48 protein-coding genes, 1 tRNA gene and 1 pseudogene (1 of these 50 running past the window's edge) are annotated in these 57,671 nt (G+C 41.7%); 26 read left to right on the forward strand and 24 right to left on the reverse strand.

Going from position 1 to position 57,671, the window contains the following annotated elements; genetic code table 11:
* Positions 1-124: 124 nt before the first annotated feature.
* A pseudogene (katE1, locus tag GQA99_RS14295) lies at positions 125-1,129 on the reverse strand (catalase KatE1); the annotation flags it as partial.
* A gap of 295 nt (positions 1,130-1,424) precedes the next feature.
* On the opposite strand from katE1, the gene GQA99_RS14300 reads away from it, so the two are divergent.
* Entirely contained in the window at positions 1,425-2,051 is a 627-nt protein-coding gene (locus tag GQA99_RS14300; protein ID WP_229785907.1) for an HD domain-containing protein, read from the forward strand.
* Positions 2,052-2,073: 22 nt separating this feature from the next.
* Here the strand turns inward: GQA99_RS14300 and pabB are convergent, their stop codons facing one another.
* Positions 2,074-3,510: an aminodeoxychorismate synthase component I gene (gene pabB, locus GQA99_RS14305; RefSeq protein WP_160054730.1), complete on the reverse strand. Its 1,437-nt coding sequence runs from the start codon at positions 3,508-3,510 to the stop codon at positions 2,074-2,076.
* Between the two features lie 198 nt (positions 3,511-3,708).
* On the opposite strand from pabB, the gene GQA99_RS14310 reads away from it, so the two are divergent.
* The 5 genes from GQA99_RS14310 (at position 3,709) to GQA99_RS14330 (ending at position 10,406) form a co-directional block, all read left to right on the forward strand.
* Complete coding sequence (locus GQA99_RS14310; protein WP_160054732.1) at positions 3,709-5,265, forward strand: fumarate hydratase; 1,557 nt, start codon at positions 3,709-3,711, stop codon at positions 5,263-5,265.
* 203 nt (positions 5,266-5,468) lie between these two features.
* On the forward strand, positions 5,469-7,520 hold the full coding sequence (locus GQA99_RS14315; RefSeq protein WP_160054734.1) for a dipeptidyl-peptidase 5: 2,052 nt from the start codon (positions 5,469-5,471) through the stop codon (positions 7,518-7,520).
* Between the two features lie 484 nt (positions 7,521-8,004).
* Positions 8,005-8,628 (forward strand): YchE family NAAT transporter, encoded by a 624-nt coding sequence (locus GQA99_RS14320; RefSeq protein WP_373291442.1) that lies wholly within the window; start codon positions 8,005-8,007, stop codon positions 8,626-8,628.
* 238 nt (positions 8,629-8,866) lie between these two features.
* Positions 8,867-8,956: transfer RNA gene (locus tag GQA99_RS14325), tRNA-Ser, on the forward strand.
* 133 nt (positions 8,957-9,089) lie between these two features.
* Positions 9,090-10,406, forward strand: coding sequence for a DEAD/DEAH box helicase (locus GQA99_RS14330; protein WP_160054738.1), 1,317 nt, complete (start codon positions 9,090-9,092; stop codon positions 10,404-10,406).
* 95 nt (positions 10,407-10,501) lie between these two features.
* Here the strand turns inward: GQA99_RS14330 and yegS are convergent, their stop codons facing one another.
* Positions 10,502-11,446 (reverse strand): lipid kinase YegS, encoded by a 945-nt coding sequence (gene yegS, locus GQA99_RS14335; RefSeq protein ID WP_160054740.1) that lies wholly within the window; start codon positions 11,444-11,446, stop codon positions 10,502-10,504.
* A gap of 257 nt (positions 11,447-11,703) precedes the next feature.
* On the opposite strand from yegS, the gene GQA99_RS14340 reads away from it, so the two are divergent.
* From GQA99_RS14340 to GQA99_RS14360, 5 genes are all read left to right on the forward strand, one after another.
* Complete coding sequence (locus GQA99_RS14340) at positions 11,704-13,503, forward strand: DUF885 domain-containing protein (protein WP_160054742.1); 1,800 nt, start codon at positions 11,704-11,706, stop codon at positions 13,501-13,503.
* A 158-nt stretch (positions 13,504-13,661) separates the two neighbouring features.
* Complete coding sequence (locus GQA99_RS14345; RefSeq protein WP_160054755.1) at positions 13,662-14,321, forward strand: response regulator transcription factor; 660 nt, start codon at positions 13,662-13,664, stop codon at positions 14,319-14,321.
* Positions 14,322-14,619: 298 nt separating this feature from the next.
* Positions 14,620-15,744: a M14 family metallopeptidase gene (locus tag GQA99_RS14350; protein WP_160054757.1), complete on the forward strand. Its 1,125-nt coding sequence runs from the start codon at positions 14,620-14,622 to the stop codon at positions 15,742-15,744.
* A gap of 31 nt (positions 15,745-15,775) precedes the next feature.
* Positions 15,776-16,093 carry a zinc ribbon domain-containing protein gene (locus tag GQA99_RS14355; RefSeq protein WP_160054759.1) on the forward strand — a complete coding sequence of 106 codons (318 nt, stop codon included), beginning with the start codon at positions 15,776-15,778 and terminating at the stop codon, positions 16,091-16,093.
* Positions 16,090-16,371 (forward strand): YeaC family protein, encoded by a 282-nt coding sequence (locus tag GQA99_RS14360; protein WP_160054761.1) that lies wholly within the window; start codon positions 16,090-16,092, stop codon positions 16,369-16,371. The genes GQA99_RS14355 and GQA99_RS14360 overlap by 4 nt, the downstream gene beginning before the upstream one ends.
* 142 nt (positions 16,372-16,513) lie before the next feature.
* Here GQA99_RS14360 and ansA read toward each other — a convergent pair whose 3' ends face one another.
* The gene (gene ansA, locus GQA99_RS14365) at positions 16,514-17,527 is read right to left on the reverse strand and encodes an asparaginase (RefSeq protein ID WP_160054763.1); all 1,014 of its coding nucleotides are present in this window, start codon (positions 17,525-17,527) and stop codon (positions 16,514-16,516) included.
* A 155-nt stretch (positions 17,528-17,682) separates the two neighbouring features.
* Positions 17,683-19,527: a signal peptide peptidase SppA gene (sppA, locus tag GQA99_RS14370; protein ID WP_160054765.1), complete on the reverse strand. Its 1,845-nt coding sequence runs from the start codon at positions 19,525-19,527 to the stop codon at positions 17,683-17,685.
* 163 nt (positions 19,528-19,690) lie between these two features.
* Between sppA and GQA99_RS14375 the strand changes: the two genes are divergently transcribed.
* Positions 19,691-21,706: an oxidoreductase gene (locus tag GQA99_RS14375; protein WP_160054767.1), complete on the forward strand. Its 2,016-nt coding sequence runs from the start codon at positions 19,691-19,693 to the stop codon at positions 21,704-21,706.
* 90 nt (positions 21,707-21,796) lie between these two features.
* On the opposite strand, the gene yghU is transcribed toward GQA99_RS14375, so the two are convergent.
* Both yghU and GQA99_RS14385 read right to left on the reverse strand, forming a co-directional pair.
* Complete coding sequence (yghU, locus tag GQA99_RS14380; RefSeq protein WP_160054769.1) at positions 21,797-22,648, reverse strand: glutathione-dependent disulfide-bond oxidoreductase; 852 nt, start codon at positions 22,646-22,648, stop codon at positions 21,797-21,799.
* 241 nt (positions 22,649-22,889) lie between these two features.
* Positions 22,890-23,561 (reverse strand): haloacid dehalogenase type II, encoded by a 672-nt coding sequence (locus GQA99_RS14385; RefSeq protein ID WP_160054771.1) that lies wholly within the window; start codon positions 23,559-23,561, stop codon positions 22,890-22,892.
* 194 nt (positions 23,562-23,755) lie between these two features.
* Between GQA99_RS14385 and GQA99_RS14390 the strand changes: the two genes are divergently transcribed.
* Together GQA99_RS14390 and GQA99_RS14395 are read left to right on the forward strand one after the other, a co-directional pair.
* Positions 23,756-24,097, forward strand: a complete 342-nt coding sequence (locus tag GQA99_RS14390) for a zinc ribbon domain-containing protein (protein ID WP_160054773.1) — start codon at positions 23,756-23,758, stop codon at positions 24,095-24,097.
* Positions 24,094-24,762 (forward strand): SDR family oxidoreductase, encoded by a 669-nt coding sequence (locus tag GQA99_RS14395; protein WP_160054775.1) that lies wholly within the window; start codon positions 24,094-24,096, stop codon positions 24,760-24,762. The genes GQA99_RS14390 and GQA99_RS14395 overlap by 4 nt, the downstream gene beginning before the upstream one ends.
* A gap of 99 nt (positions 24,763-24,861) precedes the next feature.
* On the opposite strand, the gene GQA99_RS14400 is transcribed toward GQA99_RS14395, so the two are convergent.
* The 6 genes from GQA99_RS14400 to betI form a co-directional block, all read right to left on the reverse strand.
* The gene (locus GQA99_RS14400) at positions 24,862-25,344 is read right to left on the reverse strand and encodes a MarR family winged helix-turn-helix transcriptional regulator (protein ID WP_160054916.1); all 483 of its coding nucleotides are present in this window, start codon (positions 25,342-25,344) and stop codon (positions 24,862-24,864) included.
* Positions 25,345-25,475: 131 nt separating this feature from the next.
* Positions 25,476-26,183, reverse strand: coding sequence for a TorF family putative porin (locus GQA99_RS14405; RefSeq protein ID WP_160054777.1), 708 nt, complete (start codon positions 26,181-26,183; stop codon positions 25,476-25,478).
* A gap of 26 nt (positions 26,184-26,209) precedes the next feature.
* Positions 26,210-27,427, reverse strand: a complete 1,218-nt coding sequence (locus GQA99_RS14410; RefSeq protein ID WP_160054779.1) for a BCCT family transporter — start codon at positions 27,425-27,427, stop codon at positions 26,210-26,212.
* 213 nt (positions 27,428-27,640) lie between these two features.
* Complete coding sequence (gene betA, locus GQA99_RS14415) at positions 27,641-29,323, reverse strand: choline dehydrogenase (RefSeq protein WP_160054918.1); 1,683 nt, start codon at positions 29,321-29,323, stop codon at positions 27,641-27,643.
* A gap of 26 nt (positions 29,324-29,349) precedes the next feature.
* Positions 29,350-30,816, reverse strand: a complete 1,467-nt coding sequence (gene betB / locus GQA99_RS14420; protein ID WP_160054781.1) for a betaine-aldehyde dehydrogenase — start codon at positions 30,814-30,816, stop codon at positions 29,350-29,352.
* Positions 30,804-31,412 carry a transcriptional regulator BetI gene (betI, locus tag GQA99_RS14425; protein ID WP_160054783.1) on the reverse strand — a complete coding sequence of 203 codons (609 nt, stop codon included), beginning with the start codon at positions 31,410-31,412 and terminating at the stop codon, positions 30,804-30,806. The genes betB and betI overlap by 13 nt, the downstream gene beginning before the upstream one ends.
* Before the next feature lie 881 nt (positions 31,413-32,293).
* Here betI and GQA99_RS14430 point away from each other — a divergent pair.
* Positions 32,294-32,818: a NifB/NifX family molybdenum-iron cluster-binding protein gene (locus GQA99_RS14430; protein WP_160054785.1), complete on the forward strand. Its 525-nt coding sequence runs from the start codon at positions 32,294-32,296 to the stop codon at positions 32,816-32,818.
* A 212-nt stretch (positions 32,819-33,030) separates the two neighbouring features.
* On the opposite strand, the gene GQA99_RS14435 is transcribed toward GQA99_RS14430, so the two are convergent.
* The gene (locus GQA99_RS14435) at positions 33,031-34,368 is read right to left on the reverse strand and encodes a sigma-54 interaction domain-containing protein (RefSeq protein WP_229785909.1); all 1,338 of its coding nucleotides are present in this window, start codon (positions 34,366-34,368) and stop codon (positions 33,031-33,033) included.
* A gap of 208 nt (positions 34,369-34,576) precedes the next feature.
* Here GQA99_RS14435 and GQA99_RS14440 point away from each other — a divergent pair, with 208 nt between their 5' ends.
* Together GQA99_RS14440 and GQA99_RS14445 are read left to right on the forward strand one after the other, a co-directional pair.
* Complete coding sequence (locus tag GQA99_RS14440) at positions 34,577-35,224, forward strand: Tll0287-like domain-containing protein (protein ID WP_229785910.1); 648 nt, start codon at positions 34,577-34,579, stop codon at positions 35,222-35,224.
* A gap of 255 nt (positions 35,225-35,479) precedes the next feature.
* Positions 35,480-36,346, forward strand: coding sequence for an MBL fold metallo-hydrolase (locus GQA99_RS14445; protein WP_160054787.1), 867 nt, complete (start codon positions 35,480-35,482; stop codon positions 36,344-36,346).
* Positions 36,347-36,386: 40 nt separating this feature from the next.
* On the opposite strand, the gene GQA99_RS14450 is transcribed toward GQA99_RS14445, so the two are convergent.
* Genes GQA99_RS14450 through GQA99_RS14465 form a run of 4 tightly spaced genes read right to left on the reverse strand, consistent with a single transcriptional unit; the run spans position 36,387 to position 39,144 of the window.
* Entirely contained in the window at positions 36,387-36,791 is a 405-nt protein-coding gene (locus GQA99_RS14450; RefSeq protein WP_160054789.1) for a rhodanese-like domain-containing protein, read from the reverse strand.
* Positions 36,792-36,806: 15 nt separating this feature from the next.
* Positions 36,807-37,556 carry a sulfite exporter TauE/SafE family protein gene (locus GQA99_RS14455; protein ID WP_189386230.1) on the reverse strand — a complete coding sequence of 250 codons (750 nt, stop codon included), beginning with the start codon at positions 37,554-37,556 and terminating at the stop codon, positions 36,807-36,809.
* A gap of 16 nt (positions 37,557-37,572) precedes the next feature.
* Positions 37,573-38,442: an MBL fold metallo-hydrolase gene (locus GQA99_RS14460; RefSeq protein ID WP_160054791.1), complete on the reverse strand. Its 870-nt coding sequence runs from the start codon at positions 38,440-38,442 to the stop codon at positions 37,573-37,575.
* A gap of 60 nt (positions 38,443-38,502) precedes the next feature.
* Positions 38,503-39,144, reverse strand: coding sequence for a peroxiredoxin (locus GQA99_RS14465; protein ID WP_160054793.1), 642 nt, complete (start codon positions 39,142-39,144; stop codon positions 38,503-38,505).
* Between the two features lie 486 nt (positions 39,145-39,630).
* On the opposite strand from GQA99_RS14465, the gene GQA99_RS14470 reads away from it, so the two are divergent.
* The 4 genes from GQA99_RS14470 to GQA99_RS14485 all read left to right on the forward strand — a co-directional run bounded on the left by GQA99_RS14470 (position 39,631) and on the right by GQA99_RS14485 (position 43,273).
* Positions 39,631-39,834 carry a hypothetical protein gene (locus tag GQA99_RS14470; RefSeq protein ID WP_160054795.1) on the forward strand — a complete coding sequence of 68 codons (204 nt, stop codon included), beginning with the start codon at positions 39,631-39,633 and terminating at the stop codon, positions 39,832-39,834.
* Positions 39,835-40,022: 188 nt separating this feature from the next.
* The gene (locus tag GQA99_RS14475; protein ID WP_160054797.1) at positions 40,023-40,532 is read left to right on the forward strand and encodes a DUF4262 domain-containing protein; all 510 of its coding nucleotides are present in this window, start codon (positions 40,023-40,025) and stop codon (positions 40,530-40,532) included.
* Between the two features lie 18 nt (positions 40,533-40,550).
* Complete coding sequence (locus tag GQA99_RS14480) at positions 40,551-41,000, forward strand: hypothetical protein (RefSeq protein WP_160054799.1); 450 nt, start codon at positions 40,551-40,553, stop codon at positions 40,998-41,000.
* Between the two features lie 971 nt (positions 41,001-41,971).
* On the forward strand, positions 41,972-43,273 hold the full coding sequence (locus tag GQA99_RS14485; RefSeq protein WP_160054801.1) for a hypothetical protein: 1,302 nt from the start codon (positions 41,972-41,974) through the stop codon (positions 43,271-43,273).
* A 289-nt stretch (positions 43,274-43,562) separates the two neighbouring features.
* Here GQA99_RS14485 and GQA99_RS14490 read toward each other — a convergent pair whose 3' ends face one another.
* Positions 43,563-45,638, reverse strand: coding sequence for a M13 family metallopeptidase (locus GQA99_RS14490; protein ID WP_160054803.1), 2,076 nt, complete (start codon positions 45,636-45,638; stop codon positions 43,563-43,565).
* Positions 45,639-45,864: 226 nt separating this feature from the next.
* Entirely contained in the window at positions 45,865-46,476 is a 612-nt protein-coding gene (locus tag GQA99_RS14495) for a response regulator transcription factor (protein ID WP_160054805.1), read from the reverse strand.
* Positions 46,477-46,630: 154 nt separating this feature from the next.
* Between GQA99_RS14495 and GQA99_RS14500 the strand changes: the two genes are divergently transcribed.
* The 4 genes from GQA99_RS14500 (at position 46,631) to nrfD (ending at position 52,517) form a co-directional block, all read left to right on the forward strand.
* Complete coding sequence (locus GQA99_RS14500) at positions 46,631-48,499, forward strand: sensor histidine kinase (protein WP_160054807.1); 1,869 nt, start codon at positions 46,631-46,633, stop codon at positions 48,497-48,499.
* A gap of 197 nt (positions 48,500-48,696) precedes the next feature.
* Entirely contained in the window at positions 48,697-50,979 is a 2,283-nt protein-coding gene (gene phsA, locus GQA99_RS14505) for a thiosulfate reductase PhsA (protein WP_160054809.1), read from the forward strand.
* 27 nt (positions 50,980-51,006) lie between these two features.
* Positions 51,007-51,579, forward strand: a complete 573-nt coding sequence (locus GQA99_RS14510; protein ID WP_160054811.1) for a 4Fe-4S dicluster domain-containing protein — start codon at positions 51,007-51,009, stop codon at positions 51,577-51,579.
* Entirely contained in the window at positions 51,576-52,517 is a 942-nt protein-coding gene (gene nrfD, locus GQA99_RS14515; protein WP_160054813.1) for an NrfD/PsrC family molybdoenzyme membrane anchor subunit, read from the forward strand. The genes GQA99_RS14510 and nrfD overlap by 4 nt, the downstream gene beginning before the upstream one ends.
* Before the next feature lie 100 nt (positions 52,518-52,617).
* On the opposite strand, the gene GQA99_RS14520 is transcribed toward nrfD, so the two are convergent.
* The 4 genes from GQA99_RS14520 to GQA99_RS14535 form a co-directional block, all read right to left on the reverse strand.
* Positions 52,618-54,390 carry a sodium:solute symporter family transporter gene (locus GQA99_RS14520; protein WP_160054815.1) on the reverse strand — a complete coding sequence of 591 codons (1,773 nt, stop codon included), beginning with the start codon at positions 54,388-54,390 and terminating at the stop codon, positions 52,618-52,620.
* A gap of 88 nt (positions 54,391-54,478) precedes the next feature.
* Positions 54,479-55,111: a bifunctional 4-hydroxy-2-oxoglutarate aldolase/2-dehydro-3-deoxy-phosphogluconate aldolase gene (locus GQA99_RS14525; protein ID WP_160054817.1), complete on the reverse strand. Its 633-nt coding sequence runs from the start codon at positions 55,109-55,111 to the stop codon at positions 54,479-54,481.
* Positions 55,112-55,127: 16 nt separating this feature from the next.
* Positions 55,128-56,060 (reverse strand): 2-dehydro-3-deoxygluconokinase, encoded by a 933-nt coding sequence (gene kdgK / locus GQA99_RS14530; RefSeq protein WP_160054819.1) that lies wholly within the window; start codon positions 56,058-56,060, stop codon positions 55,128-55,130.
* A 26-nt stretch (positions 56,061-56,086) separates the two neighbouring features.
* The gene (locus GQA99_RS14535; protein ID WP_160054821.1) at positions 56,087-56,422 is read right to left on the reverse strand and encodes a cupin domain-containing protein; all 336 of its coding nucleotides are present in this window, start codon (positions 56,420-56,422) and stop codon (positions 56,087-56,089) included.
* A 303-nt stretch (positions 56,423-56,725) separates the two neighbouring features.
* Here GQA99_RS14535 and GQA99_RS14540 point away from each other — a divergent pair, with 303 nt between their 5' ends.
* Positions 56,726-57,671: the start of a heparinase II/III domain-containing protein gene (locus tag GQA99_RS14540; protein WP_160054823.1), read on the forward strand. It continues 1,208 nt past the right edge of the window; only the first 946 of its 2,154 coding nucleotides appear in the window; its start codon is at positions 56,726-56,728; its stop codon lies off the right edge, out of view.

A 57,671-nucleotide genomic window follows, 5' to 3' on the forward strand; every position in this document is an offset into this window, starting at 1 on the left:
GGTCTTCGATAAGTTTCAAGTGTTCAAATAAGGACATGGATTAGGTTCAGTAGATTAACATGCCTGATCAGATCATGCCGATACGAAAAAGTTCCCTACTGTTAACAAAGTATGATCCCGCCCTGGGTGCCATTGCGACTTGTTCCGTTTCTTGGAAAAAGTTTGTTGGCATGCGGTTTAAGGTCATTGTTCCGACTTTGGTTTCTTTAACCCCTAACCACATTTTGGTTGCATCAAGTGGGTTGTAATCAAAATCGTCTAGCTGTGAAGGGTCAAGAACCTTAATAAACAGATCCCATTTAGGGAAGTTACCCTGATTAATTTGGGCATATAAATCACGCGTTAGATGTTGAAAATCTTGGCTTTGAATTTCTGCGACTTCTTTTGAGTCGAGGTTGTCGACACCTTGCTGACTAACCCAATGAAATTTAACATATTTTACATCGCCAGCTTTATTAATCATTTTGTATGCATGTACGCCCCAACCATCCATTTTTCTTAAACTTGCAGGTGTACCATAGTCACTATAAACCCAAGTTAACATGTGAGTTGAACCTGGTTCGTAAGAGAAAAAATCAAAGAGTCGGTTAGGATCTTGGATGTTATCAACAGGAGAGGGCTTTAATGAGTGCACCATGTCTGGAAACTTTATAGCGTCACGAATAAAGAATACCGGTAAATTGTTGCCTACCAAATCCCAGTTACCCTGGTCTGTATAAAACTTGGTAGCAAAACCTCGTGGATCACGCAGTGTTTCAGGGCTGCCTTTTGAATGAATAACTGTTGAGAATCGAACAAACACTTCCGTTTCTTTACCTGCTTGTGCAAACGGTGCAGCTATGGTTAAGTCTTCTAATCCTTTCGATGCCACAAATACTCCATGAGCGCCAGTTCCGCGAGCATGAACAACACGCTCTGGAATACGTTCACGTGCAAAACGTTGTAGTTTTTGGATTAAATGCACATCCTCTAATAACACACTACCGTTTTCGCCTGCTGTCATTGAGTTTTGATTATCTCCAACCGCGGCGCCATTATCCTTGGTTAAGGTTGCTGCAGACGCAGGCAGTACCATGGTTAAGGCAAGTGCACTTACAGTTAATTTTAGGTTGTGGCTTGATAGATTCATTGTGACCTCATTTGTGTTGTTTTTTGCCATTTGTAGTGGCTGTTTATTTGCAGATGAGTTTATGGACTATATCAAAATAGGTAAAACCGATTAATTAGATGGCTCTAAACTTATAAATAGATTGTCGCAGGTTTGCTTGCACCATTTGTTAACATTCCTTGAGCCCATTCATGCTTATCCCTGAACAATAATTTACCCAAAAATTGAAACAAATATTGAAAACTTACACAAAGTATTTACGCTATGCTATGTGCTTCTATGAAGATGTTATGCTTTAAATATAAGGGGGCGCTGAGTGGTAAAATCTTTTGAAAAACAGTTTAATGCGTTTATTGGTACACAAATGCAACAAGATTTAGCCCATGATCTTAATCATGTGTATCGTGTGGTAAACACCGCTAAAGCATTATGTTTGAGTGAAGGTGGTATGGTCGAAGTAGTGCTGCCAGCAGCTTATTTACACGATTGTTTCTCGTTTGCTAAAAATCATCCAGACCGAGCTCAAAGCTCACGTTATGCGGCAGATAAAGCCATCGCATTTTTACAGAGTATTAATTATCCAACTCAATTTTTACCTGCCATTCACCATGCGATAGTTGCGCATAGCTTTAGCGCCAATGTTGCGCCACAAAGTGTCGAAGCGAAAATTGTTCAAGATTCTGACAGGTTAGATGCATTAGGGGCAATCGGTATTGCAAGGTGTCTTCAAGTCAGCACCAGCCTTGGTATGAGCTTATATGATGTTGATGATCCATTTTGTAAAAACAGACAAGCCAATGATCGTCTTTTTGCGATTGACCACTTTTACACAAAATTATTTAAGCTTGCTGACACCATGCACACCCCATCTGCAAAAATAGAAGCCAGCAAAAGAATTGAGTATATGAAAAGCTTTTTGGCTCAATTAAATACTGAGATTTAACGACCTAGTAAATATCAGCGTATTATTGTTTGTTAAGATTTTCTAACAAGGGCAAGATTTTACTGACTTTATCAAAGCTTTCTTGATATTCCGCTTTCGCATCAGAATCCGCCACAATACCGCCGCCGGCCCAACAATAAATGCGGTTTTGCTCGGTCACTAAGGTGCGAATGGTAATGCTGGTGTCCATATTACCGTCCTGGCTGATATAACCAATACTGCCGCAATAAAGATTACGTCTTGATGGTTCTAACTCTTCAATAATTTGCATGGCGCGTATTTTGGGCGCGCCAGTAATAGAACCGCCAGGAAAGGCGGCCTGGAGTAAATCAAAGGCATTATGATCGACTGCCAGTGTAGCGGTAACTGTGCTCACTAAATGGTGCACCGCAGGAAAGCTTTCAATCGCGAATAATGTCGGCACTTTAACACTGCCAGGCGCTGCAACTTTACCTATATCGTTACGCAGTAAATCCACAATCATGACATTTTCAGCGCGGTCTTTTTCAGATGTACTCAATGTATCGGCGGCAAGTTGGTCAAGAACGGGGTCAAGACTGCGTGGCAAGGTGCCTTTGATGGGCTTTGTTTCAATATGTTTTTGTTGTAACCGTATAAAGCGCTCTGGCGATATCGATAACACACAATGCTCGGGTAAACGCATAAATGCTGAAAAGGGCGACTGGTTAGCATGCGACAATGCACAATAAGCCTGCCATTCGTCACCTTGATAATGTGCTTCAAAACGCTGAGTTAAATTGATTTGATAGCAATCACCGCTGAGTAAATACTCATGTACCTGAGCAAATTTTTGCTGGTATTGCTGCTCAGTGAGTTGATTTTGCCATGTTGAGGTTAAGGTAAATTTTTGTCTGGCCGCATGAGACGGTTTCTTGATGTTAGACTGAGAACTTATTTTTGATTGAATTAAATTCACTTCAGTTTCAAGCGCAGCCTTTCCGCCGTAATGATAAGCATACCAGCATTTATCTTGATAGCTGTAAAGCAAGCAAAAATCGTAAAAACCAATATTCATCTCTTGTAGGTGAATATCTTTGTCGGCTGTTTGTGGCAGTTTTTCAATACTGCGGCCTAAATCATAACTCCATGCGCCGACTGCACCGACACTAAATGAGTGTTCACATGCTTGTTGAGTGGGATAAAGCAAAGTGTGAATGCGGGCTAAGTTTTCAAGAGGCGACAGCGCAGCTGAAGGCGTAATATTAAGTAACCCTATATCGTGATGGATAGGGGTAAATTGGCACAGGCCATCATCGCTGGTTAAGGTCGCAATAGGGTTAAAGGCAATAATGTCAAACTTCGCATCTGGGTGCGCGGCATTGGCGGAGTCGAGTAATATGGCCCAGGGGTTATCACTAAATAATGAAAACAGTTGTTTAGTGTCAATTTTCCAATCTAATTTTTGCCCATAGAGTGCGTTTTTTACCCGCGCAAACATCGATTACCCTTATCTAAAAATGTGATGTAGCCCAAAAAGGATGGAAAGAGTATCATATTGGTCTAAATAGTTAACCTCGTTTGGTAGCCGTTTAATGACGCGTGATTGAGTCAGTTAATAATAACGAGATGGTTACCCAAACGTTTCTGTTGATAAAGATAATAATGTTAGGCCGCAATGGCTGCTGGAGCGCCCCATATGTCGAGCAATACCCCTACAACGATTTCTAATACTCCTGTTGTAATTAAACAGGCCGACTTTATTGAAAGTATTGCTGATTCACTGCAATACATTTCTTACTATCACCCAAAAGATTTTGTTGATGCGATGTTCAATGCCTACAAGCGCGAACAAAGTGCTGCAGCTAAAGATGCGATTGCGCAAATCTTAATTAACTCGCGCATGTCAGCAGAAGGCAAACGTCCGCTGTGTCAAGACACCGGTATTGTGACCACATTTGTTAAAATTGGTATGTCTGTACAGTGGGATAAAACAGACATGACAGTACAAGAAATGGTCGATGAAGGTGTACGCCGCGCTTATACCAATCCAGATAACCCACTGCGCGCATCGATTGTCGCCGATCCTGCTGGCTCGCGTAAAAATACTAAAGACAACACCCCGTCGGTGGTACACATTGACATGGTTGCCGGCAATCAAGTTGAAGTAATGATTGCAGCAAAAGGCGGCGGCTCAGAAAACAAATCTAAAATGGCGATGTTGAACCCGTCTGATGATATCGCTGCCTGGGTTGAAAAAACCTTACCGACAATGGGCGCGGGTTGGTGTCCACCAGGCATGCTCGGTATAGGTATTGGCGGCACGGCTGAAAAAGCCGCGGTAATGGCAAAAGAGTCATTAATGGATCCGGTTGATATTCACGAGTTAATGGCGCGCGGCGCAGAAACAACTGAAGAGAAGTTACGTTTAGATATTTTTGAGCGCGCTAACAACCTAGGTATAGGTGCACAAGGGTTAGGTGGTTTAACCACCGTGTTAGACATTAAAATCAAGTCAGCGCCAACTCATGCAGCCTCTAAACCTGTTGTGATGATCCCAAATTGTGCGGCAACCCGCCATGTGCATTTTCATTTAGACGGTACAGGTCCAGTTGATTTAGCACCACCATCCTTATCTGATTGGCCTGAAATCACTCGTGAAGCGGGTGAGAACACTCACCGTGTTAACCTTGATAACATCACACAAGCTGAAATCGAAACCTGGAAGAGCGGTGATACCTTATTACTTAACGGTAAAATGTTAACCGGTCGCGATGCTGCGCATAAACGCATTCAATCGCTATTAGATTCTGGCGAAGGTTTGCCTGAGGGTGTCGATTTTACCGGTAAGTTTATTTACTACGTCGGCCCAGTTGATCCTGTGCGTGAAGAAGTAGTTGGCCCAGCAGGCCCAACAACAGCAACCCGTATGGATAAATTCACCGACATGATGTTAGACAAAACAGGTCTAATGGGCATGATTGGTAAGTCTGAGCGTGGTCCTGAAACCGTAGCGTCAATTAAAAAGCACAAAGCTGTATATTTGATGGCAGTGGGCGGCGCGGCTTATTTAGTGTCTAAAGCGATTAAAAAAGCTCGTGTTGTGGCATTTGAAGACTTGGGAATGGAAGCCATTTACGAGTTTGAAGTTCAAGATATGCCAGTGACCGTTGCTGTAGATTCTAATGGCGTTAACGCTCATGAGACTGGCCCTGCAATATGGAAAGTGAATATTGCCAATAGCAAAGCCAAGTAAGCAATAGCAAGTTGCTTTAAAGCAGCGACAGTCTTGTTAAACAATAAGATGTCAATGTGATAAGACGCTCAGGTTTACAGCTTTTTACAAAAGGCCTGTTGCCTGAGCGTTTTGCTTTCGCTAGTCTGCAATACATATTGATATATTGAACCTAAATTAGGTTCAACATGACTTCTACCTAAAACAACTGAGACTCCATAACAATGAAAAAGTCCTCTGTATTATTTGCACTGGTTGCCGCCGGAATGGCAACGTCAGCACTGGCAGCTGAGCCGACACCGTTTAATGTGCAACAATTAGTTAATTTGAATAAAGTGCATTCTGCCGCCGTATCAAATGACGGTAAAAACCTGGTTTATGGCGTTAAAGTCGTTGATGAAAAAGGCGAGGCCAGTTCAGATCTGTACTTGCTCGATTTGAGCAACAAAAACGCCAAACCTAAACAGCTAACAGCTGCAGCGGGTACTGAGCATGATGTGAGTTTTTCTGCCGACGGCCAGTCAATTTATTTCCTTGCCAGCCGCACGGGTAGCAGTCAGTTATATCAGTTAGCCCTCAATGGTGGCGAAGCCATCGCGGTCACGGATTTACCGTTAGATGTGAATGGTTATAAATTGTCGCAAGACGGTAAGCAAGTGGTCATGACCATGCGTGTGTTCCCTGAATGCAAAGATTTAGCTTGCTCTAAAGACAAGTTTACTGCCATTGATGAAAGCAAAACCTCTGGCCGTGAATATAAGCAATTAATGGTTCGTCACTGGGATACCTGGGAAGATCATGCCCGTAACCATTTATTTGTGGCGCAATTAAACGGTAAAAAAATTACCGAGCCCACCAATGTTACCGCTAATCGCGATACAGAAACGCCACCAAAACCATTTTCTGGCATGGAAGAAGTAACCTTTACCCCCGACGGTAAATTTGTGGTGTATAGCGCTAAAGCGCCAAGTCGCGATCAAGCCTGGACCACTAACTACGATTTATGGCAAGTGCCTGTGGCAGGTGGAGAAACCATTAATTTAACCGAAGCCAACACCGCATGGGACTCACAGCCAACGTTTTCAGCAGATGGTCGTTATTTGGCATACTTAGCCATGACCAAGCCAGGTTATGAAGCAGACCGCTACCGCATCATGTTACGTGACAATGTTACAGGACAAGAAAAAGAAGTTGCGCCACTGTGGGATCGCAGTGCAAGTTCGCTTAATTTCAGTGCTGATGGCCGCACTTTATATGTCACCGCGCAAGATGTGGGTCAAGTCACGATTTTTGAAGTGAACACTCAATTTGGTGATGTGCGTCCTATTTATAATCAAGGCAGCAATAGTTTAATCGCGGTCACTAACAACAAATTGATTTTCCAAAAGTCATCACTGGTTGAACCAGGCGATTTATACAGCGTGACGGCAGAAGGTGAGCAACTTACTAAGCTTACAGATGTCAACAAAGACAAATTGGCCAATATTAAATTTGGCGAGTTTGAACAGTTCAACTTTAAAGGTTGGAATGATGAAACCGTACATGGTTACTGGATTAAACCGGCTAACTATGAAGAAGGTAAACAATACCCGATTGCGTATTTAGTACACGGTGGCCCACAAGGTTCATTTGGCAATGGATTCAGTGGTCGTTGGAATGCCCAGCTTTGGGCTGGCGCAGGTTATGGCGTAGTGATGGTCGACTTCCACGGTTCTACTGGTTATGGCCAGGCGTTTACCGATTCAATTGGTAAAGATTGGGGTGGCAAGCCACTTGAAGATCTTAAAAAGGGCATGGCGTCAGTCACTGCGCAGCAACCCTGGTTAGATGCCAACAATGCATGCGCATTAGGTGGCTCATACGGTGGATACATGATGAACTGGTTCCAGGGGCAATGGAACGATGGTTTCAAGTGTCTTGTTAACCATGCAGGTCTATTTGACATGCGTTCAATGTACTACGTAACAGAGGAGCTATGGTTCCCTGAATATGAATTTGGCGGCTCGTACGACAAAAACAAAGAACTGTTTGAGAAGTTTAACCCAGTTAACTATGTTGAAAACTGGAAAACGCCAATGTTAGTCATTCACGGTGAAAAAGATTACCGCGTACCATACGGTCAAGGCCTGGCGGCATACACTTACATGCAACGTAATGGCATTCCATCTGAGTTGTTAGTGTTCCCTGATGAAAATCACTGGATTTTAAACCAGGATAATCTGCAACAATGGTACAAAAATGTACTCGGTTGGATGGATCGCTGGACGGCAAAATAGTCATTCGATGAAATGACGCAATACCGTTAATGTCAGTTACACGGTATGAATAAATCGATGAGAGATGCCACCTAAGGTGACATCTCTTTTTTATGTCTGAGTTTACCTTAACGTTAGTATTTTTCATCATGGTTGTTTTATGTGCAACGCTGAGCAGTATTGTAAAAATACAGATTTAAAAATGGGATCTGCGACAATAATGCTACTTTGGATAAATATTCAACACTAATTGCACTTTAATGCCATGAAAATACAGTAGGCTAGATGATTATGAAATAAAATTACGCCGTATCACATCATGGTAAATGTTTAGATATCGTCAAAAAGAAATTTCATCATTATTCGCATTAGCTTTTCTAAGCCAAAGTGGCATTAAAATAGCAAAAAATCTCATTATGTAAATCAACATGTTTCGGCTACATTAGCGCGCTCAGAAACGAGCTTCAAATCAGGTAATATCAAGAGGGTTTAGTCAGTGGATTTTATGCTTTATATCAAGTTCTTTTTAGGACTGTTAGCGATTATCAATCCGGTCGGGTTATTGCCTGTATTTGTGAGTTTAACCAGCCATCAAACCGAAGTAGAGCGCCAGCATACCAATAGGGTCGCAAATTTTGCCGTAGTGGTGATTTTATTGGTGACCATGATCGCCGGTCAGCATATTTTGAGTATGTTTAGTATCTCATTGTCAGCGTTTCGTATTGCTGGTGGCAGCTTGATTTGTATTATTGCGATGTCGATGTTGCAAGGTAAAATCAGTGAAGTAAAACGTAACCAGGAAGAGGACCGTGAATCTTCTGGTATGGAATCTGTTGCGGTAGTGCCTTTAGCATTACCATTAATGGCCGGCCCTGGCGCAATTAGTTCGGTAATTGTATTTGCGGCAGAGCATAACCAGGTGATCAACTTTATTGGTATGTTTTTAACTATTTTGACCCTAGGCATTGTCAGCTGGGCATTATTTCGCATGGCGCCAGTATTGTTTAAGTTTTTAGGTAAAACCGGTATTAACGTCATTACCCGTTTAATGGGCCTGTTAATGTTGTCGTTAGGTATTGAAGTGATTTCAGCGGGTGTAAAAGGCTTATTTCCAACCTTAATTGGATAGATTTTGCTTAAGTTGCCGAGCAATTGTGCAAACGCTTGATAGTGGGGTAATTTAGCTTGACCCGCTATCGGCATTTGCGTAAAGTACCGCACGATTAACATCACAGCTGTTATTGAACGTTAAAACCTACGACACTGTGATAGTTTATTAAATATGCAAGGTTAGATTGATAACGCGTATATTTTCTGAAAACGAATAAATGGTTTTGAATATGTCATATATTTGAATCCAACAAATTGGTGAGCTGGCTGAGTGGCTGAAGGCGCACGCCTGGAAAGTGTGTTTAGGTTTATCCCTAACGAGAGTTCGAATCTCTCGCTCACCGCCAAATATGAAAAAAGACGTCTTCGGACGTCTTTTTTCATTTCTGACAAGATATAGTCACTCAAGTGTATTGACCTTTGAGTGAATGCTATACTGACCCCACGCTATTTTCTATCCTATTATTGAGTACTCATTTCATGCCATTTTCGACACTTGGATTACGCGACACTATTGTCAAAGCCTTAGCTGAAGTGGGTTATAGCAACCCAACGCCTATTCAACAACAAACTATTCCGGTCATTTTACAAGGTAAAAACCTGCTTGCTGCAGCACAAACCGGTACCGGTAAAACCGCCAGTTTTGTGTTGCCAATATTAGAGCGTTTAGCTGATACGCAAACGGAACGCAAAAAACGTATTCGCGCTCTCATTTTAACGCCGACTCGCGAGCTTGCTGTACAGATCCAAAGCAACATAGTGGCTTATGCCAAACATGTTGGAGTGTCATCGTTTGTGATTTACGGTGGTGTTGATGAAAAGCCGCAAAAACAAGCATTACTCGACGGTGTCGATATTTTAGTGGCAACGCCAGGTCGTTTGCTTGATTTATACACCCAGCGTGCCGTGCATTTTGATGAGTTAGAAGTATTAGTGCTCGACGAAGCTGACCGCATGTTAGACATGGGCTTTATTGAAGACATCAATAAAATCATTGATAAACTGCCATCCGAGCGTCAAAGCTTATTGTTTTCAGCAACACTGTCGAACCAGGTTCGTGCACTGGCTAAAACGGCTATTCATCGCCCTGTTGAAATCTCAGTGATTGCTGATAAAAACTCAGCGCCAAAAATCTCACAATGGTTAACCACGGTCGATAAAGACAAAAAATCTGCTTTATTAAGCCATTTGATTAAAACCCAAGCCTGGGACCAAGCGCTTATTTTTATTGAAACCAAGCAGGGCGCTGCCAAGTTAGTCAGTCAACTAGAAAAACGTGATATTGATGCAGAATGCATCCACAGTGGTCGCAGTCAGCCAGTGCGTGAACAAATTTTAGCGGATTTTAAATCGGGTAAAATTAAGTATCTGGTGGCGACAGGGATTGCATCTCGCGGTATTGATATCGACGATTTATCACGGGTGATTAACTACGACTTACCCTTTCCAGCAGATGATTATATTCACCGTATCGGTCGTACTGGCCGTGCAGGTGCGGCTGGTGAGGCAATATCGTTTGTCTCTAAAGATGATTTTAAAAATTTATGCATGATAGAGAGCCGTTTAGGTCATTTGCTAGAACGTAAAGTCATTGATGGATTTGAGCCTAATAAGCCAGTGCCTGAGTCTATTCTCAATCACATGCCAAAAAGTCGTCAAAATAAACCGAAAACGCAGGATGAAAGACCGACATTAAGTTTAGGCAAATCTAAAAGTGACAGTACAGACTTTAGAAAAGCCAAAACTCAGAAAGCTCCTGTAAAAAAAGGACCAAAGCCAAACCCTTGGAATCTATAAACTTATTGCTATTGCTATTGCTATTGCTTATGGGTTAAAGGTTCACTCATGAGGCGCTTACACGTTAAGCGCTTTAGTAATGATGTTGTGACCAGTTAACTCGTGGTTTTTGCAGACAGGCAAGGGCAGTCATCTGGCAGTACCATCCGCAGCGCGTGTGGTACAACTTCAAAACGCATTTGCTTACTTGGGTATGGCTCGCCATCAAGATTAAGCGGCAACTCAATCGGGAAATCGATTTCAAGCCAACGAGTTTGAAAATGATAACAAAATTTCGCCTCACCACTTAGAGTGGATATTTCCTCTATCACGGTGGGAATGTCTAAAGGCGAAAAAGACTTCAACAAGGTTACATCCATCAAACCGTCATCAATATATGCTTTTGGTGCTAACAACTGTCCACCACCCGCTTGACGGCCATTACACATTGCACCAACCACTATCTCGCCTTCAAACCTTCCTTTAACGGTTGTGATGCTTCCTTGATAAGGCTTAAATCCTAGCGCTTTAGCTAATCCGGTTAAGGTATAAGCGCCGCCACCTAAAAAATCTTTTAACTCGCTTGGCGTTTCGGCAGTGACTTGTGCGCCAAAACCTGCAACTGCAGCATTTATAAAATACTGCGGTGTTGTGTGGTTATCATCAAGGTTTGTTGCGTTAATCACATCAACATAAAACGCGTTGCCCGTAATAGCCAACCGCAAAGCTGATAGAATGTGTACAGGGATATGGCAAGCGCTAGCAAAATCATTTGCGGTACCTAAAGGCAATAAAGCTAGCGCTATGTTATTTGCTGGCGCCTCAGTGAGTTGCAACGCTGTGACGGCTTCGTTTAAGGTTCCATCACCGCCGCCGACAACAATTCGTGCAACATTATCGTTAATCGCTTCATCGATAAAACGCTGCATATCAGCGTGTTCCCACGTAACCCGAACATCGATAATATAACCTTCATCCCGAAGCAGCATAACGGTTTGTCTAATCTCAGCAATCGCCGCTTTTTTACCGTTAAGGATCAGTCGAATGTGGCTCGCTTGCATGGTGTTTTCCTTCATAGATACACACAATAGGGTAGACGATAAAGATAACGAGTGAATGGCTCAAATGGATATCTATTTATTGACGGTATAAGTATCATTTAGTGTCACAAAAGATGTCTAGTTGCTGCAAATAGTAAACGAACATGGTTAACTATGGACATTGTGAGAATCTATTTTTCGACTTAAGCGTTAACCAGATGGTTAACGCTATTAAACAGCAATCAAAAATACAAAAACGATAAACTTAGGGATATAAAATGAATAAAGCATTATTGCCGTTGGCTGTCTCATTTGCACTAGCCAGTTTGCTAGGCTGTAGCGACAATCAAACGAGTGTAGTAACGGAGCAAACTACAGCAACAAAAGACGTTACCACACCTGTAGCCGCGGTAGAATTAAACTTTAACGATTATTCACAACAGTTTATTGATGAGTTATGGACACTGTCGCCAACATGGGCCCTTTACAGTGGTAAACACGTAAACGATGGCTATCTTGATATTCCAAATGAGCAAAGCCGCGACAACACGCTGGCCTTTGTAGATAAACAGGAAACCGCACTGGCACAATTTGATCCATTAACGTTAACGGCTAATCAGCAGATTGATTATAAATTATTGGTTAACCTTATTGAGTCGATGAAGTGGGATGTACAACGTTTTAAAAGCTGGCAATGGGATCCGTCTAACTACAATGTATCGGGTGGCTTTGCGCAAATCATTAACGAAGATTTTGCCCCTCTAGATGAACGTTTAACCTCCGTTATTGCGCGATTAGAAAATGTGCCAGCTTATTATGAAGCAGCAAGGGCTAATATCAGTGACCCAACTCTTGAGCATACTCAATTAGCGATTATGCAAAACCAAGGTGCGTTTTCAGTATTGTCTGATGCGCTGGTAAAACAAGTCACAGATTCAGGCTTAACGGCTGAGCAAAAAGCGTTGTTTACCACACGTTTTGAGGCGGCTACTGCTGCGATAACCCAGCACATTGAATGGTTAACCGCACTTGAAGCAAAACTGACCAAAGACGGCGCGCGAGATTTTCGTATTGGCGAAACCTTATACGAAGAAAAGTTTGCCTTTGATATTCAGTCAGGCATGACAGCAAAACAGCTCTATGACAAAGCCGTTGCAGATAAAAATCAAATTCAGCAAGAAATGGCCAAAATTACCACGCAAATATGGTCTAAGTACATTAACACACCACAACCCACAGATGAAAAAGTGGCTATTCGTCAGTTAATTGATGTGTTATCGGCTAAACATGTTAAGCGCGAAGATTTTGTTGAAGAAGTGCGCAAACAAATTCCTGAACTGATTAAGTTTGTTAACGATAAACAGTTAGTCACACTCGACCCTAAAAAACCGCTTATCGTACGTGAAACCCCTGAGTATATGCGTGGGTTTGCAGGGGCATCAATCAGTGCGCCAGGGCCTTACGATCAAGGCGGTAATACCTACTATAACGTATCGCCATTAGATGGCATGAGCGATGAATCTGCAGAAAGCTATTTACGTGAATACAATCATTGGATTTTACAGGTGCTTAATATTCATGAGGCGATCCCGGGTCATTACACCCAGCTTGTGTATTCAAACCAATCACCAAGCCTGGTAAAAAGTTTGTTTGGTAACGGAGCGATGGTTGAAGGTTGGGCAGTATACACCGAGCGCATGATGCTAGAAGAGGGGTATGGCGACTTTGAACCTGAAATGTGGCTGATGTATTACAAGTGGAATTTACGGGTTATTTGCAACACGATTCTTGACTACAGCATCCAGGTTAATGGCATGGGCGAACAAGACGTGATTAATTTACTCGAAAACGAAGCGTTCCAACAACGCGCTGAAGCTGAAGGTAAATGGCGCCGTGCTACGTTAAGTCAAGTACAGCTTACCAGTTACTATGCTGGCTATCGTGAAATTTATGATTTCCGCGAGCAGCAAAAAGCCACGTTAGGTGATGATTTTGACTTAAAACAGTTCCATGAACAGTTTTTAAGTTATGGCAGTGCGCCAGTTAAGTTCATTAAGCAGTTAATGAGCGAAAAATAATCGTCAAAGCTGCGTGACTGTAAATAGAATGGTCTGAATGTTCAGGCCATTTTTTATGCCTGATGAAAAAGAATGACCATATTGTGATGTAGGAACATAGGCAGCTGTGAATTGTTGTGATAATCTAAATAGAAATCGTTATCATTAAGTGGTTGGGTATGAAACATATTCTATTAATTGATCTACATTCTGCAGCTCATGAGTTATTTCATCAGCTTACGGCGCAAGGGTACTATGTCCATCAAGTAGATAATGCCTTTGATGCATTGATCAAAATGGAAACCTTAACCCTTGAAGCCATATTACTTGATTTTGCAGTGCCTAAAATGGATTCATTTTGGTTATTGGTAGCCAGACAAGCGCCAACACCTATCATAGTGATTGCTGATGCAAACAATGAACTTGAACGTATTAATGCACTTGAGTTGGGCGCCGACGATTATTTGAGCCAGCCAGTTAACGTTCGTGAGTTGCAACTACGCCTAAATGTGCTCAAGCGCCGTTCGCAACCCGCGATTAATGACGTAAAACCTGCCCAAATTAGCTTTGAAGACGATACCTATACGGTCAATTTGGTCGATAAACCGTTAGTGTTAACGCAAACCGAATATCGCTTGTTTAAATATTTATTCGAGCGGCAGGGCGAGGTCGTGACAAAAGCGGAATTGCAACAACGGGTATTACACAAAGAACATGGTCGGTTTGACCGTAATTTAGACATGCATATCAGCAATACCAGACGTAAGTTAGTTAAAGGCAATCTGCCTAGAGAAATGATCAATACCGTACGTGGACAAGGCTACAGCTTTAGCTTTTAAAAGGTTCACAGCAATAGCCGCATTTGATAAGCTATGGCGCATAAATTAAGGCATTAAAATGCCTAAATAATCTGAGCGCGGGATAATAAACGCATTTCAAACAACTCTTTGTCCTGCTAACTGCATTGAATCGACTCAAAATAGACTCACTATTGATGTGTCAATCCGCCTTGTTAGCATAACAAATGACAAGTTTGAAAAGGATGTTGGTTAACATGCTGATTTTAAATAGCATAAATTCGACCTTTATCCCGAGTACAGGTTAAATATAAGCGCAAGCAAATTAAAGGAAATTTAAATGCGGATCAGTGCAAACTTTGACGGTGGCAATATTAATGTCATCAAGATCGACAAACACGATGACATTCAACTCGCTATTCGTCCTGACTTTGGCGATGAATTCTATCAATGGTTTAATTTCCGTTTAGAAGGTGAAGTCGGTCAAACTTATACCTTAAATATCCTTAACGCAGGCACTGCATCTTATCCAAAAGGCTGGGAAGATTATCAAGCAGTAGCCAGTTACGACCGTCAAACCTGGTTTAGACTGCCAACGCAATATGAAAACAGCGTACTGACTATTCAAGCCGAGCTAGACTGTGAAGCAATGCAAATTGCCTACTTTGCACCTTATAGTTACGAGCGTCACCTAGATCTCATCAGTGAAGCACAATTACACCCATCAGTGAGTCTTGAGCATTTAGGCTTAACCTTAGATGGTCGTGACATGACGTTGCTAAAAATTGGTGATGGCGACACAGACAAGAAAAATATCTGGATTACCGCCCGTCAACACCCTGGCGAAACTATGGCAGAGTGGTTAGTAGAAGGGTTACTCAACCGTTTACTAGACGGCGATTGCCCAACGTCTAAAGCGCTGTTAGACAAGGCAAACTTTTATATCGTACCGAACATGAACCCAGACGGAAGCGCCCGTGGTCATTTACGTACCAATGCTGTGGGCACCAATTTAAACCGTGAATGGCAAACGCCGAGCCTAGAAAAAAGCCCAGAAGTGTATTATGTAGTGAACAAAATGCAGCAAACTGGCGTAGATCTATTTTACGATGTGCATGGTGATGAAGGCTTACCGTATGTGTTTTTAGCGGGTTGTGAAGGTGTGCCAAATTACACTGATAAAATGGCCGCATTACAACAACAGTTTGTTAGCGCATTGACCATTGCCAGTGCGGATTTCCAAACTGAATTTGGTTATGACAAAGACGAGCCTGGTAAAGCCAATTTAACGGTTGGTTCTAACTGGGTAGCAAATACCTTCTCATGTTTATCTAATACATTAGAAATGCCTTTTAAAGACAACGCAAACCTGGCTGATCCATTTGTTGGTTGGTCTCCAGAGCGCAGTATTTATTTAGGTGAAGCATCATTAATAGCCATGCTTGCTGTTGTTGATAGCTTATAATCTCAATTAACCTTAGCAGGAACGATATAACATGGCGTTAGTTGCATGCCCTAAATGTCAAAAACGTATTTCCAGCCAAGCCAAACAATGTCCGCATTGTAAAACCGACTTGTCTGGTAACACGCAATCTTTGTCTGTTATTAGTCATATAGAGCGTTCAAACAGTTTAATGAACCAAAGCTTTATCTATTTGACCTTATTTATTGCAGGTGTAGTGGTGTGGTTTTGGGGCGGCGAGCCTGCTCAAGGTGTCACCTTGTACTTAGCTGTGGCCAGCTTTGTGGCAGGTTTTACAGGTTACTTGATCACTCGGATCAGAATTGTGTTACATAAACGGAAATCAGTATGAACGATATCAATAAAGTCATCGATGAAATGCCAGATGAAGTGTATCAGCGTTTATTGTCTGCCACTGAATTAGGTAAATGGGATGACGGTACTGTGCTAACCGAGCAACAGCGTGAATCAACATTACAAGTGGTGATGATGTATCAAGCGCGAAAGCTTAATCAAACAGAGCATTTTACCATTGCCGCAGGTGGTAACATTAATGAACTGTCAAAATCTGAGTTGAAAAAGCAGTTTAAAGGCGAAGCCATCGCTGAGTTTAAAGAAGCAGACCTGTAATTTATCCATTGCTAGTAACCGATAAATTCTGCGTAGAATACGACTCTTCACTTTTTTTTGAGTGAAATTAATTGATAAAAAATGCGAACCAATAGGTTCGCATTTTTATTTTTCATAGACTATAAAATCAATGATTTATAGGTTACCCTTCAGAAAGTTCACCAATCAAGTTTTGTTGCATACGCTGTTTTATTTGATTTGACGTTAAACCTATTGATAGTAAATAATGCAGTTTAGCCAGTGCAGCTTCGATGGTCATGTCTGATCCGCTAATCACCCCAGCTTGCGCCAGTGCATTACCCGTAGCATAACCGCCCATATTGACCTTTCCCTGAAAGCACTGCGTTAGGTTCACTAACACAATACCGCGTTCATCTGCCTGTTTAAGCGTGTCTAACAGTTGCTTATCTTGCGGTGCATTACCAACACCAAATGTGAGCAAGATTAACGCTTTAACCGGTTGCTGCAAAATGTTGATAAAAATGTCGGTTGAAATTCCGGGGTATAAGGTCACAACACCGACAGGTTGCGGGCTAATGGTGACCACTTCAAGCGGTTGATCAGTTGGTGCGCTGATTTTACCGGCTTTAATGTTTATCTTAATACCTGCCTCTAACAATATAGGAAAGTTAGGCGAAGCAAAGGCATCAAAACCATCAGCATGCGCCTTAGTTGAGCGGTTACCTCGGAACAGTTTATTATTAAAAAACAAGCAGACTTCTGCCACAGGGTAGTTTGCGGCAATGTATAACGAGTTCAGTAGGTTAGTTTGACCGTCTGAGCGCAATTGCGCTAAAGGGATTTGTGAGCCGGTGACGATGACGGGCTTTGATAATCCCTGCAACATAAACGACAGGGCTGATGCGGTATAAGCCATGGTGTCGGTGCCATGCAAAATCACAAAGCCATCGTATTTGTCGTAGTTGGCCTGAATATCATTGGCAATCATTTGCCAATCAGGCGGTGCCATGTTCGATGAGTCAATGAGCGGACTGTATTCATGGATTACAAAATTAGGCATTTCATCATGATAAAACTCAGGCATAGATTGAACACAATCTGTTAAAAAACCAGCAACCGGTACAAAACCGTTGGCAGTTTTTTGCATGCCGATAGTACCGCCAGTATATGCAACGTAAATCGAGCGTTTTGTCATGAAGTTTGGACTCAAATAAAGTAACTATTGAAGATATAGCAAATTATACGAGTTTATTTAACGATCCCCAATAAAAAAGCCTGCAAAGCAGGCTTTATTTGAATAATCTTCATCTTATGCGGCTTAGTGACGCTGCAAAAGAGGGATAACGGTGATTAATAACTACATTGTTCACAATAGAGGTAAGCATTATTGGGGTCATCAAATTTTGAAAACTCCTCATAAACACCAGCCCATTGCTTAATCATTTTTTCAACCACGGTCGTTTTACCAAAGCTGTCTGGCATATACGAAGCCGACGCGCCAAGAATTTGCTGCATTAATTGTTGCTCAGCAGTTAGTTCTTGTTCGATAAGCTTCACATCAAACTTGTCCATTTTGGCTAATTCTGCAGCTTTTGCTAATGCCACATCCATATCACCAAGCTCATCAACTAACCCTAAGGTCAGCGCTCGTTTTCCTGTCCAGACTCGGCCTTGAGCAATACTATCAACCTGCTCTAAGGTCATATGGCGCTCTTGTGCCACTAACGAGATAAACTCATGATAACCACGTTCAATATGACGCTGGATCACTGCAGCAACTTGTGGGCTCAGCTCGCGCGCCGGAGATAAACCGGCCCAGTCTGATGTTGCAACACCGTCTGATGTAACACCAATATGAGTCAGTGCTTTTTCAAAGGTGGCAAACATGCCAAAAATACCAATTGAGCCGGTTAGGGTGGTCGGCGTTGCCACAATATAGTCTGCACTGGCTGAAATCCAATAACCGCCAGATGCGGCCAAGCTGCCCATGCTCACTACAACAGGTTTGCCAGCCGCTTTGAGTGCCAAAACTTCTTGGCGAATCTGTTCTGACGCAAATGCACTACCACCAGGGCTGTCTACACGTAATACAACCGCTTTCACTTTGTCATTAAAACGCGCTTTTGTTAGCAGCTCAGAGGTACTGTCGCCGCCAATTTGACCCGCCGGTTGTTTGCCGTTAAGGATATTTCCTTTAGCGACAATCACCGCGACTGAGTCATTTTCAATAAACTGTGGGATCGGAGCGGTTACACTGCGATAGTCATTGAAACTGATCTGACGATAATTTTTACCTTCTTTATCAGCACCTACACGCTGCATCATGGCTAAACGAAACGCATCAGCAGAGACTAATTCGTCAACCCACTTCATGTTAATCGCCATTTGTGCGCTGTCGCCATCAGCTTGCTCTAATTGCTCAAGGTAAGCATCAGTGCTGAGCACTAATTGATCAGGCGCAATTTGACGGTTACTCGCAACAATCGTGGAGTAGCTTTGCCACATGTCACCGAGTAATACTTTACTGGCTTCTTTGTCTGCTTCAGACATGTCATCGCGAATAAATGGCTCAACGGCAGATTTAAACGTACCGACACGGAAAACATGGGTGGTGATGTTCAGTTTTTCGAGTGCCGCTTTGTAATACAAGCGGTAGCGACTTAAGCCATCAAGTGACACCATACCTTTGGTATTTAGATAAATCTTGTCAGCAAAGCTGGCTAAAAAGTACTGTTCTTGATCATAACCATTGGCCATAGCTATAACTGACTTGTTGGCCGCTTTAAACTCAGTTAACGCCTCACCAATGGCGGTCATTTTACTGATCCCAGCGCTTTGTAGGTTGGCTAAATCCAATACAATACTGGTTATGCGCTTATCTTCTGTCGCGTTATTAATGGTATAAAGCACGTCTGCCAATAATATTTCACCGCTAGGGTCGTTATCCTGCCCCTGGGTTAATGCCGCTTCAAATGGGTCAACATAGTGCTTTTGATCCACAATGCTGCCCGACAAATTGAGGACTAAAGCCGTTTGGTCTTCTACAACAATTTCATCTTCACTGCTGATCACAGCTACAAATATGATGGCTAATACACCAAAAAATATAAAGTTAATTATAAGCTTGCGAATGGTATTTACCGTATTCCACAACAGTAAAAACATTCTTTTTAAAAACGAGGGTTTAGCGGACATCAGCCACTCCTTTATCAGTCTAATGCAGTCATCCTAACTGAAAATCAACTTAAATGTGAAACTCAATTGTAAAGGTTTTTAACAAACGACTGTTTAAATGATTGAGCAATTCAAATTGTCGTTGTATGCTGGTTTAAATCACTTGTTTAAAAAGGATGTTTGAATGTCGTTTCCACACTTACTAGAACCTTTAGATCTAGGCTTTACACAGCTGAAAAATCGCGTGTTAATGGGCTCAATGCACACAGGCTTAGAAGAAGAAAAAGGCGGATTTGAGAAACTGGCAGCGTTTTATAAAGAACGTGCTGAAGGCGGTGTTGGCTTAATCGTGACGGGTGGTATCGCCCCTAACTTACGTGGGCGTTTAGCGCCTAATGCTTGTCAGTTAAGTTTTTCTTGGCAAGTGAGCAAACATAAAATTGTTACCGATGCCGTACATGATGGCGGCGGAAAAATTTGTATGCAAATTTTGCATGCCGGCCGTTATAGTTACCATCCTTTTAGTTTAGCCCCGAGCAAAATTAAATCTCCAATCACCCCGTTTACGCCATCGGCCATGTCAGGCCGCCAGGTGCGCAGCACTATTAAAGATTATGCTACCAGTGCCGCATTAGCCAAAAAAGCTGGCTATGATGGGGTTGAAGTCATGGGTTCTGAAGGTTATTTGATTAACCAATTTATCAGCTCTCGCACCAACAAACGCAGTGACGAGTGGGGCGGCAGTTTTGATAACCGCGCACTATTTCCAGTAAAAATTGTTGAAGCCATTCGTGAAAAAGTCGGTAAAGATTTTATTATTGTGTTCCGTTTGTCGATGCTCGATTTAGTCGATAACGGTTCAACATGGGATGAAGTCGTGCAATTAGCCAAATGGCTAGAGCAAGCCGGAGTCAGCATTATTAATACCGGGATTGGCTGGCATGAAGCGCGCGTACCAACCATTGCAACTAGTGTCCCTCGTGGTGCATTTGCCTGGGTGACCGAAAGACTTAAAAAAGAAGTCAAGGTGCCACTAATTGCTACCAACCGAATTAATACCCCTGAAATTGGTGAATCGATTATTGCATCAGGTCAAGCTGACATGGTGTCAATGGCGCGTCCTTTTCTGGCTGATGCTGAATTTGTCAATAAAGCCGCAGCGAATACGCCTGAACTCATTAACACCTGTATTGGTTGTAACCAGGCCTGTTTAGATCACACGTTTTCGATGAAACGTGCTACCTGTTTAGTCAATCCGCGTGCCTGTTACGAAACCGAAATCAACTTTACGCCAACTACTAATAAGAAACGCATCGCGGTGATGGGCGCAGGCCCTGCTGGGATGGCGTTTTCAGTGTATGCAGCTACTCGCGGCCATGATGTGGTATTGTTTGAAGCCAAATCTGAAGTCGGTGGTCAGTTTAACTTGGCGCGTAAAATCCCAGGTAAAGAAGAGTTTAACGAAACGATTCGTTACTTTATTAATCAGATCAAATTACACAAGATTGATTTACGTTTAAACACCAAATTAGATGCTTCTGTGTTAGCCACAGAAAAGTTTGATGAAGTGGTTATTTCATCGGGTGTGGTGCCACGTGCACTCAAATTACCAGGCTTTGATAATCCTAAAGTGGTTGATTATCAACAAGTGCTCAATGGTCAGGTTGAAATTGGTCAAACTGTTGCATTGATAGGTGCTGGCGGAATTGGTTTTGATATGGCGCACTTTTTATGTGAACGCGAATCGACCAGCTTACAAACCGATAAATGGTTACAGCAGTGGGGAATTGATAAAACCTATCAACACGCTGGCGGCTTAACGGAAGAAGCTGAACATCACCCTGGTCGCGACGTGTATTTACTGCAACGTAAAACCAGCAAAATGGGCAAAGGCCTGGGTAAAACCACAGGTTGGATCCATCGCAGTGTGCTTAAGCAGCATGACGTTAAGATGAAAACCGGTGTGAGCTACGAGAAGTTTGATGAGCAAGGGTTGCACATCAAAGTGGGAGAGCACTCTGAAATTCTTGCAGTGGATAACGTCGTATTGTGTGCTGGGCAAGAGTCTAACACCACATTAGTGGATGAAATGAAAGCCACTGGTTTACCTGTGCATCTTATTGGCGGTGTGGATGTGGCAGCAGAGCTTGATGCTAAACGTGCTATCCGTCAGGGTGCCGAGTTGGCCATGGTGATTTAAGCTCAGTTAACGCTTTTAGGCATTAACCAACAAAAAACCTAGCAAACATTGCTAGGTTTTTTTATTGGCTTTAAACAACCTTAGTACAGGTTATTTTTCACTGTTAAGTGCAGCATCAATGTCTGCAGCGCTGTGACGTTCAGCTAAGCTCACATCACCCCATGATGTATTGACAATTTTGCCACGTTGCACACTAGGGCGCTGTAATACAAGATTTGCCCAACGTAATACATTTTTATAACTGGCAACATCTAAAAACTCTGCCGCGCTATATAAGTTGCCTAATACCAGATTGCCATACCAGGGCCAAATGGCCATGTCGGCAACGGTAAAGTCTTCACCGGCGATAAAGGTGTTATTTGCCAGTTGCTTGTCTAATACATCTAACTGACGCTTAGCTTCCATGGCAAATCGGTTGATTGGGTATTCTTGTTTTTCATCGGCATAAGCATAGAAATGGCCAAAACCACCGCCAAGAAACGGCGCTGAACCTTGCGCCCAGAATAACCAGTTAAACGTTTGCGTTCTTGCAGGGCCAGATTTAGGCAAAAAGTGACCGAATTTTTCAGCTAGATGCACCAAAATTGAGGCTGACTCAAACACATTGATGTCTTCAGCACCTGATTTATCCACCAATGCTGGGATTTTAGAGTTGGGGTTAACCGCAACAAAGCCAGATGAAAACTGATCCAGCTCGCTGATATTAATTAAATACGCATCATATTCAGCTTCTTTTACGCCAAGCGCCAATAGCTCTTCCAGCATAATCGTCACTTTCTGACCGTTAGGCGTGCCAAGTGAATACAACTGTAATGAATGTTCACCAACAGGTAGTGTTTTTTCAAATCGAGCGCCAGCAACAGGGCGGTTAATATTGGCCCACTTATTGGCACTGCTCGGTTCGTTAACCCATACTTTAGGTGGAACATATTGATTACTCATAAAATCTCCTTAAATTCGAAAATGTAATGTCGCCATTTATTCAATGTGGCGTGATATGAACTGTAAATAATCTTTTTATCAATCTGTTGCAATAATCGTTTGCAAACGGTCTGTTGTCGCTAAATTCTATTTCACTAAATATACTTAATTAATCGTGCATCACTAACGAGTATCATCAGGTTAAGCGGTCACTATAAAAAACAAGTCTTAACAGCAGCAATAAAAAAGTCAGCAAATATGCTTAACCCTTGAGCACTTCGGCTAATTCAATCAAATCACTCACGATCAAATCAGGTTGAATTTCCCATGGGTCAAATAATTTATTGGGGCTTCGTTTTACCCATACAGCTTGTAAACCAGCCGATTTAGCGCCAATCACATCCCAAGGATTACTCGATACCATCATGCATGAGTTCATATCAGCTTGCATGCGCCTCATTAAGTATTGGTAAACATCCGGATTGGGTTTGTAAGTCTGTAAATCGTCAACACTGATCACATGGTGTAAGTGTGGCAAAATTTGCGAATTCGCCATTAACGTTCGCACAGACAATTCAGGTCCGTTAGAAAATGCCGCTATTTGATGTCCTTGCTCTTTGAGTTTTTTAAGTCCAGGGATCACATCATCAAACGCGCTTAACTCGGCAAACTTTGCTATTAACTGTTGTTGCTCGGTAGACGTCAATGATAGCTGATAAACATGTAAACAATATTGTAGCGCCTGTTGAGTGCAAACAGTAAAGTCAGCATATTGCTGCATCAGCGCACGCCTAAAGGCATATTCAACTTTCTTGTCATGCCATAACTGGCCAAACTCAGAGGCTTTATCGCCAATCAGGTTCTCAAGGTGTTGCCCCATTTCAACAGGGTCGACAAGGGTGCCGTACACATCAAAACCAATAGAATAGTTCATCTTATATCCTGTATTTATTAGGTTAACGCTCACTTTTTAGATGATGTGAAGACTATAAACTAACTGTAACGAGTGTTCAATAACTATATTGAGCGTTCATTCAATAATTATATTCAATCACATTAAAATGATAATTTGTATTGCAACTTTATCAGATACCAACAGCGCGGTATCATATTGTTATAGAGATAAATGTGATTGAGATAAATGAGGTTGATAAAATGGAATGTCCAAGCTGTAACAGTCAATTTGCCAGAAGAGCATTAAAAGTGGTGCGTAAAGGCGATAACGGTGTCGAAGCACAATGCCCAAAATGTAACACTTGGCTGATGTTTGAACCTAAAATGATGCGCATTAAAAACATCGGCATGTTGTTGCTATTGGTGTTTAGCGTTACCAATTTTTTTCTTGAAAACAGTGATTATCGCCTAATCTGTTCATTTGCCGCTTTTGCTGGTGCGTGTATAGCGTTATTTGGCGCGTTTAAAGGCAAAATGATTGCTGTTAAATCAAATGATAATAAGGAACCCGCATGAAAACAGTCGTTATCACCGGTGCAAACCGCGGCATAGGCTTATCGCTTACGACATTATATGCGCAGCAAAATCAGCTTGTTTATGCACTTTGTCGCCAATCGTCAGTGGAACTTGCTGCCCTAGGTGACAATGTCAAAGTCATTGAAGGTGTTGATGTTACGCAAGATGCTGGCATTGAAACCATGCAAAACCATTTACGTGGCGTAAATATTGACCTATTAATTTGTAATGCTGGCATTTTACGCGACGAAAGACTTGATCATCTTAATCTCGATACCATAAGACAACAATTTGAAGTCAACGCGCTGGCACCGCTTCGGGTTGTTGCATCTTTACAGTCTCAGTTAGTCAATGGTGCAAAAGTGGCGATGATCACTTCTCGGATGGGATCGATTACCGATAACACGTCGGGTGGTCGCTATGGCTATAGAATGTCAAAGGCGGCGTTAAATGCTGCGTCAATGTCGCTTAGCCATGATTTAGCACCAAGACAGATAGCGGTAGGCATTTATCACCCTGGTTATGTACAAACCGAGATGGTCAATTATGGTGGGGATATTTCAGCTACTGATTCAGCGTCAAGAATAATCGGTTTAATTGATACGCTATCGATGGAGACATCGGGTGTGTTTAAGCATTCAAATGGTCAAGATTTGCCTTGGTAACATTGGTAACATTGATAACATAGATATAAACCAGACATAAAAAACGCGAGCCAATGCTCGCGTTTGTGTATCTGAATGCTTAACATTCAGCAGGGCAGTTTACTGCGCCGCTTCTGCCTGGATTTGACCCACTAATAATACTGGCGCAGCATCAATTTCATCGGCGTCCATCATTGACGCAATTCGCTCAACCGCAGACAATAACTGGCTTTGTTCCCATTCTTCTAAGTTTTGGTAATGCTTAATAAAATGTTCTTGCAGTGGTTTTGGTGCGCTACTGAGTATTTCATTACCCGCATCGCTCAACGATAAATGCACTTTACGCTTGTCGGTTTCGCTACGCGTACGGATCACCAGATTTCGGCTTTCTAGCCTATCGATAATGGTGGTGACTGTCGCTGCGCTTAAATTAATTTCTTGGGCAATTTGTTTTGCTAATGGTGCGTCAAGCTCATGGATTTTCTTCATCACCATAAGTTGCGGCCCTGTTAAACCAGACAATTTATTTAATTGACGTGAGTGGATATCGATAGCTCTGATCACCCGGCGCAAAGAGATTAATAATTGTTCGTATTTTTCCATCATGTCCTCTAGACCACAGAGTTAGCAATTTTGCCCGCACCTTAACAGATATAAGTGCATTACTCATGCGTAAAATCAAAAAAAGCAGAATAACCGCATGCAGTTATTCTGCTTATGTCGCTTAGATCAAATTACAGGTTAAATGTGCGCGAGACTGAAAGTACAGCGCGAGTATCACTTAAATCTGTATCCCAATCAGTATCTTCAACAGCAACGTTAAAATCAAAACCTTCCCAGCTTGTCATGTACTCAGCTCGGTAATGGTTATAAGACTTGTCTTCGCCCCATGAAAATTTATCTTTATCAAGTGATGTTGAACGGTCAAAACTGACACGAATATCGTGACCTTCTGTAATCGTAAATGTATGAGCAACCATTGCAATGTAATGGCCAGCATCTAAACCAAAGTAATCCCATGAGTACCAGAAGTTTAATTCACTTTGACCTAACGATGAGGTGTAGCCAAATTTAGTGTAGATTTCTGGGTAGTAATAATCATCTGATGCATCATCACCATGGTAAGTATAGTAAGCAATACCCGCATCTAACGACACGCGGTCAGTCAGCTCAAAGTATTTACCGGCATAGAAATCTAGCTCTAGCCAGGTATCTTCGCCGCTACCGAAATCAACATTCGATGCCCAAGCACCAACATACCAACCATCATCCATTGCATAATCAAGGCTAGCTTGTAGTGCAGGGTCATTGTCTGTTTGGCTTACACCATTAAAGGTGTAATCCGATGTTGCGTTAATCGTGGTGCTTAAATCTCCCGCCATTGCAGTAGCAGGTAGGGCAAATAAGCTTAATAGCGCCAGTGTTTTAATTTTAGTGTTCATTATCATTCCTTGGGTATTATTATTAATTAATCCAGTAACTCAATTTTTGTAAAATCAATTTTGTTCGCTTTTGGCGAGCGTTCAATGTCAGCCACTTTTGAAAAGTGATCTTTTAAAATAAAGAAGAAACAGCCTAAAATTAGCGTGATAGCTAATGCTCCAACCCATTGGATTTCTAGGAAGTCTAACTTAAATAATAAGGTTAATCCGCTCAGTAACACAACATTACCTATGATATACGGCACTTTACCAAAACGCTCTACCGTTAGGTTTAAATTGTCTGTGTACAAACGCACTAGCGAGTCTAACGAGTTAATCACAAAGGTGATGCCCACGATGACCATCGCAAGGTTATAAAACCCTGAGGTGTCGATACCATTGGCGCTGTAGTAATAAAGTACAGTAAACCAGATTGCAATCGGGATAGACGGAAATACCATCATCGCCAGTAATACTTGATAGGTTTTCATGCCGCCCACAAATCGTGCGGTAAATTGACCAATCATGATGCTCCAGGCAAACCACCAGAATAAGTAGAACTCGTGGTAATCATTCATGGGTAATACAAACTCATGCATATTTGAAAAGTAGCCACCGATCAACGCAAACGTAGTAAAGAATTCACCCACACTTGAATCGTCAGACAAAAAAGCCCCAGACCACATTAATGCAATTAAACCAAAGAATAACCAGGTACTACCTAAACTTAAGTAACGCACATATTTAATGCTGGTACTTGAATACACGGCAGCGGCAATTACCATAAAGACAATAAGATAGAATGTACTCACTACCGATTCACCGTCACCTAAGTTAGGCAAATACCATGGTAAGTTACTTAGCAGCAAATATGCAGTGAATGCACAGGTACCGATAATAACCAGGTTATTAATAAATTTGATTAGCGGAATTTCAAAAAATTTCACTCTGGGCTCAATAACACAGAAATAGAAACAGGTTAAAAAGTAAAATGCCCAAATTAAACAAGCCCAAAAACCAAACTCAATGGCGAGGGGGTTGGTAAATCCATACTCAGGGCTGGCAGCTAAATCGGCATATCCTGCAAATTCTGTTAGTGGGAACATAATCAAGCCCACATCTAAACCAGAGGTAAATAGAATCGCAATAAAGGTAAATTTGCGTACAGGCGTTACACCAATACATTGCATATTACCCCAACGATAAATCACAAATGCGATAGCGGCGAACGTAAATAAAATACCTATTGATAACCAGGTCGTCATTACTTAACTCCTGATTTAATTGTGTGTGCAAACATGATGTTGGCTCCTTGTTGTATGTTTTATTTAACGCCATAGAACAATGTTTAAAGGCGGTTATGCCCTCAAGCCTTAAGTATCGCTGTCGATAGTTAAACCCTGATAGATTGAACATAGCTAAATTGGTCATTGACAAAATTGCAGGTTGACCACAGACATTTACCTCAAACTGATGAGTTAACTCAGTACTCTTTTCGGGGCTTTTACCCGCTGCTGAGATTGCCACTCATTGGCAATCGTCACCTTGGCAAAACTCGGCGCTAGCGTTTGTTTACCCAAAATAATGTCTGCTGCACGCTCGGCCACCATAATCGTCGGCGAGTTTAAATTACCGTTTGGTATCGTCGGGAAAATCGACGAATCAACCACTCTTAAGCCTTTAATGCCGTGCACTTTAGTGTCTGAATCGACCACCGCCATGGCATCTTCACCCATTTTGCATGAACAAGAAGGGTGGTAGGCACTTTCAACTGAACTGCGCACAAACGAATCGATTTGTTCGTTGGTTTGTATGGCTAAGCCCGGTTGAATTTCTTCACCACGGTATTTATCTAATGCAGGTTGATTAATAATTTCACGCGTTAACCTTACGCAAGCTCTAAAGCCTTCGATGTCATCTTGATGCGATAAATAATTAAACTGAATTTGTGGCGCAACCTTGGCATCTTTAGAGACCACAGTCACCGCACCGCGACTTTTTGGCTTGTTATGGCCAATGTGAACCTGGAAACCATGGCCTGCAAACGCTTCTTTACCGTCATAACGCATTGCTGCAGGTAAGAAGTGGTATTGCAAATCGGGCCACTCTAAACCAGGTTTTGAGCGAATAAAGCCACAAGACTCAAAATGGTTTGTCGCACCTAAGCCTGATTTATCTAAAATCCAACGGGTACCAATGAATAGCTTATTCAGTGGGTCTAACTTGCCGTTGAGTGAAATGGGCTGTAAGCACTTAAATTGAAAGTAAAACTCTAAATGATCTTGCAGGTTTTGACCCACACCCGGTAAGTGGTGAATGGTTTCAATCCCAGCCTCAGTTAAGGTTTGCTTATCGCCAATACCTGACAATTGTAAAATGTGTGGCGAACCGATAGAGCCTGCAGACAACACCACTTCTTTATTGCAGTGCACATCAATCATTTGGCCTTTACGCTCGTAACGCACACCAACGGCTGTTTTGTCTTGCATTATCACGTTGTGAACGAGTGCATGGGTCACCACGGTTAGGTTGTCACGCTTCATTGCTGGACGCAGATAAGCGTTAGCAGTAGACCAACGAACGCCATTTTTAACGGTCATGTGCATTGGGCCAAAGCCTTCTTGTTGCGTGGCGTTATAGTCAGCCGTTGCTAAATATCCCGCATCAACCCCAGCACCCACAAAAGCTTGATACAACGGGTTTTTCATTTCGTTACCGTTGTTCACCGCTAAAGGACCCGTGTCGCCGCGGTAAACATTGCCGCCAAACGACCATGTTTCGGCTTTTTTGAAATACGGTAAGCAATGGGCGTAGTTCCAATCTTTTGCACCATGTTGCTGCCACTCGTCAAAATCACGTGCGTGACCACGTACATACACCATGCCGTTAATTGACGATGAGCCGCCCAAGACTTTACCGCGAGGACAATGCATACGGCGATTATCTAGATGTGGCTCGGCTTGTGTTTCAAACTGCCAGGCATACTTTTTAGTATTCATCGGGATTGAAAGGGCGGTTGGCATTTGGATAAAAATACTCTTATCGCTACCACCGGTTTCTAAAATTAATACTTTATTGTCTGGATTTTCCGTTAAGCGGTTGGCTAATACACAACCTGCGCTACCGGCACCAACAATAATATAATCGTATTCATGAGACATTTGCGTAGACATTAATTGGGTCACTCCTAAAATGGGCTTTCAAGTGACTGCATACCAACGTAAACCGCTTTAATTTGGGTATACGCTTTTAAGGTTTCAGAGCCATTCTCACGACCAATACCAGACATCTTGTAACCACCCACAGGCATTTCTGCTGGCGATGCACCATAGGCGTTTATCCAGCAAATACCGGCTTGCATTTGGTGGATCACACGGTGAGCGCGAGTAATGTCCTGGGTAAATACGCCAGCGGCTAAACCTAGGTGGGTGTTATTGGCTCGCTGTATCACTTCATTTTCATCATCAAAGGTAAAGACTGACATTACTGGGCCAAAAATCTCTTCTTTAGCAATGGTCATGTCATCAGTGCAATCAGTAAAGACAGTAGGAGCAACAAAGAACCCATGAGGTGCATTATCAGGGCTTAATGCCACACCACCGGTTAATAAGGTGGCACCTTCTTTTTTACCAATAGCGATATACTCAAGCACTTTTTGTTGATGTGCTCGTGAGATTAATGCGCCAAAATTGGTTTCTGCATCCATCGGATCGCCACAAACAATATTATTTTCAGTGCGTTGCTTTAAGCGCTCAATAAATTGTGGGTACATGTTTTTTTGCACAAATACGCGTGTGCCATTAGTACACACTTCACCTTGGGTATAAAAGTTCGCCAGCATGGCTGCTGATACCGCATTTTCAACATCGGCATCATCAAAGATGATTAACGGTGATTTACCGCCAAGCTCCATGGTCACTTCTTTTAAGGTACTTGATGCTGCAGCCATCACTTTGGTGCCCGTGCCGACTTCACCAGTAAATGACACTTTGGCAATATCGTCATGGGTAGTTAACCAGGCACCTACACGGCCATCACCTTGAACAACGTTAAACACGCCATCGGGTACGCCAGCTTGGGTGAATATTTCTGCTAAACGCATTGCACCGCGAGGGGTTTCTTCAGAAGGCTTAAAAATCATCACATTGCCACAGGCTAGCGCAGGGGCCGCTTTCCAACATGCAATTTGCAATGGGTAGTTCCAGGCGCCAATTCCGGCACAAATACCTAATGGCTCACGACGAGTGTAGTAAAAGTCTTCGCCAACCGGTTGTTGATTACCTTCAATGCTAGGCGCTAAACCTGCAAAAAACTCGATTGAATCTGCACCAGTAACGACATCAACTACAGAGGCTTCTTGCCAGGGTTTACCTGTGTCGAGTACTTCGCCCGCGGCAAGCTCGTCGTTGTGTTCACGTAGTAGGGCAACTGCTTTTAATAAAATACGGCTACGTTCCATCGGTGTCATCTTTGACCACACGGCAAAGCCTGCTTTGGCACTGTCAATGGCGGCGTGTTGTACTGCTTCTGTTGCTACTTCAACTAAATAACTTACGCTGCCTGTCGCAGGATTAACGACTTCGAAGGTTTCTCCGCTGCCATTAGATATGTACTTACCGTGAACGTAATTTTGGTATGTGATTAACGCTGACATTCAATTTCTCCGTGTTGCACGATCACAGCCTCTATAAAGGCTTTAGATAAAATTTGGGCTTGCTTAAAATCTTCTGCAGGGCTGTGGCTTAATGCACTGCGTAACCAAAACCCATCGATAATTGCCGCGGTTTGTTTAGCAGCATTAATCGCATCTGTTTTGGGTAATAATTGTTTAAATGAATAAAGTAGGTTGCTGTATAGACGCTGATTATTGATGTATTGCAGTCTAGCCAGTCCTGGGTCGTGCATGGCTTGAGACCAAAAACTTAACCATGTTTTTGTTGCCGCGCTAGAACGTTGAAGTTCAGTAAAGTTAGCTTCAACAATCATCGATAATCTTGCCATTGGAGTTAATGTTTTGCCTGACGTTCTGGTCAGTAAGGCTTGCTTCAATTCTTCTAATAAGAATTTTTGCGTGGCTTCAATTAACCCTTGCTTGCCACCAAAGTAGTGGCTGATGATCCCTGATGACATACCCGCTAAACCACTGATCGTATTAATGGTGGTGTGCTGTAATCCATGACGTTCGACTGACATTAACGTGGCATCTATGAGCTGTTGTTGTCTGACGTTTTTCATTGCTGGTCTTGACATTAGTGACATCCTTTTTTTGGCTGAAACGTTATTAATTGAACGTTCAATTAATAACAATACTAATGATTAGGCATCTAACTATCAAGTGATTGTTTGATTTAGATCACTATAATCTAGTCATTTTATTGCTAGATGATTTAGGGTGGCTGTCTTAAGTTGTTGAAATTTAGTTCTTATTTGTTTTTACGGTTGTTGTTGACATTGTTGATGGTTTTTATTAATTGTTGCAACTGTAATGATTTTTTTGTTCAAATAATCGACCAGAGTCACGTTTTTGGCATGTTTAGTCGATGAGGCACACGGTATAGCACGCTTGTTTATCAGCGGCTTTCATATAACTGGCTTGCCCTGCAAGCCAACCATTGGCTCAATCGCTAACGCTATAACGTCAAGCCTTACTAAATCAAAATCGTGCCTCAAATAATATTGTATGAAGACACTGTGATATGAGAATCATAATAATAAAAAAGTATTTGGCATATGCTATTAATGGGTATATAAATGGCATATGCCACTTATTTGTGCATTTAATCTTAAAAGGATGGGTAACTAGGGCCAGTTGCTCTTTGTAGGTTGAATTTTGTTCGAGTTAAAAACGTTTTAATCGAGGCGAATGGATTGATGCCTAGTCATCTAAGCAAAATTCATTCAACAAAGAGTAAAACGTTTTTAGCCGAACCCTTCGGGCAGCGTTTGTTGGCCATTTTTACTGCGTTATCGACTTTTTATGTAGAATAACTACACCTCTAAGTCTTTGCCGCGCAGTTGTAAATGTGAGTAATGGCCAACAATTCGCTGCAAAAACAACCTTGAAAGGTCAACAGGCCCTAGCACCAAAAAATATTAATTATCGCAGTGAATTAACTGCAAGAGAGGACATAATGATTACAGTCATATCTATTAAAGATGAGCATATTGCTAACCATTTTAGCAAAGCAGAGAGTTTCATTATGGTTAATGAACAAGCCAGTATTGTTGCGCGATTTGATAATCCGGCATTGAGTGAGGGTTGTGAAGGTAAACGTAAGTTAGTTGAGCTTATCAAAGCCCATGGCGCGACCCGAGTGATTGTGAGAAATATTGGCCAGCAATTATTGTCTAAATTACTTAACCAGCAACTTGATGTTTTTCATGCTAAAAGCGGTCGTACAGCGATTACTTATTTTGCCAACGAACACTTAGCTGAATGTGAGCCATATCTTGATGCATTACAGGGCAGACCTTCTACTAAACATATTGCTAAACAAGGTAAAGGCGGATGTTGCGATCATAATCATGGTGAAAGTGGTTGTCATGGTGGACATTGTGACTCTCATGAACATGACGTAAGTGATATAGACTTAAGCCAACCCATGCATATCAAGCGCTGTTGCCAGAAAAAGCATTCGATATTACGTACGAATTAGACTACAAAAATGAGCATCGCCATTGAGAGCTTAAGCTGAGCATCAGACTTAAGGCTCCAGACTTAAGGATCGATGGTGATGTCTGATCTGATTATGACAGATGAGCGCCAAGTTAATCGTCCTAGTTTTATATGTTACTTAAAGGCGATACTTAAATGATAGTTAAATACAATAGATAAGCGCTTACATAGCAGCAGAAGTAATAAGCAGGCTTACAGCTTTAACCCATAACGTTGTAATTTGCGATATAAAGTTCGTACACTGACATTAAGTGTGATGGCTAATTCTGCTGGCGAACCTTGATATTGTTGGCAAATATGCGATAAATATTCTGCTTCAAGATCATCTAAACTCATTATTTTAGTCTCGTTGAGATTAACTGCACTGGTATTGTCTTCAGGTATAATTTGATTCGCTGTTTTGCTCTCGATGGCATGGACGCTTTCAGGTAAATCATTACTATGAATCAAATCTTCATTAGCAATTAGGGCAGACTGTTCAATAATATTTTTTAATTCTCGAATATTACCCGGGAACGAGTAACTGCTGAGGAGCTGTAACGCATTGGCAGAAAACTTTTTATGTTTATAGTCTGACAACTTCATAAAATGATTTATTAAGGTTGGAATGTCATCTTGTCGCTCACGCAATGAGGGTAGGTATATTGGGAAACCTGCTATGCGATAATACAAATCTCGTCTAAATTCACCTTTATCCACCAATTCAAGTAAATTTTTATGACTGGCACTGACTAATCTAAAATCAGATCGTTTTTGCTTTAAGCCGCCCACAGCACGATAACATTGTGTTTCAAGTAATCTGAGTAACTTAACTTGCATGTTCATTGGCACATCACCAATCTCATCAAAAAATACGGTTCCACCGTGGGCTATTTCAATCAATCCTTTTTTGCTGGTGGTCGCGCCGGTAAAAGCCCCTTTCTCAAAACCAAAGAGTTCGCTTTCAAATAAACTTTCGCTCAGGCCGGTACATTCAATGACCACAAACGGTTTGTCGCTTCTATTACTGGCCTGATGTACGGCTTTTGCGACTAATTCTTTACCCGCACCGGTTTCACCTTGGAGTAATACTGCGATGTTTGATTGCGATGCCCTGTTGATTTTATTGAGCATTTGTTTAAACGGAGCGGATTGACCCACCATGGTGTCTTTTTTAGATTCTGTAGATGCATAGTCAATGGAATCTAAAATTTCAAGAAAGCCCATAATGATGCCAGCATCATCTTTAATGGGCTTCATTAAAATGTCGCAATAGGATTTACCTTGAGCGGTACTGTGTATGTGTACGGCGTTCGCTGAGCGCGTTGTCTTTTGGCACTGTTGTAACGGGCATTCTTCGCCATGTGGGTCACAAGGTTCATCGCTGTGATGAGAGACTTGATGACATCGACTTTTACCCAGCGTTACTTCAGTATCATAGGTTTCAATATACGCTTGGTTTACTGCATGGATAATATAATCGGGGCTGATGAATATGGCAGGCTTGTCTATCGCGTTGATCATCGATTGTACAACAGTGGTATTTTTCATGGTGCTGACTCTTGTGAACATGCACGACATTAACTGTCATTGGTGTCAACCAAATGAGTCGTGAATCATAATCAATGACTTCAATTAAGCCTATAGCATTATAAAATAAGCTGTTTATTTTATTTTGTGACTTGGCACAAAGTTTGTATTGAGATCCTTTAATATCTCAAGACTGCATCAGGTCTCAAGTTGAAAAGGAACAAAAATAATGAACCCCACAAAGACTCAACATTTTTTATTTGTAAGTACCCTAGCCATAAGCAGTATTACACTTTTATCTGGTGCCAGTTCCATGGCCATTGCACAGCCATTGGCCGAACAACAGCTTGAGCAAGAAGCCAATCAAAAAATTGCCCAATTTAGTCAGGCATTAAAAGGGCAGTTACAAGCAGCTATTAAACAAGGTGGACTCCCTGCAGGGGTGTCAGTGTGCAAGTCTGTTGCTCCGAGCATTGCCGCTGAAAATTCTCAAGACGGCTGGACACTCAAACGCACCAGCTTGCGTGTACGTAATAGTGATAACACACCAGATAGCTGGGAGTTAGCGCAGCTAAACCAATTTGAACAAACAAAGGCAGCAGGCAAGCAAGCCGCTGATGCTCCCATTGTTGCCAGTGAATACATTGTTAATGGTGACACAACTGAGTTTCGTTATATGAAAGCCATTCCAACACAAGAACTGTGTTTAGGTTGCCATGGCAGTAACATTACTCCAGAGTTAAGCACGTTGATTAAACAAGCTTATCCAGAAGATAAAGCCATAAACTTTGAATTAGGCGACTTACGCGGTGCATTTTCATTACAAAAGGTCATCAGCAGTACAGAACAATTGAAAACCATAAGTGGCAAACCTTAAGGTGAGCGTATGGTGGGTTATGTTAATGGCGTATTAATGGGTAATCTCTATTAGCTAACGCAACCCCGCGATATCACATCTAGCCTATTCTGCGGCCGAAGGGCCTTTGTTGCGACCCTCGCCGCAGTTTACTATTTTGTTTTCTGTTAACATTATGCTGTAGTTAATAACCGCCTTGATATGTCGCTAAATAAAGGCTGAATTAGGGTTTTATCTAACAAAAATGCAATGCTTTTTGTTGGGAGTTAATTGTTCATGAGTAAAATCCGCATCGATCCCTTCTATCACCCAAGCAGTCACTCTGTGAGTTATGTGGTGACCGATCTTGCTACGCGTCAAAGTGCCATTATTGACCCTGTGTTAGATTTTGATATTGCCTCGGGTAAAATAACGACTGTGTTAGCAGACAGTATGATCGACTATCTAGACAGTAATGGCTACGAGCTTGAATGGATTTTAGAAACCCACGCTCATTGCGATCATATTTCTGCTGCATGTTATATCAAACAGAAACGTGGTGGCACTACTGGGATAGGCGAGCACATCACTAAAGTGCAACATATGTTTAAGCGCATTCTTAACCTGGATGACAACTTTCATTGCAATGGTGAGCAGTTTGACCAGTTGTTTGTAGATGAAGAGCTGATTAAGTTAGGTCACCTAGATGTACACATCATGCATACTCCAGGGCATACACCCGCATGCGTGAGTTACCTTATCGAAGATGCCGTATTTGTTGGTGATGTTATTGCTGCACCCGACATTGGTACAGTGAGTGCTGATTTCCCCAACAGCAGTGCAGTGACCTTATATCACTCGATTCAAAAAATATTAGCGTTACCTAACAGCACCCGAGTATTTGTTGGCCATCATCCACAAGCAGCGTGGACACAAAGCAACATAGTTGAAACCTCAATCCTGGCTCAAAAGCGCACGAATCGGGTCGTAGGCGGTAAAATAAGTTTGGATGAGTTTATTCAATTGCACCAACAGCAACATCAAGGGACATCCATGCCATCATTGTTATTACCTGCAATACAACTCAACATTAGGGCTGGACACTTACCGCCCCCAGAAGGTGAAGATAATTACTTTCTAAAAATTCCAGTCAATCAATGGTAAAAAAAAGAGCCTATTAAGGCTCATTTTTATCAATTGATTTCTATATTTTATGCGGTATCACGGGAAAGCCATCTTGTTGCCATTGCATCATGCCACCAGCAACCGATAACGGTTTGGTAAAGCCCATGTTTTGTAATGAGGCCGCGGCTAATGCAGAACGTCCGCCCGTACGGCAAATAAGATAAATCTCTTTGTCTGCCAATTCATTTAACGCTAATACCCATTCACAATGATGGCTAACTGATGGATGCTCGTGAATTTTCATTTCTAATACACCGCGAGGTAAATTAACAGCTCCTTCAATATGGCCCGTTAAAAACTCTTCATGTTCGCGTACATCAATGATAATCACTTCAGGATTTAACATTGCTGTGAGTAATTGCTGTGTGTTGACTTCAGCAATCTTGGTTTTGATTTCACTAATATATTCTTGTGCAGTTTTCATGTGTGCCTCGTGATACTAAATAATTGATTGAGTTGTAATAAATAATGCCATTACCACTAAAAACACCGCGAATACTTTTTGTAATGTGGCTTTAGGGAGGTATTGAGTGAGCTTTTGTCCGGCTAAACTTCCGACAAATCCGCCAGCAATCATGATGGCAATAACAGGCCAGTCGAATTGCAGCCCTTGATCAGTTAACAAGCTGTAATATTTAATGAACCCCATTGAAGAGTTCATGGTGATAATCATCAAGCTGGTACCCACTGCTAACGACATTTCAATGCCGCCGCGTAATACCAGGGCTGGAATAATTAAAAATCCACCACCGACCCCCACAAAACCTGTGACGATACCGACTAATAATCCTTGCACTAACACGTTAGCTAGCTTGAGTTTGCCTTGGGTGAATTGCGCACTTTGTTTGCGCCACATCATCACCGCACCGACCAGCATTAATCCCACAAACACACTCAGTTGGATCTGGCTAGTAAAAAACGTACTGATCCATGCGCCTAAATACGTACCCGCCATACCCGGAAAACCAAACAAAAATACATGCGGCCAGGAGACCATCTTTTGTTTAATCAATCCGATACTGCTGACCGCGCTAATGGCTGCCACAATACAAAGAGACGATGCTATTGCGAGCTCTGGTTGCATTCCAACAAGATATAACAACACAGGGACCGTGAGTATTGAACCTCCTGAACCCAGCATGCTCAGCACTAAGCCAATGACTAACGCACCTAAAACGGCTTGTATCATATTGATAACCTATGTTTTAAAGTAAGTTAATTGGCACTTTTAAATACACAGTGCCATTGTCTTCAGGTGCTGGCATTTGTCCTGCACGAATATTGACCTGAATAGACGGTAATATCAGTCTTGGCATGGGTAAGGTGGCATCACGTGCTTGACGAAGCTCAACAAAATCAGCTTTGTTAATGCCATTTTTCACATGAATATTGTGTGCTTTTTGTTGGCCCACTTGGGTTTTAAACTGGTGACTGCGACCCTCAGTTGGGTAATCGTGACACACATAAATATCGGTTGACTCAGGTAAGCTAAACAACGATTGAATTGAGTCATATAAGGTATTGGCGTCTCCACCGGGGAAATCACAACGCGCCGTGCCTACATCGGGCATAAAGATGGTATCGCCGACAAATGCAGCTTGTTCGTTAATGATGTAAGCCAAATCTGCAGGCGTATGGCCAGGTGTGTGCATAATACGAATAGCCATATTACCCACTTGCAACAATTCATTGTGTTTAAATAACCGGTCAAACTGGCTGCCATTGGGTAAAAAGTCACGTTCTAAATTAAAGACTTGCTTAAAGGTTTGTTGAACTTGAGTGATGTGATCACCAATACCTATTTGACCACCAATTTGATCGCGGATATAACTGGCAGCAGACAAGTGATCAGCATGTGCGTGAGTCTCAAGTATCCATTTAACGCTCAACTCTTGGCGTTCAACCCAGTGTAGAACACGTTGAGCACTGTGGGTGTCTGTTCGCCCTGACTTATAATCAAAGTCTAAAACTGGATCAATAATCACGGCAAAGCGTGTGGCATTATCTGCAATAACATAGGTGAATGTTTCACTGTCATCATCTAAAAACTCATGGATGCTAAATGTTGAATTCATTACAAATCTCCTATAAAAAAGATGCACAGGGGCGGGGGATACCCCCTGTGCAGTAACGGATTAAAGAGATTTCTTGCTGAAGTACCAATCTACATAATCATATCCTTGGCCTAAACGCGCTTTAGCGTCGGCAGTCGTTGCTGGTGGTGGAACAATAACATCATCACCAGGCTGCCAGTTTTCAGGCGTGGCTACACCATTTGCATCACTGGTTTGTAGTGCTTTAACGAGGCGAACAAACTCATCAACAGAACGGCCGTTGCTCATTGGGTAGTACACCATCGCACGTAGTACACCTTCTGGGTCGATAATAAAGGTTGCTCTTACTGCTGCTGTATCGCTAGCACCGGGTTGGATCATGCCGTATGCTTTGGCGACTTCCATTGATAAGTCAGAAATGATTGGGAAGGTAATTTCAACACCAAAGTTTTCTTCAATGTTGCGTACCCAGGCAATGTGAGAATGGATACTGTCAATGGATAAACCGAGTAGTTCAGTATTCAATTGCGCAAATTCTTCAGCACGTTGTGCAAATCCCATAAACTCAGTAGTACATACTGGGGTAAAGTCAGCAGGGTGTGAAAATAAAACTAACCATTTACCTTTATAATCATTCAACGAGCGCATACCGTGCGTTGTTTTAGTATTGAACGCAGGAGCAGGGCGGTTAAGTTGTGGAAACGATACGATTGATTCAGTCATGTTATTACTCCAAATGATTTTAAATTAAGGATATTTAAATCTGAAAACTAGATTACAAACATACTTTGTAATAGCAATGGGCGGGCCAACTTTGTTTTGATGGTATTAAATTGACTGAGTAAAGCTGTAAGCTTCTGTTTAATTGGATTAATTTATATTTTGATTTTATTACTCTCATTGTCGGTTTTGTTAATTAACAGAGGCGAGTACAGGTAAAGTGACATTTATGACATTAAGTTCTTTTTGTGACTGCCATTTATGACGCTAAATGAGTTATGAATATGACTAATACCGCTTTTGCTCAGCCGTAAACGCAAAATAATGGATATTGATTGATAGCTCTAAGTCAGAATGTTGAGAGCGACGAGTTGATTACTCTTTTTACTCTTTATTTGGTTACTCAATGAGCAACCTTATTTAGCGATAGTAATCAGCAGTAAAATGCAGTTAACTCATCACTGCTATTGAAACCATAAAGGAGCAACAATGGATGCAACAATGATGATGTGGAGTGTATTGTTTGGTGCTATTGGAATGGGCTATTTTGTCTATGGAAAGCGCCAGCGAGCAATCGTACCTTTGTGTGTCGGCATGACGTTATGCGTGTATCCGTATTTTGTTGCCAGTGTGTCCAGCTTACTGATCATAGGTGTAGTGTTAGTCGCGATACCGTACTTTATCCGGCTGTAGCTGTGAGTATCTTAAAGGTTGCAAAATGTGACTACCGCAATAAAGTATATTCCTATAGCATCTTACATTGAGCAAAAAGGTACTGATTAATATGGATGTAGCATCGGACGAGTCCAATAAGCGATTTATGCCATGCAAACTGCGCAACGCATAAAGACTAAAACGTTAAATTTTAAAGAAGCATCGAAATGGACGAACAGGATCAGCAGGCACTAAATGACATTGAAAAGCACGGGTGTCATGTACTTAATGTTATGGAAGGCGAAGGAGAGCCATCGTTTACATATTCGATTGGCATTAACAAAGTTCAAAATAAACCTGATGTTGTGATACTTGGTTTAAAAACAGAATTAGCACACTCAATGGTTAATAATTATAAAGATCGCCTTTTAAAGAGGGATAATTTTGAAACTGGAATATACTATTCTGACTTTCTAGGTGTTTTCAACGTTTGCTTTGTAAAGGTAGCTAAAAAGCACTTCGAAGAATATTTCGGTTGGGGACTTTGGCTCCATAATGGAGATGACTTTGAAATGCTTCAAATGGTATGGCCAACAACAGATGGTGTTTGGCCGTGGCACGAAGAGAAGTCAGATTTTTACAAATGGGCGCAGCCAGTCTTAAACGACGACGGAGTGCTAAGTGAAATTGAACAAGGCAATCTTGCGGACTCCGTAGGCTGTAAATTGCGGCGTTAGGCATATACAGGAAGTATTGTGTTAGATTCAAGAATTAATAAGCCGCTTATATTGGGCGCATTCTTTAGCGCAGTTGCCGCTTTAGCACATTTAGGTTGTATTATATTTGGTGGTGACTGGTATCGTTTCTTCGGTGCTGGTGAACAAATGGCTAAGATGGCAGAAGCCGGAGAACCTTATCCTACGGTTGTTACTTCCGTCATAGTTATCATTCTATCTATTTGGTCTATTTATGGTTTATCTGGTGCAAGAGTTATCGGTAAACTACCGCTTATTCGAACCGCTTTAGTGCTTATATCATCTATTTATCTGTTACGTGGTGTAGTATTCGTTGCATTAATGCCGATGTTTCCCGAAAACAGCATTACATTTTGGCTTGTAAGTTCAACGATATGCCTAAGTATAGGTGTGTTATATTCAGTTGGCACTTACCAAAGTTGGTCAAAGTTAAGTGTAAAATATGACTAACTAATAAGGATAGGCCGCGCTAAGCCGCGTCCTTATCCCAAGTGTTGAACAAGCCTGAACAGCTGGAGCGATTTTTTATTATGTAAATATCAGCTTGAGAAAACGCGCTGTTTGATGTGATAGTTATCGTGCTAATTTTCTGTAGTCAGCAAGTTCCATTAGCTCATTTGCTAATCATTTAACTCTTTTAATTTCAGTGCGTTAAATTTATCCTCCACGGTATTCAGTTAAACTATTATCCTTATTATTTTCAATGTTCAAAAAATAGGTGGCATCTTTTTCAATTGATAAAAGTAATCTTAGCTAACATTAAGTTGGGTGAAGCAGCCAAACACAGCCTCAAGTGGACAAATCAGAAAATAGGACGATGAAAGAGCAATGATAAAGATGAATTTGCTGAGAAAATCGCTCGCCAGCACTAGGTTCACTTATTAGCAGGGCGTTACACATAGACAATTTAACCTGAGACTCACGAATTAGAATTAATGTTCTAACTAATAGACAGTTAGCATTAGCTTGAAAATATTCAAGTTGAACTCTGGTTTTAAGATTGTTTGTTGAGTCAGGTTATAATCTCAGGGCGAGATCGCGAACGTTTTATGAACAAATTGAGTGTATTTATCAAACTACATTTATTCGGAATGTTGTCACTTCATGAATGATTGGAAGTGATTCTATATTGAAACCATTCATGGTGAGTAAAAAATGCACACTCATGCGGTTGCCCTGGTTATAATCTGCTAATGACGTTGAGATTTCTATATGATTTAGTGATGACAAGATGGTATCTGTTCATGGTTCAATGAAAAGCCAACATACTATCATTGGGTATAATTTATCCTCAATGATATGGGTGTGATGAACGACATTTTATCCATACAGGCTTCTTGGTTTTATGCGTTAACACGTTCTGTTGTGTTAGGTTTTAGTTTTGTGTATACGTACAAATATTAATAATATTAGGAAGATAAATGCGTACTTCAAAAATAATATACTTTGCCATTTTTATACTTGTCATGTTTTCTTCGTGTATTGCAGTTTGGATATATTATCTTAAAGAGGGCAAAGATTTACTGAGTTTTACAATGTCGACAGTTGGGTTCTGCATTGCACTATTAGCCCTTTTTATTGCTGTCAGGACATATACATCAATCGATAGTGTGAACAATATAAGTAAAATGGAAGGTAACATTCTTGATAATGAGCACTATGTCATTTCACTTCCAGAGTTAATTAATCAATTCAAGTCTAAAGATGAAAAAGCACTAGACAAAGCACTATTCGATTCCGTTGAATATAAGTTAAAAAAAGAGTCCGGTACGGCTGTTCTTTTTGCTGATACGTTGCAGTATATAATTGATCTCATTGTGTTATTTCCTGCTGTTTTTAATGCTTCTGATACAGACAAAAAACGCTATAAACAACGGATGGACAAGATATTAACAGAGGTAGATAGGCAACGTGACATACTGCATTCGGTAAGCAAGGGAAATTCAATTCAAATTACTGAATCAATAAAGTTATTTAAGGCTGTTGTTTCATACCAGAATTTTGTTGCTGATGGTAATTTTAATATCCATGCGGATCTTCTTCATGTTCGTGGCCCGATACTGCGAAATCCGGTCACAAAAACAATTTATCACAATTACCTTGGCTTATATTACAACAAAAAGGGCATGCACTTGCTCAGAGAGTCTTTAAATATGGGGAATATCGATATTATCTCAATTGAAGGTCTTAGTGTGGTCCACAAAGCAATTGGTACTATATCTCCGTCAATGATAGAAGATGTGACCATGTATTTAAAATCTGCATGTGACCAGTTTGATAGGGCTCTTAGTATTTCTAGTGAAGATGTTATGTGGCCAGGGTTCATTAATTATAACAAAGCCCGTACATTGTTCTTTTTGGCTTTGTTATCAAATACTGACATAAAATGGCTTGAAGTGATGGATGAAGCGATTGAGTTTCGCAGTAGATTAAACCGCCTAATTGACGAGATCCTAACGATAGACAGATCTAAAACGGCTAAAATAGAGAGTACACATTTAAGGCAATTTTTTCTCTATCAAGAAGAGTTGGCCCGTGTCGTCAAATTAAATTTAATATTTGCAGACAACGCCATAAAACAAAACACGCTACCCGCCCTGTATAAAGGGGTTAATTTAGCAGGTGTATCTAAGCAAACTGCTTCAGATTTATTTATGAAAATACAAAGCTTCTCTACGATTAAATCTTATCAAGAGGAAATTGTTAATCGACTTATAGAGTAATAAAACGCTTTGACCAGTAGCAGATTAATCAATCCGAATGTGTGTCTAGGTCTCAATCTCCTCGGTTATTAATTAACCAAAAGGCTACTGGTATTATTTAGGTCTTCGCAGATATAGTGATAAAAAATGCCAGTCAGTTAACCGACTGGCATTTTTGGGGTCGGATGCTTATTGCATCAAAACTGATTAGCGTACGGTTTTAAGCATTAAATGTTAATTCCTAACGCTTAACGCTTAACGCCTAAAGCCTTACTTCTAACTCCTTGTACGTAATCTGTAATCTGTAAAACTACCAAATACGCACGCGTTGATCTTCTGGTAAATACAGCTTGTCACCAGGTTTAACATCAAACGCTTTGTACCATGCATCGTGGTTACGTGGTGCTAGTGCACGGTAACGACCAGGGGCATGAGTGCCTGCACGTAATTGACTTAGCATACTTTGCTCAGTGCGTTTTTCTTTCCACACTTGTGCCCACGCCATAAAGAAGCGTTGATCGCCTGTGGTGCCGTCGATAATTGGCGCTTCTTTACCGTTAAGGCTTAACTTGTAAGCATGGTATGCCATAGACAATCCGCCCACATCGCCAATGTTTTCACCCAGGCTGTTACGGCCATTAACAAAGTTTTCTGGTAGCGGTTCATATAGGCTGTATTGTTGCGCCAACATATCGGCTTTGGCTTCAAAGGCGGCGCGATCTGCGTCTGTCCACCAATTGCGCTGAATACCATGCGCATCTGACTTAGAACCCTGATCATCAAATCCGTGGCCCATTTCGTGGCCAATAACTGCGCCAATACTGCCATAATTTACTGCTGGATCAGCATTTGGATCAAAGAACGGAGGTTGTAATATCGCTGCAGGGAATACAATTTCATTAAACGAACTGTTGTAATACGCATTCACAAACTGCGGGGTCATGCCCCAACGATTACGGTCTGTTTTCTTAAGCTCGTTTGCAACGCTATCATCCTGGAAAAACTGACGAAGCACTGCAATATTAGCCACTAAATCATCTTTCTTTAACGATAATCCTTCGTATGTTTGCCATACATCCGGGTAACCAATTTTAGGCGTAAATGCCGCAAGTTTAGCGTGTGCGTTGACTTTGGTTTCTTCGCCCATCCAATCTAAACCATCAATACGTTGGCCTAACGCTGTGCGAAGGTTTTCAACCAGTTCAGCCATTTGATGTTTAGATGACTCAGGGAAATAGCGTTTTACATAGACTTTACCAATCGCAAAGCCTAATGACTGGGTGCCAGACATTTGTTCAACAGCGCGTTTCCAGCGTGGACGTGGCTCTTCTTGACCATTTAATGTTTTACCAAAAAAAGCAAAGTTTTGGTTAAAGATGTCTTCAGACAATAACTCAGCGTTATTGGTGATGGTATGGAAGGTAAGGTAGTCTTTCCATACTGCAAGGTCGCTATTATTGACTAAACCAATCATGGCGTTAACCGGTTCTGGCTGTGAAATGTTTAACTGAGGGACTTGGTAGCCGGTTTGTTCAAAAAACAGATCCCAATTAAAGCCAGGGTATGTTTTGGCTAAATCGCTGCGGCTAATTTGGTTTAAGGTTAGGTCGCGGTCGCGGCGCTTTTCACGTGGCCATTGGCCTTCAGCAATTTGGGTTTCGAGCGCTAAAATGGCTTTTGCACGTTGTTCGCCATTTTCAATACCTGCATAGTTAAGCATGGTAGCAATGTGTTTTACATAAGCATCACGAATACTACTAAAACGCTCGCTGTCTTCTAAATAATATGAACGATCTGGTAATCCTAGGCCACCCGCACCTATGGTCATTTCATACTGGTCTGGATCTAAACGGTTAAACCACATGCCGCCGCCAATAGGTGATGAAGCACCAGTGAGCCAGGCCTGGCCAAATACCTTGGTTAAGTCATCAGTATTTTTGATGGCATTAATTTGATCTAACGTAGGTTGAATCGCGGTGATACCACGCTTATTAATGGTGTCTGTGTCCATGTAAGCATGATAAAAATCAGCAATTAGCTGTTCTTCGTCGGTTAAGTTTTCACGACTGGCGATGTCATCAATAATCGCTTTAACTTGATCTTCACTGCGCTCGGCTAAAACCGCAAAGGCGCCGTAACGGGTTTTATCTGCAGGCATTTCAAAATTGTCGTACCAAGTACCACTTGTATACATAAAGAAATCATCACCGGGTTTGATGGCTTCATTTCGTGCAGATAAATCAATACCAAAAGTACCTAACTCTGCTTTAGCTACAACAGGTTGTTCTGCTGGTGTACTCGCTTTTGCAGTAGGTGTGGGTTGTTCGCCGCCACAGGCTGTCAATAGCGCTGCTGTTAATGCGATAGAAATTAAGGACTTTTTCATTGTAATGGTATTTCCTTTTATATTTTTAATATGTTGTTTGCTGAACCATCATCTAAGAATGACAAAAAATGTCAACGGTGAAATTGTGAGTAAATATAAGCAAAACTTTATGAAAACAAGCTTAAAGGCGCAGTTAATGCAGGGATAATGCTGTATTTATGACAATACAGTGAAGATGAGCAGGTAAAATTTAATCAATAACATCGCGGTAATTCAGGTGTTAGCATCAATCCATATTGATATTATCAGACAAGAACGGACTGAATTTAGCCAGTTCAGCAGCATTATGTACTTCGAGTTTTTTGATGATTTTTGCTCTATGAACTTCAATGGTTCGCAATGAAACAAAAAGCGTATCAGCCATTTGTTTATTGGTTTTACCTGCAATAAGCAGTTGCAATACTTGATCTTCCCTTTCTGTTAACGTGCTGTAGCGCTGTTGTAGTTGTACCTTTTCATACTCGTGCCCGCTTACTAGCAAGGCTTTTTCTATTGCCTGCACCAGCTCTTTGCCTTTGACCGGTTTTTGAAAAAAATCGCATGCACCTTGTCTAAATGCATTAACGGCCATGGGCAGATCGCCATGACCAGTGAGAAATATTATCCCTATGGGGCTTTGAGCACTTACCAGTTTTTGTTGCAATTGCTGGCCAGTAATATCGGGCATATTACTGTCGACAATTAAACAAGCTGCAAGTGATATGTCTATCTTGTCTAAAAAGTCTTCGGCGCTGTCAAAGATGCGTAAGTCATACCCGTACTGCAATAACATAAATTGCATCGAATCGAGTATGGCTAAGTCGTCATCGACCATATAAACGCGTTGAATAGTAGGCATGTTTATCACAAGAGTAGACTGTTACTTTTATTGTAATCATTACTCACTATTGAGCAAATAGTTGCTTGAATTTTGTGCGACAGGCAACTTTATTGACTTAAATAGTCCTTTAAAATGCAGTTACCTGTTATCGATTAAGAGTGATGAGTCTTAAATGCGCCTAGCGTTAACGCTAATATTGATAATATTGACTTCGTTGATGGTGTTATCGAGTGTAGATGCCAAACCTACATTAAATCAAAAGCACACATTAACTGATAACGACACAGTGCATTATCGTGTGGCTGTGCTGGCAAATTATGGCGTGTCCAAAAGTAAAGTGCGATGGCAACCATTGATGGATTACCTTACCTCAACAGTGCCGTCAGCCAGTTTTGAAGTGGTACCGCTTGATTTTACCCAAATGAATCAGCAGCTAATGAATGGTCAGGTGCAATTTGTAGTCACTAATCCTGGTCATTATTTTAACATGAGTGATGATTATCCTATTTCGTGGCTAGCCACCATGAAAAGCGATAAACATGGCGGTAATACCTTTGCGATTGGTGCCACCATCATCGTTAGGAACGATAGTGACTTACATACACTAGCAGACTTGGCTGGCCACAGCGTTGTTGCAAGCGATCCTAATGCTCTTGGCGGCTATCAAGCGGCGATGGGCTTGATTCATTCGATGGATTATCCTACCGAACATTTTTTCACCAGTGTGTCTTTTGTTGGTTTTCCGCTAGAGCCGCTGATTTACCAGGTTAGAGATAACACGGCAGATATTGCGATAACGCCTTTTTGTACTTTTGAGCAAATGATTGCTGAAGGTTATATCAACGCTGAAAATTTTCGTGTGATTAACGATATCACCCCAGACGGTTACGATTGTGCGGTGAGTACACCGTTATATCCTAATTGGTCGTTTGCCTCATCTGATACGGTTCCGTTAACCGTCAGAACTGACATTACCCGCGCGTTATTTTCCATTAGTGAATCTGATCCTATTTCAGTCATCGGTCAAAATCGTGGCTGGGCAGCGCCAATAAGCCAATTTGAAGTGATCAAGCTATTTAAAGCGTTAAATCTACAAGCCAGTAAAGAGCCTCTTTATATACAGGTTTGGCATTGGATTAAGCTTAATCAACAGTGGGGCTTTGGTTTCATTGGTTTATTTATTATTGCCACAATTTACCATGTGTGGCTTGAATACCGTTTTATGAGAAAAAGTGAGAATTTACTTGCTACAGAGCGCCAGCTAAAAACCAAAGCATTGCAATTAGAACGTTTACAAAGCGCGGCGATTTTAGGTGAAATTGGAGCAGGTTTAGCCCATGAGCTTAATCAGCCCATTGCTGCGATTACCCAATACAGTGAAGGAGGTATGCTAGAGCAGGCTAAACATTATGGTGAAGACTCTGTGCAATACCAATTACTGGGTAAAATCTTGCGTCAATCAAATCGTGCCGGAGAAATTGTTCATCGGATAAGGAGTTTGCTGCAACGAAAAGACACTCAAAGTACTGATTTTGATGTGTGTGAACAAATTACCTTATGTTTAGAGCTATTAGCCCATGAGTTTTTAAATCACAACATTGTTGTAGAAAGCCAACTCAATTGCAGTGAGCTGATGCTAAAAGGCGATAAGGTTGGTTTTTGCCAGGTCGTGATAAACGTATTAAAAAATGCCATTGATGCACTTTCTGAAACACATCATTTGCAGCAGGGTTTAAAGAGAATTTTCATTGAGCTAAGCGTTATTAATGGCCATTTACAGTTAACCATATATGACAATGGCATTGGCCTTACGTGTTCAAACGAAGATTTTAAAACCACATTTTTCTCTACTAAAGAAAATGGTTTAGGGCTCGGCTTGGCCATTTGTAATGATGTTATTATGAAATTTGGTGGCCAAATCAGTTTAGCTAAATGTGAAAGTGACCACCGTGCGCCCTGGCAAACTGGTTGCCGGGTGTTAATCGATATTCCCGTTGATCTTCCTCCAGAATCCTATCTTAGCGACCCTAAATTCATTTAACGTTATGTTTTGAGAGCTTAAACCGTGATGGCTATCAAATGATGATGTGCAATGTGGTTTACCACAATACCCCAAGCATTATTAAGGGGTAACAATGTATTTAGCGATGGTGCTTAGTGTGATGGTTAATCACTAAGCCCGTTAAATCAAAGTTAACCTTAATAACGTTAAGCTTCGCCAAGGTGAAGGGGGCAATTATGATTCAGTTAAATCGGCGTCATTTTTTAAAAGGAGCGGGGGCCAGTGGTGCGACATGTGCGCTGGCTAGTTTTTTACCTGGCTCGCTAGCTGCAATAGAGAAACAACCTCTTAAAGGAATTGCTTCTGAAGTGGCCAGTATTTGCGAAATGTGCTCGACACGCTGTCCAATTAAGGCACGCATTGTCGATGGCAAAAATGTGTTTATTAGCGGTAATAAAGAAGCCAAATCTTTTGGCGGTAAAGTGTGTGCTCGAGGTGGAGCAGGCCACAGCTTGCTATACGATCCACAGCGAATTGTTAAACCGTTAAAACGTGCTGGTGAGCGTGGTGAAGGAAAATGGACTGAAATTAGCTGGGACGATGCTTATCAATTTATCGCCGAGAAACTCAACACCATTAAACAACAATACGGTGCAGAAACTGTCGCGTTTTCATCTAAATCTGGTTCGTTAGACGGTCATGTTTTTCACTTAGCTTCTGCATTTGGTACACCCAATACCTTCACACATGCTTCAACATGTCCTGGCGCTTATGAAATTGCCGCGAAAGCCATGTTCGGCACCAAAATGAAGCGCGACCTTGGTAACTCTGAATACATCATAAACTTTGGTCATAATATTTATGAAGGCATTAACATGTCTGAAACTAGAGGCATGATGCAAGCTCAGATAGATAAAGGGGCCAAGTTAGTGGTATTTGAACCACGTTTCTCTGTGGTAGCAGATAAAGCTGATGAATGGCACGCCATACGTCCAGGCACTGATGTGTCAGTGGCATTAGCATTATGCCATGTGCTGATTTATGACAATTTGTATGACAGTCAATTTGTTGAGCAATATGTTGTCGGGTTTGAAGAGTTTGCGGCAGAGGTAAAAAAATATACTCCTGAGTGGGCAGAATCGATTTCAGATGTGTCTGCGGTTGCCATTCGTCGTATCGCGCATGAATACGCTAGCCATGCACCACATGCGGTAGTTGATTTTGGCCATCGTGCGACTTTTACTCCAGAAGAATTTGATATGCGCCGCGCTATTTATGCTGCCAATATTTTGATTGGTAATATTGAGCGCAAAGGTGGCATATACATGGGCCAAAAAGCTCCGGGTTACAATAAGTTTGCCGGTGAAGCTGTCGCGCCTGAATTAGCTAAACCGGGTGTTGAAGGGATGCCTAAAATTTCTGCGATACGCATTGATCAAGTTGAAAAGCAATACAAACTCATGTGGTCTTCAGGTGGGGTGTATCAAACCATCATCGATGCAACATTAGAGGCTAAACCCTATCAACTCAAAGCCTGGGTAATGAGTCGTACTAACCCGATGCAAACGCTTACAGATAGAGCCAAAGTGGAGCAATCTCTTAAAGCACTAGAATTAGTGGTGTGTTGTGATTTGTACATTAGTGAAACCGCCGCCTATGCCGACATTATTTTACCTGAATCTACCTACCTTGAACGTGATGAAGAAATTTTTGATAAGTCTGGAAAAAACCCCGCCTATTATGTGCGTCAACGAGCGGTAGAAACCATAGGTGATACTCGCCCAAGCTGGCAAATCTTTAAAGAGCTAGGCCATGCCTTAGGACTTGATAAGTTTTACCCATGGGAGAACATTGAAACCTTACAACTCATGCAGTTCAATCGCGATCACAACCTATTAGCACACATCAAAAAAATGGGTTATGTCAGTTATGGCAAGCCGTTGATGTTACGTGAACCGAGTATGGTGGCAGAATTTGTTAACGCTTATCCTAATGCTCGACATGCTGATCATGACGGCAGCTACGCATCGGCAATGACATTTAAAACCCCAAGCGGAAAAATAGAGTTAACCTCAGCGCAAGTTGAAGACATGGCGCCAGGTAGAGGTGTGATTAAGCATCGACCTGTGCAACTTAAAAAAGCCGACGAATTGTATTTTATTCAAGGCAAAGTGGCCGTCCATACTAATGGTGCGACTCATAACATTCCTATGTTAGCCAACTTGATGTCTGACAATGCTATTTGGATCCATCCCATTACCGCAGGTCGTTTAAATATTCACAGTGGCGATGCCATTCAATTAACCAGCAGTGTCGGCAGTGAAGAAGGCACCGCGTTAGTCACGCCTGGAATTCGTCAAGACACCGTATTTGCCTACATGGGCTTTGGTTCTAAAAACAAAGAGTTGGTTCGTGCAACGGGTAAAGGCATTCATTGCGGCAATTTATTACCTAATGCAAGTGCGCCAGTTTGTGGCATGAACATACATACCACGGGTGTTAAGTTGGCAAAAATTTAGCCGTAACTAATTGATTTGGAGTCTCCTATGAATAAACGATATGTCATGGTGCATGACGAAAGCAAATGCATCGGCTGCCAAGCGTGTAATGTAGCCTGCCGTAGTGAAAATGATGTACCTGAAGGGGTAACCCGCCTGCAAGTACGAGTAGAAGGGCCATTTGGTGAAGCCCCTAATCTACATTTTAAATACCATCGAGTGTCGTGTCAGCAATGTGAAGATGCGCCCTGTGTCACTGTGTGCCCAACAGGTGCAGCTTACATAGATGAAAATGGCCTAGTGTCTATCCATAACGATAAGTGCATTGGTTGTATGTATTGTGTGGCGGCGTGTCCTTATAAAGTCCGCTTTATTAACCCAATAACCAAAGCGGCTGATAAGTGTAATTTCTGTAAAGACACCCGTTTAGCAAGAGGTGAGCAACCCGCTTGTGTGACTGTGTGTCCTACCGATGCATTGTATTTTGGCGATGCTAACGACAGTAACAGCGACGTGGCCAAGTTACTCAATACCAAAATAACCTATCAAGATAAAACCCATTTAGGCACCAAACCAAGGGTTTACCGTGTTCCGACTAAACGTGGAGGGATTCAATCATGAACAATATCTGGGGCGATATGGCGCAATACGATCCTGTGGTGTGGAACTGGATAATTGCGGTTTACTTATTTATGGCGGGGTTATCAGCTGGTAGCGTACTGATTGGTATTGGTTTGCGTTGGTATAGCAAAGATAAACAGATTGAAAGTGCGATATTAAAAGCCTCGGCCATTATTGGACCCGTGGCGATAACGCTAGGTTTAGCCTGTTTAGTATTTGATTTAACCAAACCCTTTCATTTTTGGTTGATTTTGATTAATTACAATTTTGATTCTGTTATGGCGATTGGTGTGGCTGCGTTACTGGCTTATTCACCTTTAGGCATTGCCTATTCAATGATTGTATTACGTGATGAGCTGCCTAAGTGGAAATTAGGCTTTTTAGTGCCAATAAGTCACATGCTAATGCCATTTAGAACAATGATTGAAATTCTATTGTTTGTATTGGCAGTGGGCGTGGGCGCTTATACTGGTTTCTTAATTTCAGCGATGAATGCGTATCCAATGTTAAATACGGCTATTTTACCAGCGTTGTTTTTAGCATCGGGTTTGTCTGCTGGTGCTGCAGGTAACTTAATTGTGGCGTTAACCTGCTTTAACTGCACTTCACATGACGATGATGTGAGCAAATTGCATGGCCTGGATTTACCGGTGATCATTACCGAAATGATGTTTTTGGTGATGTTATTTACCTCTCTGTATTTTACTGGCGGTGCTGCGGCACAAGCATTAGCATCGTTAACACAGGATATTTGGGCGAGTGTATTTTGGTATGGTGTGGTTGGTATTGGTTTTTGTATTCCAATCTTATCAATGTTTCTACCTTCAAAAGCTCGTCATACCAAGGCGATGATGTTAACCGTTGCGTGTTGCAGCTTAACCGGTGTGTTAGCGCTACGACATTTCATTATTTACGCGGGCCAAACTTATATTAGTTAACCTAAGCTTAAGGTATTAACCTCTTAAAATTATTGAACTCTAAATGCAAAGGCCTTATATCGCTATAAGGCCTTTTGTATGATGCGACTACCAACAATGATTACGCGTTTTGTACCACCGCTTTTTTAGCGGTGCCATCACCAGAACGTGCAGCATATACAAGTAGTACGCCTACCACTAACACTACCGATCCGCATAGTAAGAACATTAAACGGCCCGTTGGTTCGTTAGGGATTAACGCCATTATCAGTACGCCAAAACCTGCAACAGTAATGAGGTTACCGAGCATTGAACGCTGTTTAGTGTCTAGCGTTTGTTGATCTTCGCTGTCTGCAATGACCGGAGTGTTCCAGTTAATAAATAACTGATCTACTTCTTTTTCACGCTCAGGAGACAATCCTTTATAAAACAGCATGGTTAAGAAGAAGAATCCGCCCGTAAAGATAACGTGAGCGGCTAAGCTTAAGCCAATCTTTAAGTCAGACCATTCGCGATCGGTTAGTGGCGTCTCTAGGCCCAATAGCCCTTCGAATTGCCCTGCGGTCAGTGCAATACCAAAAACATAAGACACAAAGCCGCCGACAATTAAGGTTGTCCAACCAGACCAGTCAGGGGTTTTACGGATCCACATGCCCAGTAATACCGGTATTAACATCGGGAAGCCAATTAATGCACCGACGTTTAACACAATATCGAACAAGCTTAAGTGACTAAGAGAGTTAATAAACAAGCCAATCAAAATCATGATAATGCCCATGATGACTGTGGTAATTTTACTGACGGTGACCAACTCTTTTTGTGAAGCATGTTCACGTAATATCGGTGAGTAGAAGTTACAGACAAAGATACCCGCATTACGGTTAAGGCCAGAATCCATAGACGACATGGTTGCTGCAAACATGGCTGACATTAACAAGCCGACCATACCGGCTGGCATGACTTCTTGCACAAAAGCTAAATAGGCGGCATCACCTGCCTTGTCACCCATAAAGGCATATTGCAGGGCAAAGTCAGGCATAAACGCGCTGACATACCAAGGTGGTAAGAACCAAATTAATGGGCCAACTACCATTAAAATACAGGCGAGGGCAGCAGCTTTTTTAGCATTTTCACTGTCTTTAGCACATAAATAACGATAAGCATTAATGCTGTTGTTCATTACGCCAAATTGTTTAACAAAGATGAACACCACCCAGAGTACAAAGACGCTGACGTAATTTAAATCATTACCCAACATAAAGTTACCGTGGAACTTATCGATAATATTGCCGATCCCTCCACCATAAAAATAGGCTGCAATCGCACAGGTAATGGTTACGGCCATGATCACGATCATTTGCATAAAGTCTGATGCTACAACGGCCCATGAGCCACCAGTAACTGACATGACAACGAGCACTGCACCGGTAACTATAATGGTGGTTTCCATAGGGATATCGAACACCGCCGATACAAATATGGCTAAACCATTGAGCCAAATGCCGGCAGAAATTAATGAGTCCGGCATACCCGCCCATGTGAAAAACTGCTCAGAAGTCTTACCAAAACGTTGGCGAATGGCTTCAATTGCTGTCACTACTCTTAATTGTCTAAACTTTGGCGCAAAATACAGGTAATTCATTAAGTAGCCAAAAGCATTGGCTAAAAACAGAATAACCACTACAAAACCGTCTGAAAAAGCCCGACCCGCAGCACCGGTAAAAGTCCATGCACTAAATTGTGTCATAAAGGCGGTGGCCCCAACCATCCACCACAACATTTTTCCGCCGCCCCTAAAGTAATCGCTGGTGGAGGTGGTAAATTTTCTAAACATCCACCCAATAGCGATTAAAAAGAAAAAATAGGCAAGTACGACAAGCATATCAATAGTCATGATTTAGCCTCGATAATAATAACTCTATGTTTGTGTTAACAATGTTAACCGCGAAAAAATGGCCATACATCTGATGGCCATAAGATTTTTATTCTGATTTATTGATGTGTGCTACTGCTACGCGTACCAAACGACCAATTTCGTCCCATTGACCAGCGTCAATAAGATTGGTTGGCACCATCCAGGTACCACCACAGGCAAGCACTGCTGGTATATCAAGATATGAATCGATATTGGCTAAGTTTACACCACCTGTTGGCATAAACTTCACGGGATAAACGGCGGTTAATGCTTTAAGCATGTTGACGCCACCAGAGGGCTCAGCAGGGAAAAATTTAAGCGTTCTTAAGCCCATTTCCATGGCTTGCTCAACAAGGCTTGGGTTGTTAACGCCGGGAACAATGGGCATACCTTTATCAAGACAATGCTGAACAACACGAGGATTAAAGCCTGGGCTCACGATAAAGTCGACACCGGCTGCAATAGCCTGGTCTGCTTGTTCTGTGGTTAAAATAGTACCCGCACCAATAAACATAAACGGAAAGGCTTCACGCATGGCTTTAATGGCATCTGCTGCGCATTCTGTTCTAAACGTGACTTCAGCACTTGGCATGCCATTGTCAATCAATGCTCTGGCTAACGGGACTGCGTCAGCAGTGTTATTAATGGCAATCACAGGGATTAGTTTATGTTTTGCTAATAAGTCGTTCATTAAAATCATGGTCTTCTCGAGTCAATTATAATTGGATTTCTGGCATGGCTACCATAGGGATAATGGCACCGGGATATTGAATGACGGTACTGGCCATCATGTGGCCGGCTGATGCAGACTCTGCCGCACTGCCACCGTGTAAACGTTTAGCTAAAAAGCCAGCATTAAAGGAGTCGCCCGCCGCAGTGGTGTCAATAATGTTTGAAACTGGCGTGGCGGCAACGTACTGGGTGTCATTGTTATCAATCACGATGCAAGCTTCTGCACCTCGTTTAATAATCAGTTCTTTTACGCCAGTAGCTTGTGTGCGTGTAATGCATTGTTGTACATCAGTATCACCGTACAATTGCATTTCGTCGTCAAAGGTGAGTATGGCTATGTCTGTTAGCGCTAATGCTTTGGCATACTCATCCATTGTTTGCTGCGGGCTTGCCCATAATCTTGGGCGATAATTGTTATCGAAAATGATTTTACCGCCGCGGCGCTTAAACTCACTGAGTAATGAAAATAATGCGGTTCTACCTGACTCGGTTAATATCGCCAGAGTAATGCCAGTAATTAGTAGGTAATCGTAACTGAGGAGGTGCTCTATAAGCTCGGCAGATTGCGGTTGGTCAAACACGTATTTTGCTGCAGAGTCATTACGCCAATAATGAAAACTGCGCTCACCGGTGCTGTCGGTTTCGATGTAGTACAAGCCAGGCATTTTATGGTCTAGCTGTAATACCAAACTGGTATCGATTCCTTCTGCTTGCCATGCCGTTAACATTTGCTCACTGAAAGGGTCACGACCTAGCGCTGTAACATAGCTTGTGGTGATGTTGGTATTATGAGTTAACCGGGATAAATATAACGCTGTGTTTAAGGTATCGCCGCCAAACGATTGCTTAAGCCCGCTCATCTTTTTTTGTAGCTCAACCATACATTCGCCAATAATTGCTATTTTCAATGGTTTCATGCTGTTACCTTATAATTGTTCTGGTATTACTTTAAAAAGTCTTCACGAGCAGGAGAGAACATGTCCAGTAAGATACTGTCTTGTTCTAATGCTACTGCGCCGTGCATAAGATGTTTGCGTGCAATGTAGGCGTCACCGGCTTTAAGCACTTGTTTTTGGCCATCAACTTCTGCTTCAAAACTGCCGCTAATCACATAGCCTATTTGATCATGGATTTCATGTGAGTGAGGATAACCAATCGCGCCTTTATCAAAGTTCAGATGTACGGCCATTAGTTCGTCAGTGTAACCGACGATTTTACGCTTGATGCCATCGCCTAACTCTTCCCATGGATGGTCATCAGCTTTAAAAAAAGGATTCATGTTACTTCTCCAACTGCTTTTTATGTGGTCTTCATTATACAAATAATAAACATTAAATACATATTGTAATACAATAAGATCTTACCAATGTGATCTGAATCGGTAATATATAAATAAAACCATTTAAATACATCGACTTGCACTGGTAATTATTTTTAAAAAAGTTCATGCTAATTAAAATAATTGCCTATTTTAAGCATTAATGTGACAAAAATCATTGTTAACAAGTAAAATTGTATGACAATATTGTCATACAGATTTTGTATTCACTGCAGATTAGATATTAGCCATAAGGTAAACACTATGACCACAACATCGCCCATTTTACTTACGCAGCCAGAAATTGCTGATTTACGTAAAGAGTTTGGACGCACAAGTTTGATGGGTAAAACAATCGATTCCCATATAAATGAACTGCAAGATTTTATGCGTTTACCCATAGATGTTCCTGGGCACGGCGAAGCCGGTGGATATGAGCATAATCGTCATAAGCAAAACTACACTTATATGAATTTAGCAGGGCGGTTGTTCTTAATTACTGAGCAGCAACAATATGCAGACTTTGTCATTGCCCTGTTAGAAGAGTACGCAGATAAATATTTAACTTTCGATTTTCATGTCCAAAAAAACACGAATCCCACAGGACGTTTATTTCATCAAATTTTGAATGAACATTGCTGGTTACTCTATACCAGTCTGGCTTATTCATGTGTGGCCGAGGTGATGACTGACGCACAGCAACAACGCATTAAAAACCGTATTTTCGAGCCAATGTTAGACATGTTTACGGTTAAATATGCGCATGACTTTGACCGTATCCATAATCACGGTATTTGGGCGGTTGCTGCGGTAGGCATTTGTGGTTTAGCTATCGGTAAACGTGAATATTTAGACATGGCCGTTTACGGCATCGAGCACAATGATAGTGGTGGTTTTCTTGCTCAAATTTCGCAATTATTTGCGCCATCTGGTTATTACATGGAAGGGCCTTATTACCATCGTTATGCCATCCGCCCAACCTGTTTATTTGCTGAAGTATTGCACCGCCATATGCCTGAAGTCGATATTTACAACTACAAAGACAAAGTGATTGGTAATACGGTCAATGCGTTATTGTCAACTGCGTACCCTAATGGCCAATTCCCAGCATTAAATGATGCGTCACGGACCATGTCGATTACCGATATGGGCGTACAGGTAGCGGTCAGTGTATATAGCAAACATTATGGTGTTGACGATAACTTATTAG

The sequence above is a fragment of the Shewanella litoralis genome, assembly GCF_009828585.1.
Classification (GTDB): Bacteria; Pseudomonadota; Gammaproteobacteria; order Enterobacterales; family Shewanellaceae; genus Shewanella; species Shewanella litoralis.

Coding starts and splice junctions, on each gene's coding strand:
- pabB (WP_160054730.1), bottom strand. CDS start 3,510: ATGTTTGCGCGGGTAAAAAACGCACTCTATGGGCAAAAATTAGATTGG.
- GQA99_RS14310 (WP_160054732.1), top strand. CDS start 3,709: ATGTCGAGCAATACCCCTACAACGATTTCTAATACTCCTGTTGTAATT.
- GQA99_RS14315 (WP_160054734.1), top strand. CDS start 5,469: ATGAAAAAGTCCTCTGTATTATTTGCACTGGTTGCCGCCGGAATGGCA.
- GQA99_RS14320 (WP_373291442.1), top strand. CDS start 8,005: ATGCTTTATATCAAGTTCTTTTTAGGACTGTTAGCGATTATCAATCCG.
- GQA99_RS14330 (WP_160054738.1), top strand. CDS start 9,090: ATGCCATTTTCGACACTTGGATTACGCGACACTATTGTCAAAGCCTTA.
- yegS (WP_160054740.1), bottom strand. CDS start 11,446: ATGCAAGCGAGCCACATTCGACTGATCCTTAACGGTAAAAAAGCGGCG.
- GQA99_RS14340 (WP_160054742.1), top strand. CDS start 11,704: ATGAATAAAGCATTATTGCCGTTGGCTGTCTCATTTGCACTAGCCAGT.
- GQA99_RS14345 (WP_160054755.1), top strand. CDS start 13,662: ATGAAACATATTCTATTAATTGATCTACATTCTGCAGCTCATGAGTTA.
- GQA99_RS14350 (WP_160054757.1), top strand. CDS start 14,620: ATGCGGATCAGTGCAAACTTTGACGGTGGCAATATTAATGTCATCAAG.
- GQA99_RS14355 (WP_160054759.1), top strand. CDS start 15,776: ATGGCGTTAGTTGCATGCCCTAAATGTCAAAAACGTATTTCCAGCCAA.
- GQA99_RS14360 (WP_160054761.1), top strand. CDS start 16,090: ATGAACGATATCAATAAAGTCATCGATGAAATGCCAGATGAAGTGTAT.
- ansA (WP_160054763.1), bottom strand. CDS start 17,527: ATGACAAAACGCTCGATTTACGTTGCATATACTGGCGGTACTATCGGC.
- sppA (WP_160054765.1), bottom strand. CDS start 19,527: ATGTCCGCTAAACCCTCGTTTTTAAAAAGAATGTTTTTACTGTTGTGG.
- GQA99_RS14375 (WP_160054767.1), top strand. CDS start 19,691: ATGTCGTTTCCACACTTACTAGAACCTTTAGATCTAGGCTTTACACAG.
- yghU (WP_160054769.1), bottom strand. CDS start 22,648: ATGAGTAATCAATATGTTCCACCTAAAGTATGGGTTAACGAACCGAGC.
- GQA99_RS14385 (WP_160054771.1), bottom strand. CDS start 23,561: ATGAACTATTCTATTGGTTTTGATGTGTACGGCACCCTTGTCGACCCT.
- GQA99_RS14395 (WP_160054775.1), top strand. CDS start 24,094: ATGAAAACAGTCGTTATCACCGGTGCAAACCGCGGCATAGGCTTATCG.
- GQA99_RS14400 (WP_160054916.1), bottom strand. CDS start 25,344: ATGGAAAAATACGAACAATTATTAATCTCTTTGCGCCGGGTGATCAGA.
- GQA99_RS14405 (WP_160054777.1), bottom strand. CDS start 26,183: ATGAACACTAAAATTAAAACACTGGCGCTATTAAGCTTATTTGCCCTA.
- GQA99_RS14410 (WP_160054779.1), bottom strand. CDS start 27,427: ATGACGACCTGGTTATCAATAGGTATTTTATTTACGTTCGCCGCTATC.
- betA (WP_160054918.1), bottom strand. CDS start 29,323: ATGTCTCATGAATACGATTATATTATTGTTGGTGCCGGTAGCGCAGGT.
- betB (WP_160054781.1), bottom strand. CDS start 30,816: ATGTCAGCGTTAATCACATACCAAAATTACGTTCACGGTAAGTACATA.
- betI (WP_160054783.1), bottom strand. CDS start 31,412: ATGTCAAGACCAGCAATGAAAAACGTCAGACAACAACAGCTCATAGAT.
- GQA99_RS14430 (WP_160054785.1), top strand. CDS start 32,294: ATGATTACAGTCATATCTATTAAAGATGAGCATATTGCTAACCATTTT.
- GQA99_RS14435 (WP_229785909.1), bottom strand. CDS start 34,368: ATGAAAAATACCACTGTTGTACAATCGATGATCAACGCGATAGACAAG.
- GQA99_RS14440 (WP_229785910.1), top strand. CDS start 34,577: ATGAACCCCACAAAGACTCAACATTTTTTATTTGTAAGTACCCTAGCC.
- GQA99_RS14445 (WP_160054787.1), top strand. CDS start 35,480: ATGAGTAAAATCCGCATCGATCCCTTCTATCACCCAAGCAGTCACTCT.
- GQA99_RS14450 (WP_160054789.1), bottom strand. CDS start 36,791: ATGAAAACTGCACAAGAATATATTAGTGAAATCAAAACCAAGATTGCT.
- GQA99_RS14455 (WP_189386230.1), bottom strand. CDS start 37,556: ATGATACAAGCCGTTTTAGGTGCGTTAGTCATTGGCTTAGTGCTGAGC.
- GQA99_RS14460 (WP_160054791.1), bottom strand. CDS start 38,442: ATGAATTCAACATTTAGCATCCATGAGTTTTTAGATGATGACAGTGAA.
- GQA99_RS14465 (WP_160054793.1), bottom strand. CDS start 39,144: ATGACTGAATCAATCGTATCGTTTCCACAACTTAACCGCCCTGCTCCT.
- GQA99_RS14470 (WP_160054795.1), top strand. CDS start 39,631: ATGGATGCAACAATGATGATGTGGAGTGTATTGTTTGGTGCTATTGGA.
- GQA99_RS14475 (WP_160054797.1), top strand. CDS start 40,023: ATGGACGAACAGGATCAGCAGGCACTAAATGACATTGAAAAGCACGGG.
- GQA99_RS14485 (WP_160054801.1), top strand. CDS start 41,972: ATGCGTACTTCAAAAATAATATACTTTGCCATTTTTATACTTGTCATG.
- GQA99_RS14490 (WP_160054803.1), bottom strand. CDS start 45,638: ATGAAAAAGTCCTTAATTTCTATCGCATTAACAGCAGCGCTATTGACA.
- GQA99_RS14495 (WP_160054805.1), bottom strand. CDS start 46,476: ATGCCTACTATTCAACGCGTTTATATGGTCGATGACGACTTAGCCATA.
- GQA99_RS14500 (WP_160054807.1), top strand. CDS start 46,631: ATGCGCCTAGCGTTAACGCTAATATTGATAATATTGACTTCGTTGATG.
- phsA (WP_160054809.1), top strand. CDS start 48,697: ATGATTCAGTTAAATCGGCGTCATTTTTTAAAAGGAGCGGGGGCCAGT.
- GQA99_RS14510 (WP_160054811.1), top strand. CDS start 51,007: ATGAATAAACGATATGTCATGGTGCATGACGAAAGCAAATGCATCGGC.
- nrfD (WP_160054813.1), top strand. CDS start 51,576: ATGAACAATATCTGGGGCGATATGGCGCAATACGATCCTGTGGTGTGG.
- GQA99_RS14520 (WP_160054815.1), bottom strand. CDS start 54,390: ATGACTATTGATATGCTTGTCGTACTTGCCTATTTTTTCTTTTTAATC.
- GQA99_RS14525 (WP_160054817.1), bottom strand. CDS start 55,111: ATGATTTTAATGAACGACTTATTAGCAAAACATAAACTAATCCCTGTG.
- kdgK (WP_160054819.1), bottom strand. CDS start 56,060: ATGAAACCATTGAAAATAGCAATTATTGGCGAATGTATGGTTGAGCTA.
- GQA99_RS14535 (WP_160054821.1), bottom strand. CDS start 56,422: ATGAATCCTTTTTTTAAAGCTGATGACCATCCATGGGAAGAGTTAGGC.